Here is a 56037-nt window from a genome sequence, read left to right on the forward strand (position 1 = left end):
GCAAGTCGGGATTCGCCACGCTCTTCATGCGTGCTTCCATGGTTGTGTCCCTAAGTTGGTTGTGTGCGCCCATGCGGGCCGGTCATCTACCGCCGGCGTGCCACGCCTCGGCATGCTGGACGAGCAGCGCCGCGAGATCGGACACGGCGCGGCGCTACGGTGTGGCCGCCGGACGGGGGCTCAGGCAGAACGGTTGGCCGTCGGGATCGAGCAGCACTCGCCAGCGGTCGGCGCCGGGTTGGAAGTCGGGTCGACTGGCTCCGAGCGCGCACAACCTCTCGGTTGCCGCCTCGAGGTCGTCGACCTGCAGGTCGAGGTGAAAGCGTTTGGCGCCGGTCTCATCCGGCCACTGCGCGGGCCGAAATCCCTCGACCTTGCCGAAGCCGATCGTGACCCCGTCGCCTTCGACCATCCCGTAACTGTCGTCGCTGTAGGTGACCTCCCAGCCGAGCGCGGCCGCATAGAAGCGCGCCAGCCCGGCCGGATCGGCGCTGTCGATATTGACCATCGACAGCGTCGCCGTCGAGTGCTCGGATTTCGCGGTGGAATATGTGTGACTCACACATATAAACTAGGTCCGTGACGCAAACCCAGTCAAGCCTTCACCATGCAGCCAACGTTCTGGGCGCCTTGAGTCTCGTCGTCGCCGACGGGATGAACACCGCCGTCGAAGCGGTCGCGGCCCTCGGCCCGTCGGCCGCCGCCGCCCTTGCCGCGATGCATCAGTTCCTCGACGGCGGATCGGTCACGCAGCTGAGTTCCGTTCTCGGCCTGTCTCACTCGGGCACGGTGCGCCTTGTCGACCGCCTCGTCGCCGAAGGCCTCGTCGAGCGCGGCGGCGCACAGGATGGGCGGGCGGTCTCCGTGGGCCTCACGCGGCATGGTCGGGACATGGCCGCACGGATACTCCGGACGCGCGAGAAGTCGCTGATGAGTGCGCTGTCCGCGTTGTCCGCGGACGAGATCGACAATCTCGCGGCAACGGTGGACACGATGCTGACCACGATGACCCTCGCCAGAGCCGAACAACGCGCAGCCCGCGGCAACGACCGTTCACAACCGTGGCTGTGTCGCCTCTGCGACTTCGACGCCTGCGGCCGCAGCGAAGGCAACTGCCCGGTCAACAACGCGGTGATGACCAGCGACAAGAGTTGACGCCACGCTGCTGTTCGGCCCGGGGGAGGTGCTCGACAGCTAGTCGCCGGATTTGTGCGCCACGGCGAAGATTCGCCGGAACGGCAACCAGGTCGTCCCGTCGGCGCGCTGGGGGTAGGCCGCGCGCAGGAGTGGGGCGAGCTGGGTGGTGAACCGCGCCCACTCCTCGTCGTCGAGGGCGCCGCGCACCGGTCGCAAAGCGGTCCCGGTCACCCATTCGAGGACCGGATCCGTGCCGGTCAGCCGCTGCAGATAGGTGGTCTCCCAGGCGTCGACGGCGCATCCCGCGGCGGTGAGCACCGCGGCGTAGCCGCTCGGATCGAGGACGTCGCGGGGTTGCAGGATGCCGCTGGATTCCAGGCGTGGCCGCCACTCGTCGCGCGCGGCGAGTTCGCGGATGGCGACATGGGAGGGCGCGTCGAAGTTGCCCGGCACCTGCAATGCCAGCCAGGCCCCGGCCGGCAGCGCCGCCACCCACTGCGGCAGCAGCTCGGTATGCGTCGGCACCCACTGCAGCACCGCGTTGGTCACCACGACGTCGGTATCGGGTGCGGGCCGCCACTCCTCGGCGGAGCGCACTTCGGCGTCGATACCGGATTCCCGTGCGGCCGCGACCATCTCGGGTGAGGAATCGAACGCGTCGATCCGCGCCTTCGGCCACCGCTGAGCGAGCACGCCGGTCAGCTGCCCGGGCCCGCACCCCAGGTCGACCACCCGGCGTGGATTCTCGGCGTCGATGCGCGCGATCAGTTCGAAGAACGGCCGCGAACGGTGGTCGCCGAAACTGCGGTACTTCTCGGGATCCCACATGGGCTGCTCCCCTCGCCGAAGGTGCTAAACCGTACGAGCGTTATATTAGCGCTGAGGGGTGGATTCGGCTCGCGGTCATCGTGGCAGTGACCGGGCGATCAACTGGACGGCGAGGCTGCGGCCCGTCCGCGCGGGCCCGGCGCCTGGGTCGTCTCGCCGGTTTCAGAAGTAGGTGCCGGCGAACGGGGCGGAGGTGGTGGTGAACAGGTTGTCGGCGTCTTCGATTGCGCCGCTGCGATTTTCGCCGATCCGGCCGGCGAGGGCCAGTTGCTGCCAGGTGGATCCGCCGAGGTAGACCGCGGCGAGGGCGGCCACGTCGGTGGTGAGATCGGGGGGTGCGTCGACGCGGGTGACGGCGTCGGCGGTGATCCGGTAGGAGCCGGTGTTGGCGGGCAGGATGTCGTCGGTCACCGCGAGGACCACTGCCGGTGCCTCGCGGTAACTGCGGCGTTGCAGCGCCGCGCGGACATCGACGAGCCGCAGCCAGGTCTCGTCGTGCACGCCGGCGACGGTGACCACGCGCTCATCGGTGAACAGATGCCGCAGCGGGCTGTCCACCGGCGCGAAGGTCACCACGATCCGGTCCACGATGTCGTGGGTCAGCAGATGCCGCAGCAGTCCGCGATAGGCCGCGGGCGTGGTGGCCACCCAGTCGTCGACGACGATGGTGCGCTGCGGATTGCGCGGCCAGCCGGTGCCGTCCGACGGGCGGTAGCGCAGGAATCCGTCCTCGGCGCCGGGGTCGCCGTGCACCACCGTCCAGCCGGCGTTGCCTGCGGCCAACTCCTGGAAACGCCACCAATACGGCGGCCGGTCGATCGCGCCGTTCCACGAAATATCCGCGGCCGCATAGAGTTTCGCCAGCTTCTCCCACCGGCTCTCGGCGTCCAGGTAGCGCACCGGCCCGCCCTGGGGAACGGTATCGCGCAACCGGGCCTGTCGCCGATCCACCTCGAGCGTCGCGTACGAGCCGGCCACACCGTAGCCGAACCGCTCGTAGATGCCGCCCTGGGTGGCGCGCAGACTCGCGACCACTTCGCCGCGCTCGGCGATATCGGCGAGCTGACGCCGCAGCAGCGCGCTCACCACACCCCGGCGCGTGTGGGTCGGCAGCACGCCGACGTGTGTGACCGCCGCGTGGGGGAGGCGCTGCCCGCCCGGGACCACCAGCCAACTGGTGTAGGAGTCGACGGCCCCGACCAATTGCCCGTCCAGTCGCGCCCCGAGCGTGCGCCCGGGCTCGACCAGTCCATCGGCGCCGTCCGGCAGCGGCGGCAGTCCGACCATCGCGGTGCGGAAGATCTCTCCCGCCGCACGCACCTCGCCGGGGTCGGTCGGCGTCACGAGTTCGACGGCTGCTGTGCCGCTGGTCATTCGTCACCTCCGGGGTCCTGCGCGGGCGCGTCGTGTGCCGCACGTCCCGGACCACGCTAGCGGGCCGTCGCCGCGGATCAGTGCGATGTGGATCGGCGGGGCGGCCACGAAACTCTGGTGGCACCGCCGCGTCACAGCTGTTCGACGGTGAATTCCGCCGTCCCGCAGCCGAACTCGGTCTCAGCCTGCCGCCGCCATCGCTCTCCACGCCTTTCTGGCGCGGGAACGAGCTCGCGGGGCGGCGTATTCGATTCGCCGACGCGCCTCGGAGGCGCTGATCCGCAGTAGATCGCTCAAGAGCTCCGCGGTGTCCCGGTAGCCGGTGTCGGCGGCGAGACCGCGGCGCTCGGCCTCGGCGACGGCCGCGACCATGGCCGCACCCAATCGACGCCGGCGGCGTTCGGTTTCGACGAGGGTACGCAGCAAGTCGACATCGGCCAGTTCCGACCATCCCCGTGCCGGAGCATTCGGTGCCAATGCAGTCGAATGTGTGTTCACGCGAGGCAGCCTACCGCATGCTCGAACATTTGTTCGATAATCAGCGTTCAAGCGCGTCGATGTTCTCGCGGTGTAAGGCGCGCGGCGGTGCGGGGCGTGATTTGCCGGAATCGGGGGGGGGATCGGGTGGCCGGGGCCGCGGTTTCGTGAATGCTCGCCTGGCCGGCGTCCCGGAGCGCGCCCATCGGCGAGAAGGGTGCATGGCTGCGTGGCGGTGACCCGCCCGGTGCGCGAGTCGGACCGCGTTCACCGCGGTGCTCGGCGTGCGCGGCGTCGTCGTTGCAGGCCGGGGTGTACGCCGGCGGGCAGGCCCGCGTGGGCGGCGATGCGTTGAAGTAGCGGAAGGAGTTGGGCTCGCTCGGCCTCGTCGAGCGGTGCGAGAACGTCCGATTCCAGTGCGTCGGCCTCGGATTGCATCGACTCGAGCACCTCGCGGGCATTGTCGGTGAGGTGGACCGCATGCGCGCGCCGGTCGGCCGGATGCGGCCGCCGGGTCACCAGTGCGCGTTCTTCGAGCTCGTCGACCAGTCCAACCATCGCGTTGCGGTGAACACGTAGCAGATCCGCGAGTTCCTGCTGACTGCGACCGTCCGCGACGGCCAGCTGGGTGAGTACCGCGAAGTGGGCCGGGTCCAGATCCAAACGTGCCAGCTGCTCGGTGAGCTGGTACGACACGTGGAAACCGATCTGCGACAACAGGAATGCCGCGCGTGAGTCCAGCGGCCGGTTCGTCATGACACTTACACTAGCAATCCAACATGATTGCCATCTAACGATATTGACATAAATTGTGATTGTCACTTAACGTGACAATATGACGAACCCCAACATTCCTTCTGTGCCCGACACCGACGCACCGGTCACGGTCATCAACACGATGTCGGTACCCGCGGCTCAGCGGGACCTGTTCCTCCAGCGCTGGCGTGACAGCGCCCAGTACATGGCGGCCGCCGCCGGTTTCCGCCGAACCCGGATGTTCCAGGCGGCCGGCGAGGCGGCCGAGGCGGTCTTCGTCAACGTCGGGGATTGGGACAGCGGCACCGCCCTGCGTAACGCACTCGGTACTGCGGAGTGGCGGGAATTGACGCTGCGGATCCAGCACGATCTCGACCTCACCGCCCGGCCGATGATCTTCCATCCCACCCTCGAACTGGGACCCGGCGAGGTGCTGTCCTAGCGGACCGGATGCCTTGTGGGACAACAGTTCACCGTCTGAATGTCACAGGAGAACCACCATGTCACGCCGGAACCTCGACACCGTCCTGGCCGCCGCTGTCGTTTTGTTCACCTTCTACCTCGGGTTTTCTTTCGTCCTGACCCCCGAGACCGCCGCCCAGGGCTTCGGCCTGCCGAACTTGCCCGACGGCGACGGCTTTCTCGTCGTGAAAGGCTGCCGCGAGCTCGCGATGGGCCTGGGTACGGGCATCCTGCTGATGACCGGCCAGCGCCGCGCCTTGGGGTGGGTTGTGCTGATGACGGCCGTCGCCCCGTTCGGCGACATGGTCAACGTCCTGGCTCATCACGGCTCCGCGGTCACCGCGTTCGGCGTCCACGGCTCGACCTGCGCGCTGATCGCGGTCACGGGCCTGCTGATCCTTCGCGAAACCGGCAAGGCGCCCAAGGCCCAGCAGGCTACCGCCCCAGCGCCCGCCGCGCAGCTGTCGGCCTGACGTCTACACCCGAACGACCGCACCATCATTCGAACGAGGACTCGATGAAACAGCTCTACTGGGCCGCCGTCGGCTATACCGCACTCGGATTGCCGTCGGGCCTGGTCTACCGCGAACTCACCAAGGCCCATGAGTTCACCGGCAAGACCGAACTCGCCGTGGTCCACACGCACCTGCTGGCGTTGGGAACATTGTTCTTCCTGATCGTCCTGGTGCTCGAACATCAACTCGCCCTGTCGAACACCCGCGCCTATCGCTGGTTCTTCGCCGTCTACAACACCGCTGTCCTCTGGACCGTGGCCTGCATGACGATCATCGGTACCCGGACCGTCCTCGGGCACGGCGAATCCACGCCATTGTCGGAGCTGGCCGGCATCGGTCACGTCCTGCTCACCATCGGATTCGTGCTGTTCTTCCTCACCGTGCACCAGGCCATCACGGCCCGCCGCGAGGAGGTGGTCCCCGCCTGACCCGACCGAAACGGTGACGGCCGGGCCGGATGCTCGGGCTGTTCCCCGCGCACGCCAACGGCCCGAGATGGTCTCGGGCCGTTGATCTTCGGACTGCCGTATCCGTCGCCATGTGGATACGCCGCTAGTTGATCGAGTTGGCCAACCGATCGGCGTAAGGGGTGGTGAATTTCCCGACGAGGGGAAGCGCCGCGCGGACACCGCCGGTGTTGTTCGCCTGGACCATGGCCATGATCCAGACGACGACCGTGAAGACCGCGACGACGAGTCCGGTGAGGCTGAAGAGGATGCCCAGGGCTCCGAGGAGCGAGCCGACGATGCTCAAGACGATATTCAGCACCGATACCGCCCCGAAGAAGACGATCGACTGCGAGGCGTGGAATTTCACATCGGGATCGTGCTTTCCGAGGAAGAGGAAGATGATTCCGGTGAGCCAGCCCAGCGCGTAGGACAGGATCGCGCTGGTCTTCTTGTCCAAGCCGGCGGGCTGCGGGTGGTTCGCGGGAGGTTGAGAAAATGTCATGAGGTGAGTAGACGCCGCGCGCGCCCCCTACCGATCCCAACTTTCCCCGCGAACCCGCCGGTCACTGCTACGCCGGTCGCTGGAACTCGCCGTTCTGAATGCCGGTGGTGAAGGCGTCCCATTCGGCGGGGGTGAAGATGAGTGCTGGGCCGGTGGGGTTCTTGGAGTCGCGAACTCCGACCGTGCCATCGCTGAGATGCGCAACCTCCACGCATGTGTCTTTGCCGTGGCTTCGCCGGCTCTTGTACCACTGGGCAGTGGACAGGTCGACACTCACGCTCTGTACTCCTCTAGCACCGCTTGCAACAATGCCCTGGACTCAGTCGCGCTGAGTGCGGCGTTCCGGATGCTCGAAACCGCTGCTCGGTATTGCTCGATCTCGTCGGACTTGTCCAGGTACAAAGCGCCAGTGTAGCCCTCGACGTAGGCGACGGGCGGCTCGGTGAGCGCCGGGTTCGGGTGGTGGGGGAATTCGAGCAACACGAACGAACCGGCCTGTAGACCGAGGTAGCCGCCGGTTGTGAGAGGCACGAGGCTGATGGATACGTTGGGGCGGTTGGCGAGATCGATCAGATGGCTTACTTGGTCCGCCATTACTGCTCGACCGCCGATGTGGTGGCGCAGCGCCGCCTCGCTGAGCATTACATCCAGCGTGAAGTCATCGGTCGAATCTTCCAAGCGTCGTTGTCGTTTGGTCAGAAGCTCGACGTGTCGCTCGATCTCCTCATCGGTGACGCCGGGATCGAACGCGAGAGCAATCGCGCGCCGGTATTCGGCCGTCTGCACCAGACCTGGCAACAATGTCAGCTGAAACGATGTGATGCGTCGTGCCGACTGTTCGAGGCCGATGAACAGGCCGACATAGTTCACGATCTCCTCGCTGTACGACTGCCACCAACCCTCCTTTCGTGACTGCTCGGCAAGCCACAGCAATGCTGTCCGGTCGTCCTCAGTTGCCTCGTACACATCGCACAAGGCTCGGATGATTATCTTCTTGATTTGGCTGCCTTGGCCAGTTTCCAAGCGCCACAACGTATGTGTGCTGATCTCGGAAAGCTGGGCGGCCTTGTCGCGCGTCAGCTTCGCTGTCTCGCGGAGTTCGACCAAGCGGCGGGCGAGAAGGCGACGGGGCAGCGTCGTTGTCTGTGCGGGCATGCATCCACCTCGTTGACGGAAGTCATTGGATCATTGCAGATGATTTGCACTGATTTGAGTTGCCATGAATCGTAATGCAACTAGTGCAGTTTGGGCTCGGGCAATGGTGTACTCGGTGTGTGCATGCGGGCGGGGCGGCCGACCTGGCAATCCGTAAGCACCTCAACCACATCCCCGTCGTCGGAAGCCCGAACATGACGAAAATGCCCATGCTCGATCAGCAGGTCACACAATGCGACACCGATGAAGGACGACGAAATCGTGAGCGCCCCAGAGCTATCGGAATAATACGACCCAGTGTGTCTGGTGCGGACACGTCGCGGCATGCGCTCGCGATCGAACGCCATGCCGAGCGGCTGGGGTATGACTACGTCTACACCGTTCGTCCGCCCGAGGATCGGCCGGACCCCGTCGGTTACGGTCTGGCGATCGCCCTCGGTATGGACGCCGCGGCGGTCGTGGTCTACGACTTGACCACCGTCGATCACAGTCCGGCGCGGGTGTGCGATTGGTGTGATCTGGAAACGGTGTGCCCGCCGGAGACGTGGGCGCGCAGCCCGATCGCACCGGAGCATGCCGGCCTGCCACACCCGCTGACCGAGTCGATCGCTTGGCGAATCATGCAGCAGCACAAGGGTTGTAGCGCCCATCGGTGTCCCCGCAAAGCCGCCGCATTCGGGTTTCTCGTGCGGGCCGGGAAGGTTGTTCCTCCGGCTCGCACGTTGCGCGAGCGTGCCGCGGCGCGCGGTATCCGGCTCGACCCGATCGGCAGCGAGCTGCCGGTGGCGACGGGCGCGGACCTCGGCACCCTACTGAGCGTGCTGGACGGGCTGGTCGCCGATATGCGGGAACGGGGGTAGGTGGTGCCGGACGACAGGACCAGGCGTACCGAGGTGAACGGCCTGGAAGCGGTGTGGACGATGAAGAAATACCGTCATATCGAGATCAGGCAGGCGAGCGACACGACCACCGGCGAGGTGATCGAGTTCGCGCCGGGCACCGATCTCGCGGCGGCACGAGAACAAACGTCGCGCCACTGGGCCGCTGTCTGGGATGGCGTCGCCCACCAGATGTGGACCGAATGGATACCGGGCCACCGCAATTCGCAGCCGACGCCCACGACCCGGTCGCTCGAATGAGCGCGGAGCCGGACAAATCGAAGTGGCCCAGGGCAATCGGATACGTTCGCTCCGATCTGGCGGGCGATCGACGAGCCGAAATCGAAGCCGCGATTCGTCGGCGCGCGACCGAGGCGGGTTATCGCCTGCTGGGGATCGTCGCCGACGTGCCGGTGCCTGAGCTGCTTCCCGCCCTGCGTCGCGTCGACGCGGTGGCGGTGATCGTCCACGACCTGGAGCATGTCGGCGGCAGTCCGCGATCGGTGTGCGGATTCGCGGCGCTGGTCACGGTGGAGCCCGCAGACATGTGGCGCTGGGGCTACCAGCCGGATTGGTAGTGCGGGTCGGTACCGCTCGTCGCGGTGAAGTGCGTGCGGTGGGCCGCTTCGGTGATTGCCGGTGCCCACAGTCCGCACACCCCGAATTTTTCGTGCAAACCTCCGCGGAAATGCGCGAAAACGGGCTGTTGCAGAATGCGAGCGGGTTTCCGCCATGACTTGGGTCACAGGTCCAGCTGGGCGGCAGAGGCAATATCGCGTCCCGAGGAAGGTCGTTTGGTCACCTGATGTGACGTCACTATCGAGCCTTCGGCACATTCTGCAACAGCCCGAAAACCGCGAAAAGCGGCGGGGTTTGCACGATTAGTTCATCGTCACGGGCGCGGTTCGGCCGAGCGCAGCTACCCGGTGACCTGCGAGCAGGGCGGGCGCCGGTGTGTTGCGCGATCTGCTGACCACCTGCACGGCCCGCGGATGGACGATCGATTCGATGGCGGTGCTGGGCCGGCGGGCCGATGTGGTGGCCTCGGAGACTCCCGCCGATCGGCTCGTCACGGTGGGGCTACGGCTCAGTGGGCCCGGGACCGTGACGCGGCCTCGATCCTCGGGGTCATCAAGGAGGTGGTGCGGGTCGATGCCGGCCAGAACGAGGACGTGAACCGGATTCTGTTCAGCCCGATCCGGATCCGCGACGCGCACGGCAGGCGTTGTTACCGTCGCTCGCATGGATTTGCAGCTGAGCGGTAAGCGGGCCATCGTCACAGGCGGCAGTAAGGGAATCGGGCTGGCCGTCGCGCGCGGACTCGCGGCCGAGGGCGTCGATGTGGTGATCGCCGCTCGATCCGCCGAACCGCTCGCGGCGGCCGCGCAGGCGCTCGCGCGGGAGAGCGGGCGGCGGATCGTGGCGGTGCCCACCGATACCGGCGACGACGACCAGGTGCGGGCGCTGGTCGAGCGCACCGTGGCCGAGCTGGGTGGGGTCGACATCCTGGTCAATGCCGCGGCCACGCCGTGGAGTGCCGGCTCGCCCGCGGATCTGAACGCCACCAGTGACGACATCGTGCGCCGCGAGGTCGAGATCAAGGTGCTCGGATACCTGCGCACCGCCCGCGCCGTCGCGCCGCATCTGATCGCGCAGGGCTGGGGGCGAATCGTCAATATCAGCGGACTCGGTGCGCGGCAAGCGAATTCGATCGCCCAGACGGTGCGCAACGTCGGCGTTTCGGCCCTGACGAAGAATCTCGCGGACGAACTCGGCCCGCACGGGATCAACGTGACGGTCGTGCACCCGGGGCTCACCCGGACCGAACGACTCACCGGACGACTGGCCGACCAGGCCGCCGAATCCGGTGCCACCGTCGAAGAATTGGAGGCCGGTCTGGCCGCCAACTCGATCCGCCGGGTGATCGACGCCCGCGAGGTCGCCGATGTCGTCACCTTCCTGGCCTCGCCGCGCAGCATCGCGATCACCGGCGATGCCGTCGCGGCCGGCGGCGGCGTGCCGGGCCCCGTGTATTACTGACGCGAAACCGCCTCGTACGCAGAGCGTTTCAGCCCCGATCGCCCTCGCACGCGGCCAGGAAATCGTCGACGATACGGGCGCAGTCGTCGCGCCCGGCGCGGCCGATGCCGGTGAGCCGCACGAAGACGATCGGCCCGACGAGCTGCGCCAGCACCGCCGTGAGATCCCGGTCGCCGAGCAGTGCGCGTGCCTGCGGGTCGTCGAACAGTTCGTCGAACGGGCGACGATAGGTGTCGATCAGATGAGTGCGCAGCGAACCGGCCCGCACGCCCTCGCCGTGCGCCTGCGCGTCCCCGGTCGCCAGCCACGCCAGCGTGGTCAGATGCAGCGGGACGTCGTTGATCGCCGCGGCCTGCCGGGTGAGCAGTTCGATCAGCCGCTCGCGCAGGGGACCCGCGTCCGGGATCTCGACCACCGGCGGCATCAGCTCTTCCAACGTCGCGGTACGCAACTGTGCCACCGTGTCGAAATGCCGGTACAGCGTGGTGCGCGCGACGCCCGAACGCCGCGTCACCGCATCGATGGTGACCGCGTCGAGTCCGCCGTCGCGCAACAACTCGGTCGCGGCCGTCAGGAGGCGGCGACGCGAGCGCGCCTTGCGCGGATCGTCCTCGGATCCCATCGCGGCAGTCGATGTCATGGTCTCAGGATTCCTCCTCGGCAAGATCGGCGGCCGCACGGGATAGAAACGATACTGCGAGTAGCATAGCGAAACTGAAAGTATCGTTTCTCGGGAGGCGCGATGAACGCAACCAAGACCGAGCTCGTTCCCGGGCGCACCCGATGGGTGATCGTGGTGTCCTGCCTGGCCGTCGCGCTGGTCGTCGCGTCGATGGCCGCGCTCTACACCGCCCTGCCGCAGATCGCCTCGGCGACCGGTGCCACGCAGTCCCAATTGACCTGGATCATCGACGGTTACACGCTGGCGCTGGCATGTCTGGTACTGCCGGCCGGCGCTCTGGGCGACCGCTACGGCCGCCGCATCGTCATGATCATCGGGCTGGCGGTGTTCGCGATAGCCTCCGCGATCCCGCTGGTGGTCCACGGCCCGGAATGGCTGATCGGCTCGCGAGCGATCGCCGGAGTAGGTGCGGCACTGGTGATGCCGTCGACGCTGTCGCTGCTCACCTCCGGGGTGGAACCGGATCGCCGCAATGTCGCGGTCGGTATCTGGGCGGGCACGGTCGGCGGCGGCGCGGTCATCGGCATCCTGGGTTCCGGAGTGCTGCTGTGGCGCTGGTCGTGGCTGTCGATCACGCTCGCGATGGCGATCTCGGGTGCGATTCTGGCGGTCGCGGCGTGCACCGTTCCCGAATCGCAGGACGGCGAGCGCGCGCGCTTCGATCCCTGGGGAGCGGTGAGCGGGGCGGGCGCGGTGGGCCTGATCGTGATCGCGGCGCTCGAGGCCCCGCAACGCGGCTGGACCGATCCGATGGTGCTGGGCGCGGTGGTCGCCGGGCTGGCGGTCGGCGCGGCCTTCACGGTGATCGAATTGCGTGCCCAGCACCCACTTCTGGATGTGCGGCTGTTCGCCGGGCGTGGCTTCGGCGCCGGGACGCTGTCGGTGGCGGTGCAGTTCCTGGTCTCGTTCGGGCTGTTCATGGTGATCGTGCAGTTCTTCCAATTGATCCTGGGCTATTCGCCGCTGCTGTCGGCGGTCGCGATGGCGCCGATGATCGTGCCGATGGTGGCGCTGTCGGTGATCGCGCCGTGGCTGGCGCAGCGGTTCGGACTGCGGCTGCCCACCACGGTCGGTCTGGTCGTCGTCGGGATCGGCCTGTTGTGCCTGTCGCGGTTGACGTCCGCGAGCACGTTCGTGGATGTGCTGTGGCCGCTGCTGATCATGAGCACCGGCCTCGGCCTGGCCGCGGCGCCGGCCACCGCGGCGATCGTGGACGGGGCGCCGGCGGACAAACAGGGGGTGGCGGCCGCGGTGAACGACGCCGCTCGCGAGATGGGCGCCGCGCTGGGGATCGCCCTGGCCGGCAGCGTGCTGGCGGCCGGCTACAGCCACCGCATGGCCGAGATCGCCGACCGGATTCCCGAACCGATCCGCGGGCCTGTCACCGGTTCGCTCGCGGGCGCGCTGGCCGTGACCGAACGCATCGGCCCGCAGGCGAAACCGCTTGCGGACCAAGCGAAATCCGCCTTCGCGCACGGGTTGCACCAGGCCACCCTCGTGCTCGGGGTGGTGACGCTGGTGATCGCGGCGATCCTCGGAGTGTGGGCGCCCTCTCGCGTGCGATCCGGTGCCGAATCGGAGGGGGCCGAATCGGCCGGGTCCGAATCCGCCGGCGCCGAATCGGCTGCCGGAGCGGGGCGGCGGTGATCCGGTGTGTCGGTGCCGGCGTCACCGCGCCGGAGTAGGCGGGCGTGTTGTGATGGACGCGGGCCGGCCCGGTGTCGGCCACGCGCGGGCGTGAGCGTCGGTCCGCGCGGCGGAAGTCGAATCGAGGAGCGGCGGCGATGGCGCAGGTGAATGTGGCGGTGATCGGATACGGATTGTCCGGAGCGGTCTTTCACGCTCCCCTGATCGCCGCTGGCCCCCGGCTCCGGATGGCCGCGGTGGTGACCTCCTCGCCGGAACGAGCCGACCAGGCGCGCGCCGACCATCCCGGCGTGCGGGTATTCGCAACGGCCGACGAATTGTTCGGCACCGCAACGGATATCGATCTGGTGGTGATCGCGAGCCCCAACCGCACCCACGGACCACTGACGCTGCGGGCCGTGGCGGCGGGGCTGCCGGTGGTGGTCGACAAACCCTTCGCCCTGACCGCCGTCGAGGGCGAGGCGATGATCGAGGCCGCTCGGCGGGCCGGTGTCATGCTGACCGTCTTTCAGAATCGGCGCTGGGACAGCGACTTTCGCACGGTGCGCCGGCTGATGGCCGACGGCGCGCTGGGCGAGGTGCGCCGCTTCGAATCCCGCTTCGAACGCTGGCGCCCGCACATCAAGGGCGGGTGGCGAGAGGTCGGTGGCGCCGACGAAGGCGCCGGCATCCTCTACGACCTCGGCAGTCACCTGATCGACCAGGCGCTCGACCTGTTCGGCCCGGTCGAGGACGTCTACTGCGAGCTCGACGCCCGCCGTCCCGGTGTGCTGGCCGACGACGATGCCTTCGTGGCGCTCACCCATGCCTCGGGTGTGCGGTCGCATCTGTGGATGAGTGCCGTTGCGCCACAGCTGGGCCCGCGCTTGCGGGTGCTCGGCTCCGAGGCCGGGTATGTGTGTTACGGACTGGATCCGCAGGAGGCGGCACTGCGAGCCGGTCGTCGTCCCGGCGACGGACAGCCGTGGGGGAGTGTCGATCCCGTCGACTGGGGCCAGCTCGGCGCCGAAGGCGATCTGCGCCTGACCCCCAGCGAACCCGGCGCCTATCCGGATTTCTACGCCGGGGTCGCCGCCGCCCTGCTGGACGGCGGCGAACCGCCGGTGGACCCCGCCGATGCCGTGGCGGCCCTGCGCGTCATCGAGCGGGCGCGCGCGGTGGCGGCTCGATGAACGCCCGTCAGGGTTTGCGGGCGACGCCGCCGTAGGCGGCGATGTCGGCGGTGCGGCCGACCTCACGGGAATCGGGCTGCCACTGCGTGATGCAGGTGAAGCCGGGATCGACGAGCTCGAGTCCGTCGAAGGCCGCGGCGATTTCGGCGCGCGTGCGCGGATAATACGGCGTACCACCGGTTTTCGCGTATTCGGCGCACAGGTCGACATACGGTTGGCTGTCGTCGGTGCCGTCCCAGAGCACCAGATAGCTACCGGAGGGCACCGCCGCCAGCACCGTGCGAACGATGCGCAGCATGTCCTCGTAACTGCGGGCGTGACCGAGCACGCCCATGAACATGACGACCACCGGCTCCTGCAGATTCAGGATGGCGTGCGCCTCGGCGATGATTTTCTCCGGCTCGTGGAAATCGGCGTCGACGTAGGTCGTCACACCCTCCGGAGTGGTGCTGGTCAGCAGCGCGCGAGCGTGGGCGAGGACCAGCGGATCGTGGTCGACGTAGACCACCTTGGCATCGGGCGCGACGCTCTGAGCCACCTCGTGGGTGTTCTGCATCGTCGGCAAACCGGTACCGATATCGAGGAATTGGCGGATTCCGGCCTCGCCGGCCAGATGGCGCACCGCCCGGATCAGGAATTGCCGCGACTGCACCGCCATGGTCGCGATATCGGGATCGATCTGCAGACTCGCCTCACCGACGGCGCGATCGACCTCGTAATTGTCTTTGCCGCCCATCCAGAAATTCCAGATGCGCGCCGAGTGCGGAATATCGGTGCGGATCTGCGCCGGATCGTCGATGGCCATATGTGCTGAGCTCCCCGTAGGTGTGGGCGCCGCCGAACCGCGCGGCATCTCGTCGGTGCGAACTACGCGATTATAAACCTCCGCGTAACGGTTGTGCCGGAATATGTTGCAGGACCGAGATATTCGTACCGGCAGTGGGGGCGCGCGTGTGTGGCGCGGGCGACCATGTGCGACGGCTCGTGTGCGGCAACGGCGTTCGCGGAGAACTCGACAGCGACGCTGGGTTAGCTAAAAATGTGCTAGCTGGCCCGGTTTGTCGGTGGCGGCTGTTGGGGGGTATGTCTGACACCCGCCTTCGGATAGGCGGAAGTCTGCCGCGCCGCAACACTAATCAAGCGTCCAATCTGGAACATTGTCCATATCGCCACTCGAGTTCGGCGGCTGCCATTCCATCCGCGCGATCGGGCATTTAGGAATTCCGCCCCTCGGCACGTAAGGTTGCCGATCGGTTACTGAGTTTCTCGTCTCACATGGAGGTGGTAGAGGGCTTGCACAGCACAGTGGTCGTCGTCGGGTCCGGATTCGGGGGAATCGGCATGGGAACGGCGCTGCGGCGCGCGGGGATGGACGATTTCGTCATCCTGGAGGAATCGCCCGAATTGGGGGGCGTGTGGCGAGACAACACCTATCCGGGATGTAGCTGTGATGTACCGGCGCACCTGTATTCGTTCTCGTTCGCGCCGTATCGCAGTACCGGTATCCGATTCCCGGGGCGCCGCAGGACCTTGGAATATCTGCGGGCCGTCGCCGCCGCAGAAGGGCTACCCGGCCATCTGCACACCGGCACCGCCGTCGCCGAGGCGACCTACTCGGAATCGGGTGCGTGCTGGGAACTGCGGGCCGCGAACGGGATTCGGTTCACCGCCGATGTCGTGGTCTTCGCTGTCGGCCAACTGCATCGCCCGAACATCCCGGAGATCCCCGGCCGCGACGAATTCGACGGCGCGTCGTTCCACACCGCCGACTGGGATCATGCGGCCGAGCTGCGCGGGCGGCGGATCGCCCTGATCGGCACCGGATCCAGTGCGGCACAATGCCTGCCGGCGTTGGCCGACACGGCCGCGTCCGTGCGGATATTCCAGCGAACTCCGCAGTGGATCCTCCCCAAACCGGCCGCCGAATTCGGCCCGGCGACGCGCGCGGCGCTGCGGCTGCCCGGTGCGCAGCGCGCCTACCGCTGGGGTCTGCACCAGGCCGCCGACTCGCTGCTGGCGCCGATCATGCACCGCCGCTGGCCCGCCCGGCCCGCGGAATGGATTGCGCGACAGTACCTTCGGCGCAGTGTCGCCGATCCGGTGCTGCGGGGAAGGCTCACCCCGGACTATCCGATCGGCGCCAAACGCATCGTCTTCGACAGCCACTTCTATCGCACGCTGGGTCGCGACAACGTGGAACTGACCACCTCGGCGATCGCCCGCATCACCCGCGACGGCGTCGTGACCGCTGACGGCGGGCGCTACGACGCCGATGTCATCGTCTACGCGACAGGATTCCGCGCCGCCGAATTCCTGGCTCCGATCACCGTGCGCGGCCGTGGTGGACAGTCCCTGCAGGACCGATGGCGTTCGGGCGCTGACGCTTTCATGGGTCTGGCGGTGCCGGGATTTCCCAACGCGTTCCTCATCGCCGGACCCAACTCGTTCACTCCGGCGGGCAGCAATCCGGCGATGAAGGAGCATCAGATCGCCTACATCATGCGCTGCCTGCGCTGGCGCGACGAGATCGGAGCGGCGGCGATCGAGGTGCGGGCCGACGCGATGGCGGCGTATCGAGCATGGCTGGCGGACGCGCTCGCGACCACGGTGTGGTCGGCGGATGTGCCCAGTTGGTACACCCACGACAGCGGCGCGATCACCAACCCCTGGCCCGCCTCCGTGCGCACCTACGCCCGGATGTTGCGTCGCCCGCCGGCGTCGAGCTTCGCACCGGTGCACCGCACCGCCGCCGCCGAAACGGTCGGAGCCTGACCCGGCTCGCGCGACGAGGCCGCCCGTCGCGAAATACTTTGCGCCGGGCGGCCTTTCGGTCATGGTGACGCACTCGGTGAACGTGACCCGGTCGCGGCGATCAGTCCTCGTCGTGGGCCAGATGCTGTTTGGCCTGGTCGTAGTCGCCCTCGAGGTGGTGTCCGGGTCCGTAGACGAGATGGACGACGCCGGTGCGGAAGGCGGTCGAGCGAAGCAGGGTCAGCGGGAGAGTGGCCTCGGCGTCGTCGAACAGGCGCATACCGGATCGCACCGCGATCGGGTGCACCAGCAGATGCAGTTCGTCGAGCAGTCCCGCGCCGAGCAGTGCCCGCACCACCGAGACCGAGCCGGAGATGGCGATATCCCCGCCGGGTTCCCGCTTCAACGCCGTCACCCCGGCGATCAGATCACCCTGCAGCACTTCGGAATTGCGCCAGGTGAAGTTGTGCTCGCCGCGTGACACCACGATCTTGCGGGCGTCGCCCAGTTTGCGGCCGAACTCCGCGTCGGGCCCACCGGCTGCCTCGCGTTCGGGCCAGGCGCCGGCGAAGCTGTCGTAGGTCTTGCGCCCCAGCAGCAGCGTGTCGGCACTGCCGAGCTGGGCATCGACCGCCGCGCCCATCTCCTCGTTGTAATAGGGGAAGTGCCAGTCCTGCGGATTCTCGACGACACCGTCGAGAGCGATGAACAAGCCGGCCGTGATCGTGCGCATGATGTCTCCTGGGTCCGAGAAGTCCCTGTTGCACGATCCGACGGCGCGAGCGCGCGGAAGTCATCGGTGCCGGCGAAGATCTCCGGCGGCGCGAGTGCGGCGACGAGAGTGGAGCAAAAAGTGAGCGGTTCCCCATATTTTGTCGCCAAATGTGCCGAACTGCTCGCGCTGTCACCGATTGACGCAGGTCGGAGGCTATGCGGCGGGGTGTCGAAAATGTCCAAAACGGAGTAGAAGGTGAGCGGAGGCTCGCATTACCGTTCCATCAGGTAACACCTACGGCCGGTGAACGGGCGGCGTCCATATCGCCCGATCATCGATCCGGCAGATCTCGCGAAGGCTGCGGATCTGGTCCGTGACAAGGAGGTCAGAGTGACGACAGCAAGCACAGTCGGTGCTGAGCGCGCGATATCCGGCCGCGCCACCTCGCTGTCCATGCGGGACGCGCAGGCCATGTCCCGGGAACTGGTCCTGCACCTCGGCGGATCCGTGGCGCCGTTCACCACCCTGCCCGCCGATGTGATGTCCGGTGAGGTGTCGGCGGTCGCGCGGATCTGTGTGGAATGGTCGATCCGCCGGGTCAACGGCGGGGATCTTCCCGAACGCACCGATCGGCTGCGGGCCGCGGCCGCGCGCTGGTGCCGCGCCGGCATCCCGATCGAGGTGGTCGTGCACGCGGTCCACGAGGGATTCAAGGCCGGACTGGACCTGCTGTTCGCCCGGGCCAAGGCCAGCGATGCCGAACTCGTCGTCCGGGGCACCGCCACCGCGCTGGAACTGCTGGACCTGATCACCGCGACCGTCAGCAAGGCCTACGTCCAGGAGCGCCGCGCCGACGCCGTCGAACACCACACCGCCGTGCACACCCTCACCTCGGCGTTGCTCGGCGGGCACGCCACCACGAAGCTGGCGCGCGAATGCGGGATCCGGATCGCCGAGCGGTATCACGTTCTCGCCCTGTGGATTCCGCCGCATCCCGACGAAACGCATCCGCGGCTGGACCGGAATGTGGTCGCGCGCCGCAAGCTGCGGCGGGTGCAGGCCGCGCTGGCGAAACTGTTGCGTGATCAGCCGCTGGCGATGCTCTCGGTCGACGGCGGCACGGTGCTCATCCCCGAAACCGCCTGCACGGATACGGAATTGGACGATCTGCTCACCCGGCTGTCCGAGCTGGCCGGCGTGCCGCTGACCGCCGCGAAGGTGGGCGCCGCCGCGGCCGACGTCCCGGCCGCGGCGCAGCAGGCGCACGACCTGCTCGACACGGTGCGCCGGCTCGGACGCGGGCCCGGAGTGCATCGCTTCGCCGAACTCGCGCTGCAGTATCAGCTCACCCGGCCCGGCATCGGCCGCGACATCCTCGACGCCCGGCTGGCACCCCTGGACGACCACCCCGAGCTGCTGGAAACGCTGCACGTCTTCTTCAACACCGACCTCAACCGGCAGCGTGCCGCGCGGCAATTGTGCATCCACCCGAACACCATCGATTACCGGCTGCGCCGCATCGGCCAGTTGACCGGTTTCGATCCGTCCCGCACCACCGGATTGTGGTATTTGCGTTCGGCGTTGATCGCCCGGCTCGGCATCAGCGACCGCGATGCGTCCACGCCGGTGCGCCGGCCCGCCTGATTCGGGCCTTACGCGCCGGAACCGGCCGGTGGCCGCTCGGTGGTGCCGTCCAGGTGCGGGTAGACCACCTCCTGCACGATGAGCAGCACCGCGGCGGCACACGGGATCGCCAGCAGCGCGCCGAGGATGCCGAGCAGCGCGCCGCCCAGAATGATCGCCACCACCGTGACCACCGCCGGCACCCGGACGGTGCGGTCCATGATGCGCGGGACGAGCAGGTAGTCCTCCAGCAGCCGCATCGCGAGGAAGAATCCGGCCGTGGCGATGCTGACCGGCAGCGAGACGGTCAGCGCGACGGCGGTGATGATCAACCCGGCGACCGTCGAGCCGATCAGCGGCACCAGGTCCAGCAGAGCCACCAGCACCGAGAGGATCAGCGGGTACGGCACCGAGAACACCGTCAGCCAGACGAATGTGGCGATCGCGGTGATCAGCGAGATCAGCAGATTGCCCAAGACGTATCCGCCGACCTTGGTGAAGATGGCGTCGCCGAGCAGGATGGCGCGGGGGCGGCGCGACTGCGGGAAGAACCGGTACAGGCTGTGCCGGATGCGCGGGAAATTCGCCGAGAAGTAGATGGTCAGCACCGCCACGATCAACGCGCTGGCCAGTGCGCCGAAGACGCGCTCACCGGCGCCGAGCAGACCGTGGCGCAGGGAGGGGTTGTCGGTGAGGCCGTGTTCGAGTTCCTGATCCAGGTGCAGACGCTGCGACCACGATCGGATCAGCGGGTACTGGTTCTCCAGGTCGTGCAGCCGGTCGGAGGCGTGGTCGACCAGATCGCCGCCCTGGGTGACGAGCGGTGTGATCGCCGCGGCCAGGAATCCGGCGACGAGCAGTGTGGCACAGCCGAATACGACGGCGACGGCGGCCCAGCGCGGCAGTCGGCGCCGATTCAGCCAGGCGACCAGCGGCTCGATCCCGATCGCCAGGAACAGCGCCACGCCCACCAGCACGAGGGCCTGTCGTGCGGTCGCCAGCATGTCCACGATGCCGATCGCGAGGAGGACGCCGAGGCCGCCGGTCACGCCGATCACGAACGGTGAATTGCGGTCGAACCGCGGGCCCGGCCGCCCGTGCGGGTGCTGCGCGCCGGCCGACTCGGAGGCCGCGCGTTCGGCTGCCGCGATCGGCTCCGGGACCGACGGCTCGCCCTGCGGGCCGCGTTCGGCGTCCGAATCGGCGGAACTACCCATTCTTGGCAGCGTAGCGCCCGTGCGCCGTGCTCGGGCCGGACCAGGGCGGCGGGTCCGCGCCGAACTCGGGTGGGCTCACTGTCCCAGTGCCCGAGCGAACACCGGCCAGCTCCGGTGCAGGTCCTCCTGCCAGTAGCCCCAGGAATGGGTGCCGGTGGGACGCATGTCGAAGGTGGCGGGAATGGCGAGTTCGGTGAGCCTGGTGTGGAGTTCGCGGGTGCAGCGGACCGCGCCGGTTTCCAGGGCGCCGCCGACGAGGATCTGGTCGGCCAATTTCGCAGGGCTGGAACGGATTCCGGGACCGTCGAGGGTGTCCAGCGGTCCGGGCAGCCCGGTGCCGGTGGAGACGTAGATCGCGGTGCCGCGCAAGCGGTCCGCGTGCAGGTAGGGGTCGTTGGCCGCCCAGGCCGGGTCCGTCGGCGGGCCCCACATGTTCACGGTGTTGCCCCTACCGCCGCCCACGACCGCGTCGACGATGAGCTGACCGGGCGGGTCGCTGGTGCGTGCGCAGCCCGAGTACGACCCGATCGCCTTGTACAAGCCCGGGGCGGCCAGTGCCAGCTGAAAGACCGAGGTCCCGGCCATCGATATTCCGATGATCGCGTTCCTGCCGTTTCCGCCGAAGCCGGAATCGATGATCGGTGGTAGTTCCTCGGTCAGAAACGTCGTCCACCGCTGCCTGCCCAGCACCGGATCGTCGGCGCGCCAGTCGGTGAAGTAACTGCTGGCACCGCCGAACGGCACCACCACGGTGACCTGCTTGTCGGCGAAGAACTGCGCGATATCGGTCCGGTTGATCCAGTTTCCGTCGGCGCCGCCGTCGATGCCGTTCAACAGGTATACCGTGGGTGCCGGTCGCGAGCGGTCCGGCGCCGGAAGCACTTCCAGCCGGATCGGAATGTTCATCGCCGCGGAGTGGACGGTCACCGTGAGGGCGCGTGATGAACCGGGCGTGGCCGTCGTCAGGACGGACCCGTCGGCGGAGGGGCGGGCGTCCGTCAGGGCCTGGGTGGCCGAAACCGAGGCGGGCACAGGCGAATCGGGTGCGGTGGCAGGTGGCACGGTAGGCGGTTGGGCGGTGGCCGAACCGCAGGCGAGTCCGGCCGTCATCGACAGCGCCGCGGCCAGCCGCGCCGAGGTGCGGCCGATGCCCTGCAACACAGCAGAATTCCCATGCAACACAGCAGAATTCACGCGCCGCCTTTCCTGGGTCCGAAACCGCGGAACCGCCGGCGCCGACGATAGGCCGCCGCGGTGCTACCCGGCAATCGCCGCGTGCCGGCTTTGGCCTGTATGCCAGCGCGGACGCGCCCGGTCTGGTAATGGCCACAAATTCCGCGCTATCGGGTGCCGGAGCAGGGGCCGGCGTCGTTGACTGTGGTCGGCCGTCGGGGAGTCGTGCCGCGAACACATGTCGAGATCGGAGTGCGAGGATGGTCAGCCGCCCGCCGAGAATGCGCATCGCCCGTGCCGTCGCCGTGCTGTCGGCCGTGATCACCGTGGCGGCGGCGATCACCGTCTCGAACGAGCGCGCGACCGCCGATCCCGCCGAGGCCGGCGCACCCGACGGTTCGCACATCAGCGATATCCACCGGCGCGACGACCGGATCCTCGATATCGGCGTGTACTCGGCGGCCATGCGCAATGTGACTCGCGTGCAACTGATTCGCGCCGCCGACCCGGACCGGCCGGCGCCGACGCTGTATCTGCTCAACGGAGCCAACGGCGGGATCAGCGACGGCAGCTGGGCCGATCGCACCGATATCGCCGCATTCTTCGCCGACAAGCAAGTCAACGTGGTGGTGCCGTTCGGCGGTGCCAGCAGCTATTTCACCGATTGGCGCGCCGACGATCCGGTGCTGGGCCGGCAGCGGTGGCGCACCTTCCTGACCAAGGAATTGCCGCCGATCATCGATTCCGGCTTCGGCGGTACCGGGGTGAACGCGATCGCCGGAATCTCGATGGCGGGGACCTCGGTCTTCCAGCTGGCACTGGCCGCGCCGGGTTTGTACAAGGCGGTCGGCTCGTACTCCGGATGTGTGCGCACCAGCGACCCGCAGGGGCAGTTGATCGTCGACGCCGTGGTCGGAAATCGGATGGGGAACACCGTGAACATGTGGGGGCCGCCGACGGATCCGGCGTGGGCGGCCAACGACCCCTACCTGCACGCGGATCGTTTGCGCGGCACCGCGATCTACGTCTCCACCGGCACCGGAATCCCGGGACCGCTCGACACTTTCCAGGGAGCGCACGGTGACGCGACGCAGCTCGCCTATCAACTCGTTTTCGGTGCGGCACTCGAAGGCGTCACGAATCTCTGCACCCACCAGCTGCACGACCGCCTGCAGCAACTCGGCGTGCCCGCGACCTTCGATTTCCGGCCGACCGGCACCCACTCCTGGGGCTACTGGCAGGAGGACCTGCACACCTCGTGGCCGCTGTTCGCCGACGCCCTCGGTGCGTGAGGTGCCGGAGTCAGCGCACGCGATCGTAGACGACGGCCATCTCGCCCAGTTCACCCGTTTCCTGGTGGGAGAGTGACCATGTCGTCGCCGGCAGGCCGTCGTCGAACAGGCGTGGTCCGCCACCGGCGATCTCGGGGCAGACGATGAGGTACAGGCGGTCGAGCAGATCGGCGGCGAGCAGGTCCTTGATGACGCTCGCGCTGCTGTTGACCAGGATGTCGCCGGTGCCGGTGCCGCGCAGGTCGGCGATCACGTCGGCGGCCGGGGCGTTCACGATGCGGGTGCGGTCCCAGGGGGCGTCGGTTAGCGTCCGGGACAGCACCACCTTCTCCGTATCGACCAGCCACTTCGCATATCCGCGGTCGCGCGGGTCGGCGGTATCGTCGGCGGCGACCGAGGGCCAGAAGCCGAGGAAACCCTCCGCGTTGAGCCGGCCCAGCACCGCCGTGGTGGCGTTCTCCCGCATCCGGGTGAGGTGATCGCGCGCGACCTCGGTGGTCGCATAGCGAACGATGGGGCCCATATCGGCCGGGCCGCCGGGACCGCGGTACCGGCCGTCGAGGGTGATGCTGAGGTTGGCAGTCACTCTGCGGGCATGCGTGTCGCTCATGGTGGGCTCCTTTGTTTCGTCTGGTTATTCGGTGGACGTGGATGCGCCGACAGCGTCGGCGAGGTTGTCGAGGACTGCGGCCCAACCGGTTTCGATTCCGGCGATGAAGGCGGCCGCGTCGACGGTGGTTTCGGTGATGGTCAACGCCAGGTGCATTCGGGTGCCCTCGGTGGTCTCGGTGAGGGTGAGGGAGTAGCGGCCGGTGAAGGCCACCGCGCCCGCGTCGTCCAGGACGGACAGATCGAAGACCAGGCGCTCGTTCTTCTCCGCTGCCAGAACACGCCCCTGCGAGCGATACCGCGTCCCCTCAGGGTCGCGATAGTCCAGGACGGCCCGCCCGCCGGGTGTGGGTTCGAGTACGCATTCGGTGATGCGCATCGGCGCCGGCGCCCACCAGGCCGCCAGCAGATCCGGATCGACCCAGTGCCGCCACACGGTGCTACACGGCGCGGCCACCGTGCGCTCGAAGCTGAACGTCCGCCCGTCCGCCCACCGATCATGCTGCGCCGCAGCGGTTTCCGCGTCGATCGCCGCACGGTACCGGGCAACCACATCCCGCTCGCCGGCATGCGCCTCGGCCGTCTCCGCAACCTCGCGCAGCCGCCGAGCCAGCTCGTGCAGCGGTCCCGCCTCGAGGGCGTACACCCGTCGTTGCCCCAACGGAAAGACGGTGACCACCCCCGCCCGAGCCAGCGTCTGCAGATGTTTGGTCGTCTGCGGCTGCCGCAACCCGGTCGTCTCCGCCAACTCCCCGACCGAGCGAGGTCGCTCGGCCAGCAGCTCGACGATCCGCCACCGCGCACCGTCGCCCAGGGCGGAGAAGATCTGATCCATGAACTAAGTATTCACTTGAAAGAATATTCTTGTCAAGGAATATCTTGGCTGTCGGGCCGATGGTGTCGGCACCTGAGAAGGTCTGTCGGACCTCGCTCGTACATTCGTTCGGAACAAGATGGTGTCGGGCGCGTGAAGGAGCGATATGGACGGTGGCTGTCTCTGCGGCACTATCCGGTTCTCCGCGACCGGCGAGCCGGATTTTCCTCATTTGTGCTCGTGCGAGCACTGTCAGCGGCTCTCGGGTGCCCCCGTGATGTCGTGGGTGTCCTTCCCCGAGAAGGGGTTCGCGTGGACCGGTCCGGGCGGTGAGCCGACCTGGTTCGAGACGTTCCCGCAGATCTGCCGTGGGTTCTGCCCGAAGTGCGGTTCCTCGATCGCTTCCAAGGGTGATGAAGCCGGCTTGATCGGCGTCACGATCACGGCGTTGGACGATCATTCCGGGCTGATTCCGGTCAAGCAGAGCTTCGCGCACAACGCCGTTCCGTGGATGGCGCCGTTGGGCTGAGGCGCCGCTCTTGTCGAGCAGGCGATTCGGGCTGTCCCGCGCAGACTCGCTCTGTCGCCGGTTGACGGTTACCGGCCTTATCGGTCGAGCTTCATCTTTGGGCGCGGACTTCGGCCCCGGATCGTCAGGCGGAGTTCCGGTTGTTCTTCGCCGTCTACGGACGTGCCCTGCAAGCTCCCGAACAGTTTCCGGACTTCCTCGACCACGTCGTCACCGACTGGCCGGCCTCGCTGTGCGATGCTCGGGCCCCGGGCACTGATCCCGAGACCGCAAGTCGCACAGCCACATTGGTCATTGCGACGATTCGCGGCTATTGCTCGATCTGCTCGCCACCGGCGACCGCGACCGGGTCCAGGATGCTGCCGAAAGCTTCCTGAGCACCCTCGAAAACCGGCCGGGGCACGCTCCGGGCACCCTCTGAGGGGGTCGGATCTCGGTTTCGTGGAGCCGGGCAGCGTGGTGCGACAGCCGCTGGGTGAGGGTTTCCGCCCATGCCGCCGCGGCCGACTCTTCCGCGGGCTCGCCATGGCGACGCCGAGCAGGTGGACCTGCCGGCGTTTCGGGGCCTCGGGTGCCGGGGCGGGCCTGCATGGCCAGGATCCGCGCGCCCCACGCCAGATACGCCGGCACGCTCATGCCGGCGGCCTCGGCGGCCTGATGCAGGGTGAGCCATTCGTCCTCGCTCGCCGTGACCAGGATTTCCCTGCTGCCCATACTTATCCATGGAAGATCTTGGGTCCGTTCGAACGCTATGACGTTTGGCCCTGGTGGCCTGCCTGCACGGTGTCGCATGGTTGTCGTATGACCGGTGTGCTCGGGACCACGGGTGTCGCCGCAGTGGGAGTAGCGGCGGCGGCCTACCGGCGCTTTCTGGCGCCTCGACTGATGACGTGGGGCGCGACCGATGACGAAGTTGTCGGCCCCTTTCCTGGTGGCGACTTTGTCCCTGAGGGCGAGCGGGGAGCAACCATGGCCGTCACCATCGAGGCGCCCGCAGAGCAGGTATGGCCGTGGCTGGTTCAAATGGGTTGGGACCGCGGAGGCTTCTATTCCTGGGACCTCCTCGACAACGCGGGCCGTCCCAGCGCCCGGGAGGTTCACCCGGAGTGGCAGGACCTCGGCGTCGGGGACCGTCTGAAGTGCCTCGGCCTCCCCTCTTATGCGGTGGTAACCCTTGAACCGAACCGATTCTTGGGGCTCTACTGGCTAGCCGATCTCCGGGGACAGTTGCTCGATCCGAGCCGGCCGCGGCCCTCGGCCTATATGGAGGGGTTCTGGGGCTTTCGCCTGACCGAGCTGCCTGGCCGACGCACCCGCCTGGTCATCGGCGGCTACCAAGCCGCCCGCCCCAGATGGTTCGAGCGGTTGATGTACGACTGGGCCTTTCCCGTAGTGGTATGGATCATGCAGGCGCGCATGCTGGCCGTGCTGAAGCGCAACGTCGAGCGGACGGCCTCTGCGCTCTCAATGGCCTGAGATCAACTCGAGCGGATCGGAATCCGCTGGCTCGCAACGACTGTCGGTCGATATCCATTCATCCCCGCGTTTCTGCGTCCTCAGCGATCGTGCGCAACGTGGCCCGCATGATGTGCGCCACGAACGGGCGGATCAACCACCAGTACCGCAGAAATCGCCGCCGCGATACAGGATCGGTGGTGACGGTGCGGACCTCGTAGCCGAGCAGGCTGGCATGCTCGCCATAACCGGTGACGGTGAAGTTCGCCGCGATCTTCCCCCATCCGGGCTCGGTGAAGCCGGCGAAGTCCGCCCGTGGTACGTCGCGCCATTCGATATCCGGCCGCCAGAACTTGCCGACCGCACCGAACGCGATCTCACGTCCCGGGATCTCGCCGAGCAGCAGCCAGCCCGGCAGCCCGACCTCCTCGCCCACCACCAGTCGCTGCGGAGTGGGGACCGCCCGGCCGCTCCAGCGCGCGGGCAGCCCCCGAACCCACATCGAGACCGTCGTCAGCGGCGTGCGCACGCTCAGTAAATCCACGCCGCGTGCTGCCTGATAGGTCGCACGCGGATCAGCGTGCACCACCAGATGCTCGATCAGGTCGGCGTCGAAGGCCGGCACCGCGGACTCGATAAGCATGGGGCCGACACCGGATCCCGTCGTCATAGATCCATCATCGGCACCGGTCCGCAGTCGCCCCAGGGCCGAAGGTAACCTCGCCCCGAGACCTTGGGATATCCGACCGATCGTTCTCCCCAACCGTTCAGTACATCCGATATTGCCGCGTTCCGGTCGTTCGGGAGCCGGTCGAGGTTGAAGCCCTGGCCGGGCCCGGCCGCTGATTGAATACTGAACCCGAAACCCGTAACAGCGGCCGCCACGCCGGAAACCGGTGCAGCGGTTGGCCTCAGACCTCGCTGGTATGCGCGGGCGGTGGCGACGAGACCGCCACGGCGAGATAAAGCGCTCGCCGTGAACGGTTTCCGAATCAGCGGTGGGCGTCGAGTACCTCTCGCAACCGCTTCGCGAAAGCCTCCGGCTGACCCGCGTAGCTGGCGTCGCCGCCGACGAAACCGCTGTGGTGGCTGGGGAAGACGGTCGGCTCTTGTCCGAGGAGGGCGGCTGTGGCCGCGGCGGTGCGGGCGGTCAGTCCGCCTGCCGACTCCTCGCCGACCGCGATGAGGATCTGGGTGGGGGCCGCCGTCAGTGCGGTGGCGTCGGGAACGTAGCCGCTGACCGCCCAGGAGCGGTCCGAGACCAGGGGATCGTCGCGGGAACCGTCGTCTTCGGTGGGCATGCCGAACTGCGCCGGGTCGGGGGTGGGCAGGGCGAAGAACTCGTCGGTGAATTCGCCCTGCCACGATGCCATCGCGATGAAGGCGGCCATCGCCGCGCCGAATCCCTTGGCCTCGTACACATCTCGTACGGCGATCTGTGCCCGGCGGGCCGCTTCCGCATCGGGCAGCACCGGCAGGATCGGCGGCTCGTGCGCGACGAGTGTGGTCACGTCGCCGGGGTGCGCGGCCACCAGGGCCAGTGCGGTCACGGCTCCGCCGCTGCTGGCGAAGATCTCCACCGGACCACCCACCTGCTCGATGAGGGCGTGCAGATCCTCGGCCTGCACGACGGGCGAATGGTCGACCCGCCCGTCCTTGCGCACGCTGCGCCCCAGCCCGCGCGGGTCGTAGGTGATCACGGTGCGGTCGGGGAAGTAGGTGGCCAGGGTCGCGAAACCGTCGGCCGTCATCGGCTGGCCGACCATGAGCAGCGGCGCGCGCCCGTCGGCGGTGGGCAGCGGACCGCGGACGTCGTAGGTGAGATCGGCCTCGGGTGTACTGAGGATCTGTGTCTGCATGCTCCTAGGACGAGGCACGCGCCGGAAATTCATCGGTCACCGAACCCAATTTCGCGGCGAACAGCTCGGTCACGCGCTGCCAGGAATCGGCCGCGGCCGCCGCGTCGTGCACCGGCCGTCCCGGGAAGAAGTAGGCGTGCTGTGCACCGGGGTAGACGACCAGTTCGTACTCCGCTCCCGCCTGGGAGAGCGCGGCGTCGATGGCCGTGCGCTGCTCGGCGTCGATCACGTGGTCACGTTCGGCCAGCAGGATCAGCAGGCGGGTGCCGCGTTCGGCGATCGAGGAGGTGTAGGACAGCAGCGGATCCGGGATGCTCAGCGCGGTACCGGCCACCGGCAGCCAGCCGGGGTAGAAGATCGCCGCGGCGGCCAGATCCAGCCGGGTCGCGGCGAAGTAGGTGATGTGCCCGCCGAGGCTGAAACCGAGGGCGCCGGTGGTGTCGCCGCCGTCGCCATGCTCGCGGGCGAAGGCCACGGCCGCACGCAGATCGGCTTCCACGCCGTCGCGGGTGAGCGTGCCGAGCAGCTCGAAGGCCCGCGCCCGGTTCTCGTCGGATTCGGTGAGGCCGGTGGCGGTCTCGGGTCCGCATCGGTGATACAGATTCGCGACCACCGCCACATATCCCAGCGCGGCGACCCGGTCGGCCACCGCCCGCACTTCGGCTGTCAGACCCCACAATTCGGCGCCGACCAGCACCACGGGTAACCGGCCGCCGCGCACCGGCCGCGCCAGATATACCGTCATCGGTGCACCGTCCACCTCGACCTCGGCATGCCGGCCCACGATTTCCTCGGTCATTCCCGCCTCCAGCGTGCCGCGACCTGCCGATCAGGTTGCGGCACAGGCATTCTGCCGCAGACCGGTCGCTGTCCCCAGCGCTGAACCGGCGACGTGGCGGATCACGCGCTCGGCCAGCGTCGCGCATAACGGTCGGAAACTGTCCTAGTTCCGGGTCAGAATGACGTGGTGACCGATACGACGCAGCGCCTGCTCACCCTTCTGTCGCTGCTGCAGACACCGCGCGAGTGGTCGGGCAGCGAGCTGGCGCAGCGGCTGGGTGTCAGTCCCCGGACCGTGCGCCGCGATATCGATCGGCTGCGCGAACTCGACTATCCGGTACAGGCGACGATGGGGGTATACGGCGGATATCGGCTGGCCGCGGGGACGGCGATGCCGCCGCTGCTGCTCGACGACCACGAGGCGGTATCGACCGCGATCGGGCTGCGGACCGTCGCCGCGCATGCGCTGCCCGGTGCGGACGAGGCGGCGGTGCGAGCGCTCGCCAAACTCGAGCAGGTGCTGCCGGCCCGGCTGCGGAGCCGGGTGCGCTCGGTCAGCGCCGCCACCGAAACCCTTGCCCCAACATCGGATTCGCCGGTCGACACCGGGATACTGACGGTGCTGGCGGCCGCGATCGGCGGGCGGGAACAACTGCGGTTCGGCTACCGCTCGAACGCCGGTGCGCGGACCCGGCGACTGGTCGACCCGCATCGTTTGGTGGCTGCGGGACAGCGCTGGTATCTGGTCGCCTTCGATCGCGAGCGCGACGATTGGCGGATCTTCCGGATCGACCGGATCGAGAATCCGCAGCCGATCGGCTTGCGCACCGAGGCACGGCAATTGCCCGCCGAGGATGCGGCCACCTACGTCCGCGATTCGTTGTATTCGCTCGCACCGGTGTATCGCGCGGAGGTCACCGTGTTCGCCCCGGCGGACGATATCCGCGCGTCCGCGGCTGCGCTCGGCGAGGTCGAGGAAGTCGACGACCACACCTGCCGGCTGCGCACCCAGGCCGACACCATGCAGTGGCTGGTCTTGCGGCTGCTGCGGCTCGGTTGCGACTTCCGCGTCGACTCCCCGCCCGAGGTCGCCGACCACGTCCGCGAACTCGCCGCCCGATTGCAGCGCGCCGCATCGCGCACTCGGGGATGAAAAAGCTACGGTGACAGGATATATCGCAATTTCTCAGCAAGCTGTACCGGAATACTCGAGGAGAACTGGTTATGCGTCGACTGAGTGTCACCCATCGTCTCACCGCGGCCGCGGCGGCAGCAGCGGCGGCGGCCGTGGTGTTCGCCGGTCCCGTCGCGGCGGAACCGGCTGCCGTGGACTGGTCCGCGGCGACCGCCCATCTGCGCGCGGCGGCGGCCGGGAATCCGGCGGCCGAACAGGCGATCGATCGACTGCTCGCCGCGGGGCCGACCGTCGAGCAGGCGGCGCTGCCCGCCCAGCCGTTCCAGATTCCCGCCCAATCCGACATCGGGCGCGGCACCGGCCCCGGCGTCTACGGGTCGGGAATCGCGGTGAACTACGACGGCTTCCGCCTCGGCTTCTTCGGTGGCCCGGGCACCATCGCCCCGAATCAGGGCGGGGCGAATCTGCAGGTCGTCTGGTACAACCTGTCGAACGGGCGCAGCGGCACCCAAACGCTGATCGAACACAACGACGTGCCGGTGGACACCACCATCCGCACCCCTGTTTTCGATCCGGGGGCGGGCATGGTGGTGGCCGCGGTGTACGGGACGCTGTGGCACCGGTGGCCGGTTCCGGTTTCCGACGCCAACCCCGACGGTTTCCAGTACCAGCTGGGCACCATCTCCGTCCCGTCGTTCGGCGCCGTTTACAACTGAACGACCCTGCGCGGGGACCGGTTTCGAACGGGCCGGTCCCCGCGCCGTGTCAGTGGACGAAGGGCAGACAGCCTGCCATCCCGAAATGCACCAGCAGATATCCGGAGGCGGGCACCGCGGCGACCGCTGCGGCGAACAGCGCGAGCGGGAGTCCGCGGCCGGCGCGCCTCCTGCGCGACTCGGAGCGCACCAACCGGTGCACCCGGTCGGCGACAGCGAGTGTGCTCGTGCCCAGCGCCGTATCCGGGAGCAGCGAGCGGATCTCGGCGTCCCCGGTGGCTCCGGAGAGCGTGAGCAGTGCGGTGAGGACGGCGGTGCGGCTGTGGCGACCGGCCGCGCGATCGTCGGCGCACATTTCCAGCAGGTGAGCGATGCGGTCGTCGGCGGCCGCGAACAGCGGAATGCGCGGCAGGGTAGTGGTCAGCGCGCGGGTCGACGCCCGAATCAGATGGTGCCGCCCGGCCAGATGCGCGTCCTCGTGGGCGAGTACCGCCGCCAGCTGCGGCCGATCCAGCGCGGCCACCGCGGCGCTGGTCACCACCACCGTCCCCGGCCGCCCCGCGACACAGTAGGCCGCCCGCTGCGGCGCATCGATGACCACAGCTGCGGCCGCGCCGGCGTCGTCGAGTCTCCTCCCGACGAGCGAGGCCGAGCGGGCGTGCCGGGCGCTGCTGCGTCCCGCGCGCACCACCGCACCGATCACCCGCACGCCGCGCACCACGACGAATCCGATCAGTGCGAGGGCAGAAATCAACGCGGCGGACTGCGCGACGGGACCGTGGCTGCCGTCGGCGGTGGCGTGCACGGCGACCCAGCAGTCGTCGAACAGGTGGGCCATCGGCAGATCCCAGGTGTGGGCGACCTGCACGGTCAGGGCCACCGCGGCGGCCGCCCAGGCGCCGAGGACGGCGGCGATCGCGGTGAGCCAGGCCAGCACTCCGAGCGTGGGGACGCTGCCGTGCGCGGTGAGCCGGGTCAGGATCGGCGGGCCGAGAACGCAGACCAGTGCCGAATAACCCAGCAGGCACAGCGCGAGGGTCACTCGGCGACCTCGGTACCCGGCTGCTCGGTGTGGGCGTTGCGGGTTTTCGCGCGGCGCAGCACCTTGCGTAGCGCGGCGGTGTCGTCGTCGGAGATCTGCTCGACGAAATGGGCGAGCACCAGATCGGAGCGGCCGCCGCCGAGCGCCTCGCGCATCAGCTGGGCGCTGTATTGTTCGCGGCTCAGGCGCGCTCGATAGCGATAGGCCTTGCCGTCGCGTTCGCGTTCCAGCCAGCCCTTGCGGTGCAGATTGTCCATGGTGGTCATGACCGTGGTGTAGGCGATTTCCCGGCTGCGCAGCAGGTCCTCGAACACGGTCCGCACGGTGATGGTGTCGGGAGCGGACCAGATGCGGTCCATCACCACCGCCTCCAGATCCCCGAAACGATGTGCCATCGCACCTCTCCACCATCGACTACGTACCGGGATAGTACCCATTCCCGGCCCTCGGGAACGGCTGTGGCCCCGCCGGAACGACGGGGCCACAGGGTGGGGGAGCCGACTCAGGAGGCGGCCGGAGCAGGTGCGTTGAGGGTGTTGTACATCTGCACCGCGCTGGCGATACCGACCGGCACGCCGAGGATGGCGGCGCCGATCAGCGGTCCCACGGTGGCACCGAGTCCGGCGCCGACCAGGCAGCCGGCCGCGCCGCTGCCGAGGAAGAACTCCGGCACCAGGGCGAAGCCGATCGTCGCGCCGAGCACGCAGCCGGTGATGCCGCCCACCGCGCCGCCGGCGAGGCTGCCGATACCGGTCGCCAGTCCGAACTGGGTGGCGGCCACGCTCAGGGCGGAGTTGAACTCGTCCTGGGTGTAGATCGGCTGGGCGGAGGTGACCGGTTGTTCGACGGCGGCCGACTGGGGCGCCGGCTGCTCGGCGGCCGCCTGCTGGGTCTCCGGCAGCGAGGCGGGTGCGGTGGCGGCCTGTTCGGCCTTGGGCGAGGTGGTCAGGGCGGTACCGGCGACGAGGGCGCCGTTGCCGTCCTTGACCTGGAACTGGGTGCCCACCGTGGTGAGCGAGCCCAGTCCGGTCTGAATGCTGACCGAGCCGTCCTGCGTGTTGCTGGTGTAGCGCACGCCCGGAAGGATGTCGGTGGTCAGTGTGAACGGGTCGGCGGCGATCGGTGCGCCGGCGGCGGGGGCCGCGGGCGTGCCGGTGGCGGCGTTGGCAGTGGTGGCGGTGGTTGCTACGGCACCGGTCACCATCAGAGCTATGGTCGCGCCGGAGACCAAACGGGTGGTCTTGTTCATCGGATCCTCATCGTGGTCGATCGGATAAGGCGGCGAGCGATCGGGAATTCCAGGGGGAGAATTGCCGAATTATCCGCTGCCGGTGCGAAATCCGGATTATCCGGATCGCGCGAACTGAGATTAACGAGTGCCAACCCGGCGTAAAGGTGCGACGCAGAAACGTTTACGGTTGAGAAATGTTGCTAACCAATCGGATACAGCTGCGTAATAAGCATTTAACGTGAGAAGCCAATGGGCCGAGCATGTTCCGGACGCCGCTGCGACTATTCGACTATGTACGTACGCATTTAGTAGACGATCGCGCGTACCGGACAACCACAGTAGCAACCTTCGAGCGATCCGAAAAAGCGCAGGGGCGAGACCGGTAGCGGTCTCGCCCCTGCGTGGTCGAATTCCCGTTCAGCTCGGTGTGATCCGGAACAGTCCGGTCGTGGTGCCCTGGTATTGCACGCGTCCCGGCGCGATAGTGCCGACCATCTGCAGGGTGTCGTGCACGGTGCTGGTGCCGATCAACCGGCTGGAATTCTCCGTGCCGGTTTCCGCGTCGATCACCACGAGGTGATAGGTGTCGATCACCGCTCCGGCGCTGCCGGTATCGATGCCGGCGATCTGATTCTTGCGGGCGACGGTGTAGATCTTGCCGTCCGCCAAAGAAAGCCGGGGGACCGCGGCGGATTTCACATCGCTGCTCCATTTCCGGGTACAGCCGTTACCGTCGGCATTCACGTCGACGCGGACCATGCCGCCGGTGAAATCGGCTTTGTCGGGTTCACTCGGACCGGCGTTGTCCGGCAGCGCCGGATACGGATAGCCGTAGGTGCTCGCCACGAAGACGCTGTTACCCGAGCCGATCGGCGAGTTCTCGGTGCCGTCCACCGCGGACACCGAGCAGACCGGGTGGCCGGTGCGGGTGTCGTAGACGAGCAGATTCTCCTGCGGCACCGCGTTATCCGTGATCGCCAGATAATCGGTGCCGTCACGCGGGCCGAAGAAGGTCGGACTGGCCCCGCTGCCCCAGCTGAGCTGCCCGGGTTTGCGCGCCGGGCCGCGATCGTAGGGCTGGCGCCACACTTGGTGCGGAGCGCCCGAGGCGTCCGCGGTGAACAGATAGGTGGCGTGATCGGTGGTGACGGCGGTGCCCTCCGGGGCGGTCGAGATGCTGTTGTCGACGTGCTCGCCGGGCAGTGTGATCGATTGCGCGGCACCGGTGTTCGGGTCGACCGCGCCCACTGCGCCGTTGGCGGTGGCGAACCACACCCGGCCGTCGCGATCGGGCATCAGCGAGGCGACGCTGTCGCAGCCGTTCCCGCCGCAGTGGCCGGTCACGGCGGCGCCGAGGGGCGTCGAGGAGGCGATGGACAGCTTCCAGCCGTTGCCCTCCTTCGTATGCGCGACCCGTACCAGATTGTCGTCACCGTCGACCACGACCATGTGGTCGGCGTTGTCCAGATAGGCGTAGACCCCGCCGAGTAGTCCGCCCTTGGGCAGTGACAGCGAGGTGAGCGGCTGACCGTTGTTCGGGTCGAGCAGGAATATCTTGGGCGAACGGTCGGTGACGGTGGTGCACAACGCCTGCGGCATGCCGTCGGCGCCCTGCAGAATGGTCGGGCACGCGGCGGCCAGTTCCCGGAACTGTGCGTTCACCGCGCCGGTACCGACGCCCGGCAGGGGAGTGCTGTCGGAGGATTCCGCATCGCCGTGCATGGTGGCGGTGCCGACCGGCCCGAGATACGGATCGACCGGAGGGGGTGGGCCGAACGCGGCGTTCGCGGTTCCCGCGCCGATGGTCAGTATCGCCGCCGCGGCGGCCGCGATCGAAGTGACCGCGCCCCCGGTAAAGCCCTTACGTCGCACAAGCACTCCTCGATATGATTATTCGTATCGAATGATTCAATTATTCGTATCGCGACAGGTTAGGAGACCCCGTGCCGACTGGCAACACCGGACGGGCCGAAAGCTCGCCCCCGACTCGGCGGGTGGTGTCGGTGGTGGAATTGCTCGTCGCGCACGACGGCGCGCTGACCTCGGCCGAAATCGCCGATACGCTGGGATTGAGCCGTTCCACGATGGGAGCGATCCTGGGCACCCTGGAAGAAACCGGTTGGGTGCGGCGGCTTCCCGATCTCGGCTACGAGCCCGGTCCGGCGTTGCTGGTGCTGGGCGGGCGGCTGCGGGATCGCCTGCGTGATCACGACCACCTCGAGGCGGAGCTGCGCCGGCTGGCCGAACGTGTGGGCTGCGGTGCCGCCCTCACGTCCATCGCGGGCAGCGAGGTGATCTTCGTCGCGGTGGCGGGCGGGCCCGGTCTGATCCCGGCCGGAATCGAGGCAGGCACCCGAATTCCCTTGCGCCCCCCGGCGGGCGCGGCCGTACTGGCCCACGCCGGCCTGCCCGCGCAACGCGCGTGGTTGCAGCAGGCGCCACCCGAGCGCCGGGCCGAATTCGAACAGGTGCTGGAAACCGTTCGCGCACTGGGATATTGCGCGTGGGGCCTGGACGCGGCCAGCCTGCCGACGCTGCGTGTGCTGGCCGAGGTGGTCGACCATCTGTCCGACCGTCCCGCGGACAAGGCGTTGCGTGAGCGGGTTCTGGCACTGCTGGCCACGATCGGCGGCGCGGCGCACAGCCGGGCCGATCTCGACAGCGATCGCGCACTGCCGATCAGCTATCTCGCGGTCCCGGTCCTCGACGGCGACCGGGTGGCGATGGAAGTCCAGATCGGCCCGCTCAGTGCCGCGGTCGGCGCGGCCGAGCGCGCCGAGTATGTGCGCGAAACCGTCTCCGCCGCACGGAGAATCGCGGCGGCGGGCTAGCGGTTCAGAGCCTGCTCGAACAGGGGCCAGGAGCGGTGTAGATCGTCCTGCCAGTACCCCCAGGAGTGGGTGCCGTTCGCGCGCAGGTCGAACGTCGCGGGAATGTTCAACTGCGTCAGCCGGTCTCGCAGCGCGATCGCGCAGTTGTGGGTGGCGGCCTCGAGCACCCCGCCGTAGACGAGCTGCTCGATGAGTTTGCGGTTGTTGCCGTGAATTCCGGGCCCGTCCGGATTGTCCAGGGGGCCGGGGATTCCGTTGCCGGTCGAGACGTAGATCGCCAGCCCGCGCAGCCGGTCCGCGTTCACGTACGGATCGTGGGCCGCCCACAGCGGATCGTTCGGCGCGCCCCACAGATTCAGCGGATCACCGCGCCACCGCAGCACCACACCGTCGACGAACGCCTGGCCCAGCGGATCGCTGGTGCGCGCGCAGCCGCTGTAGGACCCGACCGCCCGATACAGCTGCGGCGCGGCCAGGGCCAGCTGGAATACCGAGGTGCCGGCCATGGAGATACCGGCCACCGCATTCGCTCCGGAGCCGTGGAAGGCCGAATCGATGATCGGCGGCAGCTCCGCGGTGAGGAAACTCGACCACTTCTGCCGGCCGAGTACGGGATCGTCGGCGCGCCAATCGGCGAAATAGCTGCCGTTGCCACCCATCGGCGTCACGACCGTGACCTGTTTGCCGCGGAAGAAATCGACGATATCGGTCTGCTCGGGCCAGCTGCTGGCCTCCGAACCGCCGCTGGCGCCGTTGAGCAGATACAACACCGGCGCGGAAGCCGAACCGTCCGGCGCCCGAAGGACTTTCACCTCGATCTCGCGGTTCATCGCCGCGGAGTGCACTCGCAGATTCAGCATGCCGTCGGCTTCCTGCTCGACTCCGAGCAGGTGGGCGCCGTCGGCGGCGGGCTCGGCGGCGGCGGTGAGCGCGGCGATGCTCACCGGGGCGGGCGGTGGATCGTCGGCCGCCGCGGGTGCCGCGCACAGCGCCGCGGTCAGCACCGACGCCAGCAGGGCGGTGGGCAGTGAGCGGCGAATCATCCGCCTACCTCTCTCGTTCCGGCGGGTCTGGACGGCGGTCAAGGTAGGCCCGCGAAGGTCGCGGTCGCAAGGTGTTGCGCCGACTGTTGGGACCGACGGCCTATCGGACTCGACCGGATCTGGGGAAGGTCACAAACTTCCACGGCGACGGTTGGCGGATCGGCGCGGGTGCCGTTGACTCGGTCCGCGTGATTCGGCGGCGCGGCCGGCGCCGGCGCGTCGTCACATCTGGACGAAACGAGGGTTTCCATGGTCGGTTTCGGTTTCTTCGACGATTGGCATCCGCAGCCCGGCAGACTGATCGCCTGGGCACCCACGTCGCAGTCGCGTGCGGCGGTCCTGGCCGCCCCGGAGCACCCGGTCGGCCCGTCGTACCAGCAGCGCGAGTATCTGCGCGCGGCATATCGGCAGCGCGACAGCGGATCTCGCGCGTCCCGGCTGTGCATGATCGCCTTCGACTTTCCCAGCCCGCTGGAGCGCGACGCCATGACCCGCACGATCACCGCGTTCGCCCGCCGCCACGACACGTTCTGGAGCTGGTTCTCCTGCGAACCCGGTGAGCGGATCGCCCGCCACGTCGCCGACCCGGCCGATATCGACTTCGAGCCTCGTGACTACGGCGAGGTCACCGACAGCGACGCCGTCCGCGACCATGTGCAGCGCCACGCGCGCGACGTATTCGATTGGGACTGTTTCGGTTTCGGCGTCATCGACCGCGGCGACTCGTTCACCGTCTACGCGGCCGTGGACCACCTGCACACCGACGGTGTGGGGCAGGCGTTGTCGTGCGTGGATCTGCTGCTGCTCTACGGCAACGAACTGTCCGGCGGACAGGTGCCCATCGCACCGGTCGACGGGCACCTCGCCTACTGTGCGCGGGAACTGAGCTACAACGCCGAGCTCACCACCGAATCCGCGCCGGTGCAGCGCTGGCTGGAGTTGCTGATCCGCCACGGCGGCGCGGTGCCGTCGTTCCCGATGGACCTCGGCGTGGCGCCGGGCGCGAGCGGATTCACCCGCGGCGCGCAGATCACCGTGCCGCTGTTCGAGGAGGCGGAGGCGCTGCGGTTCGAGCAGGTGTGCCAGGACTTCGGCGGGAAATTCCTCGGCGGTGTGTTCGCCGCGATCGCGCTCACCGAATACGAATTGACCGGCAGGGACAGGTATTTCGTGTTCACGCCGGTCAACACGCGCTCGACTCCGGGGGAGCAGGGGGCGATCGGCTGGTACACCAGTCTGGTGCCGGTCGCGGTGGCGGTGCGGCCGGACGAGACGTTCACCTCGCTGGTGGGCCGCGCCCAGACCCAGGCCGATGCGGCCAAGGAGCTGGCACAGGTGTGCGTGCACCGCGTGCTGGAGCTGGCCGCCGACGATCCGCGCATCCGCACCCGGCTCGGCTTCTCCGCGCCGATGGTCTCCTACGTGGATGTGCGGCGGATGGCGGGCGCGGAGATGTTCGACCGCATCAACGGCGGACTGTACGGCAACCGGGCCAGTTCCAGCGAGGTCTACCTGTGGATCAACCGCTTCCCCGACGTCACCCAGCTGAGCATGGTGTTCCCGGATACTCCGCGTGCGCACGAGGCCGTGGCGCACTATCTTTCGACGCTGACGAAACTGTGCCGCGATATCGCTCTGACCGGCACCGAACGGGTCGATGCCGCATTACTGTGACCGAGCGCGCCCCGAGCCGTAGCGAGACCGCCTCGGCCGGAAACGGTTTCACCGATGCCGTCGCGCGTCGCGACATCTCTTCCGGCGCGGTATGGGTCGGCGTGGTCGCGGTGCTCACCGCGGCGATACTCGTGGCCCGGGCCGCGCGGTACGACTGGTTCGGCGACGAGTTGTACTTCGTCGCCGCCGGATATCATCCGGCCGCCGGATACGTCGATCAGGGACCGCTCGTTCCGCTGCTCGCGCGTGCCGCGCACGCTGTCGCGCCCGATTCCACGACCGTGCTTCGACTGCCGGCCATTCTGGCCGGGGTGGCGGCGATCGTCGTCACCGCGGCGCTGGCGCGGGAGTTCGGCGGCGGCCGCGCCGCGCGGATTCTCGCCGCGATCGGATATGCCTGCTGCCCCTATGTGGTCACTCAGACCGCGTCGCTGTCGACATTCGCTCTCGACAGTACGGCCGTCGCCGTTCTCACCTGGCTGTCGGCGCGCTGGGTGCGGACCCGAGCGGACCGGTTGCTGCTGATCGCGGGAGTGGTCGCGGCGATCGATCTGCAGGTGAAACTGCTGTTGCCCGTCGTCGTGGCCGCCCTCGCCCTCGGCATCGCCTGCTGCGGACCGCGTGAGGTCGTGCGCCGGCCCGCGCTGTGGGCCGCCGCCGCCGTCGCGGCCGTGTCGGCGGCGCCCGCGCTGCTGTGGCAAGAGCGCCACGGCTGGCCGCAGCTGGCCATGGGGGCGGTGATCCGCGACGAGCAGCGTGCCGCGACGGGCGGCACGACCGGATTGCCGGTGCAGCTGGTGACTATGGCCGGAATGCTGGGTGTGGTGCTGATCGGCTGTGCCGCTTACGGTTTCGCGAGTCGCCGGTTGCGTGACCACCGCTTCCTGGCGGTTGCCACCTGCGTCGTGGTGCTGTTCGTGGCCGTCACCGGCGGGCGCCCCTACTACGTCGCCGGGCTGCTGCCGGTACTGTTCGCGGCGGGCGCCTGCGTGCTGGCCGAGCGGTTTCCGGTGCGATGGTCGCGAGCCACCGCGTTCACCGCCGCGACGGTGTCGATCGTCATCGCGCTCGCGGTGGTGCTGCTGTTGCCATCCGGCAGCCCGCCGCGACCGGTAACCACGCGTGCCGAATTGTCCACGCGCATGCGGGTTTCGGGGACTACGGGCTGGGACACCCTCGTCGCCGGCGCGTCGCTGGCCGTGGAACGAGCCGGTCCGGATCACGCCCGGACCGCGATACTGACCAGGACCTATTGGCAGGCCGCGGCGCTGGATCGTTTCGGGCCGCCCGGACTGCCGCCGGTCTACAGTCCCGATCGCGGTTTCGCGGAGTTCGGCCGCCCGCCACCCGGCACCACGACGATCATTTACGTCGATACCGACACCGCCGAAATGCGTTTGCGCCGAATGTTTTCCATCGTCGAGCCCCTTGTGCGCCTCGGCGATCCGCGCGGGTTCCCCGGTATCGACGCCCATGTGACCATCTGGCGGTGCGCCGAGCCGCGCGACACCTGGGCGCGGCTGTGGCCGGAGCTGACGACCGACATTCTGGACCCGGGTATCTGAGGAGATATCGATGACCTATGCCGCACCCGCCGCCGGAACCGCTTCTCCCGCACACGATGTCGGCGTGAACGACCTCATCCGGGCCAAAGGCGACCGGACCGTGTCGGTCGTGATCCCGGCCCTGAACGAGCGCGCCACCATCGCGGGAGTGATCGGTTCGATCCGGCATCTGATCGGCGGACTCGTCGACGAACTGGTCGTCGTGGACTCAGGCTCGACCGACGACACCATCGCCCGCGCCCGTGCCGCGGGTGCGAGTGCGGTGTACACCCGCGAGGAGGCACTGCCGGGAGTGCCGGTGCGGGCCGGCAAGGGGGAGGTGCTGTGGCGGTCACTGGCGGTGACGACCGGCGATATCGTCGTATTCATCGATTCCGACCTGCACGATCCCGACCCGGGCTTCGTGCCCGCGTTGGTGGCGCCGTTGCTGAGAAATCCGGGCATTCAGCTGGTGAAAGGGTTCTATCGCCGGCCGCTCGGCGACAATCCGCACGGCGACACCGACGGCGGCGGGCGGGTGACCCAGCTGGTGGCCCGGCCGTTGCTGACCGCACTCGCTCCCGAGGTGGCCGATGTGCGGCAGCCGCTCGGCGGTGAATATGCCGCCACCCGCGCACTGCTCACCGCGGTTCCGTTCGCGCCCGGTTACGGCGTCGAGATCGGCATCCTGCTCGACACCCTGCACCGCTACGGTCGCGCGGCGATCGACGAGGTCGATCTGGGGATCCGGATTCATCGCAATCGGCCGACCCACGAACTGGCCGTGATGAGCCGTCAGATCATCGCGACCCTGCTCGCGCGCCTAGACATTCCCGATTCGGGGATGGGGTTGACTCAGTTCCGGCCCGAGGCGTCGGGATGGCGGCGGGTGACGAGTCCGGTGTCGTCGGCCGAGCGTCCGCCGCTGGCCTCGCTGTTCACCACCAACCCAGCAGGGGGCTGAGCTGCCGGCCGAGTTCGGGGGCCAGTGAGCGCGCGAAGCTCGCGGTGAAGTGGTGTTCGTCGTGGTAGACGAGGATATTGCCGATCTCCACCGGGCAGACGTCGCGTTCGCAGACGGCATCGGTGAGGTCGATGGGGAAGACGTTCGGGAAGGCGGCGGCCGCGTCGAGGGCCGGGTTGACCGGTGACAGCGCATCGGCGCGGTGCATTCCGCAGCTGATCGGATCGCCGTGGCGGGCCAGGCAGTCGATGGCGCGATAGCGCACACCGTCGCGGCGCAGCCATGGGGTGTCGCGAATGGCGATCACGCGGATACCCTTGTCGGACAACGCCTTCCATACGTCCTGATAGTCGGGTGGGGTTTCGTCGCCGCCCGCGTCGACCGGGCGGGTACCGGTGGTGAACACCCACTCGGGCCGTTCGTTGCCCAGCAGGTCGATCACCTCGTGCGACCAGTCGCGGCAGTCCGGATTCGGTTCGCCCTTGTACATGGCGTTCTGATCGAGAGTGAGCGGACAGCCCATCTTCAGATGCACCAGGATTTTGAAATGGTGCTGCTCGGCCAGCTGCTGCAGCGCCGGCATCCAGTGCTCGGCGTGGGAGTTGCCGACCACCGCCAGCGTGTGCTGGGCGTCGGCCGGCCCGTAGGTGCAGCTGACGACCTCGCGGTGATCCCAGTCGGCGATACATCCGTCGACGGTCGGGCGGGGTAGTTCCGCCGGCGCCTCGTACAGTGTCGGCCGCATGCGCGCCTGCGGTACCGACGCGCCGCCGACCAGTGCCTCGGCGCCGGGATACTGCACCGGGTCGAGGGCGCCCACCGCCCGCGGCGGATGAGTCTGCACGACCGCGCTCCAGGTGACCGCCGCGGAGGCGACCACCGCCGCTGTCACCGACAGGGCGACTCCGGCGGTGCGGCGATACCGGGGGCCGAACGCCGGCGCGGTGGCCTCCTGCCGGGGGCGCAGGCGCAGCGGCTGCTCGATATAGCGATGGGTGAGGTAGGCCAGACCCAGAGAAACCGCGATCACGGCCGCACCGCCGGCGACCCCGGCGCGGGAGCCGCCGCGTTCGGCGAGCAGGAAGATCAGCAACGGCCAATGCCACAGATACAGCGAATAGGCCAGGTCGCCGAGCCGGACCAGGGGAGGCGAGGCCAGCAGCCGGGTGAGCCGCGGCTGTTCCTCGGCGCCCACCCCGGTGCCGGCGAGGATCAGCGCCACGGCCGCACCGACCGGCAGCAGCGCCGGCGGGCCCGGGAACTGGTTCGCCCCGTCGGTGATCCAGCCGCCCACCGCGACGACCAGCAGGCCCGCGGCCGCCAGCACCGCGCGCAGTACCCGCGGCACGCGCAGCGAGGCGGCGGCCAGTGCCAATCCGGCGCCGACCAGTAGTTCCCACGCCCGCGCGGCGCTGTCGTAGTAGTTCCAGCCCTGATGGGTCGCCGAACCCTGCGCGGCGTACAGGAACGAGGCGAGCGTGGCGACCACGATCACCGTGGCCAGCGCCGGGCGCATCGCGCGCTCGCGCCCGAGTCTCCGGCACACCCATACCGTGGCGGCCACCACGAGCAGGGCCGCGAGGTAGTACTGCCCCTGCACCGACATCGACCACAGGTGTTGCAGGGGGCTCACCGACGGATCGGCGGCCAGATAGTCCGACCACGTCGTCGCCAGCCGCCAGTTCTGGTAGTACAGCAGCGAGGCCAGGGTCTGGCCGGCCAGATCACCCCACTGCGTGTACGGCCGCAGCGTGACGGTCGCGACCACGACGGCGCCGAGCACCACCACGAGCGCGGGCAACAGCCGGCGGGCGGTGCGCCGCAGGGTGAGGCCGATACCGACCTCACCGCTCGACTCGGCCCGGCGCAGCAGCGAGCCGGTGAAGAAATAGCCCGAGAGCACCAGGAAGATGTCCACCCCGCCCGACACCCGGCCGAACCAGATGTGGAACACCACCACCAGCGCGATGGCCAGTCCGCGCAATCCGTCCAGGTCCCGGCGGTAGCCGAGCGCTCGCGCGCGATCGACGGCCGCCTCCGTCATCGTCGCGGGCATGGCGGCGCGGCGGTGTAGAGGGGATGAACGGAAGGGGTGCATGACACGACAATTCCCTATCACACCGTCCTGACCCGGGACCAACTCCGCGAGCGTGGCGCACGGCGGGTCGACGGCCTCTTGTGAAGGTTCCCACCGTCGCGATATAGTTTGGTCATTCGCCCAAGGCGAACGACCAAGGAGGTGCGTTGGTCACGGCGGAAGAACAGGGCCGCGAGACGCGGGCCCGGCTGATGGACGCCGCGACGGAGTTGATCGCCGAACGCGGCTGGGGAGCGGTGACGACCAGGCTCGTCGCCGAACGGGCCGGGGTGCGGGCCGGACTGGTGCACTATCACTTCCGATCGGTGGACGACCTGCTGATCGACGCGGCGCTGCGGATGATGCGGCGGCTGGTCGACGACGTGCCCACCGACCTGCTCGGCGACACCGCGGCCGGCATCACCGCACTGCTGTCGCTGATCGGCGCCTATGACGACACCGACACCGATACCCGGGTGTTCAGCGAAATGCTGCTCGCCGCCACCCGGCACGAACGGCTGCGTGCGGGCCTGGCCGCCGTACTCGCCGAATTCCGCGCCGCGATCGCCGCCCGGCTGCGCGCCGACGAATCCGTCCCCGATCCGGAGGCGACCGCGGTCGTGCTGGTGGCCGCGCTGGACGGCCTGGTTCTGCATCGGCTCATCGACCCCGGAACCCGGGCACTCGACCTCGGGACGCCGCTGCTGCGGATCGCGGGCGTGCGGGGCGACTCGGGCGACGAGCGGCCCCGGTTCATTGTCGACTAGGAGAGCATGATGGCATTCGCCGAATTCGCCGCCGGGCTGGGTGCGCGGGCACTGCACACCAGGATCCTGGTCCGCGCCCCGATCGGGCTGTATCGCGCGGGTCTCGGCTTCGTCTTCGGACAGCGGCTGCTGATGATGGAACATATCGGCCGCACGAGCGGCGCGAAGCGGCACGTGGTGCTGGAGGTGGTCGACCACCCGGGGCCTCGCGAGTACGTCATCGTGTCCGGCTTCGGCAGGCGCGCCCAGTGGTACCGCAACATTCAGGCCGACTCGAAAGTCCGGCTGTGGGTCGGCACCCGGCGCGCGGTGCCCGCGACGGCCACGGCGATGACCGAGGCCGAGTCGGCGGCGGCGCTCGCGCACTACATCCGCGAGCACCCCAGGGCCTGGCAGAACCTGCGCGCGGTGATCGAACGAGCGACCGGCGCGCCGGTCGACACGCTGCCGATGGTCCGGTTGCGGTTGCGCTAGCCCCGACGCGCGCCGGGTAATACGGCGCCGACCCGCCGATATCCCGTAGCGTCGAGGCCGATGCGCAGTCGAGACGAAACGGGGCAGCCGATGCACGACCGGATCGAGCAGCTGGCAACGCAATTGGATCCGGCGGCCGAACTACGACTCATCTCCGGAGCCGGAATGTTCCGTCTGGCCGGGGATTCCGCGATCGGCCTCGCCGAGATGCCGGTATCCGACGGGCCGTCGGGGGTGCGCGGTGAGAACTGGGACGAACGTGATCCCTCGGTGAGCCTGCCGTCGGGAACCGCGCTGGCCGCTACCTGGGACCGGGACCTGCTCACCGAGATCGGGGCCCTGATCGCGGCGCAGGCCCGGCAGAAGAACGTCTACGCCGTCCTCGGGCCCACCGTGAACCTGCACCGATCTCCGCTCGGCGGAAGGCATTTCGAATGCTTCTCCGAGGACCCGATGCTGACCGCGGAGATGGCGGCCGCGTATGTGCGTGCGGTGCAGGCACACGGCGTCGCCGCCTGCCCGAAACACTTCGTGGCCAACGATTCCGAGACCGACCGGTTCACCGTCGACGTCCGCGTCGCCGCGCGCGCCCTGCACGAGCTGTACCTGTATCCGTTCGAACGCGCGGTGCAGGCCGGGGCGTGGATGGTGATGGCCGCCTACAACAGTGTCGACGGCATCACCATGACCGAATCGCCGCTGCTGGACGAACCCCTCAAGGGCAGTTGGGGATTCGACGGCGTGGTCGTCTCGGACTGGACCGCCGTGCGCAGCACCGAAGGCGCCGCGCGCGGCACCGACCTGTGCATGCCGGGTCCGTCGCCGCTGTGGGGTCCGGCCCTCGCCGACGCGCTCGCGGCCGGCACCGTGCCGAAGTCCGCGATCGACGACAAGGTCCGGCGCATCCTGCTCTTCGCCGATCGCGTCGGCGCCCTGGCCCCGCACGAGCCCGAGCCGGTGCCCGCCTTCACCGCCACACAGGCCCACGATCTGGTGCGCCGCGCCGCCGCGGCCGCGATGGTGCTCGTGCACAACGACGGTGTGCTGCCGCTGCCGCCGCAGACCTCGGTGGCGTTGCTGGGGCCCGCCGCCGCGCAGCCGCGGTACATGGGCGGCGGTAGCGCGACCGTGATCCCCGACCACACCGTCACGCCGGTCGAGGGTCTGTCGGCGGTGCTGCCGGTCACCCACACGCCGGGGGTGCGCACCGGTGACGATCTGATACCTGTGCCGCTGGACCTGGTCACCGACCCGGCCACCGGGACACCGGGACTGTGCCTGCGCTATCTGGACGGGGAGCGTGTCCTCGACACCCAGCACCGCACGGCGGGCCGGCTGGTGCTGTTCGGTGATCCGCACGCGGCGGCCGCGTCGGCGATCGAACTGCGCGCGCGACTGCGCGCCGATGTGGCGGGTGAGTGGCGGCTCGGTGTCGCGGCGCTCGGTCATTGTGTGGTGGAGCTCGACGGCGCGACGGTGATCGACACCGATATCGCCTTCGAGGGATCGGATCCCGTTGCGGCACTGCTGGATCCGCCGCAACGCTGCGTGGCGCGCGAACTCGCCGCCGGCCAGGAGGTCGACGTCCGGATCACGGTCGGATCGGGTGCGTCGGCGGCCGCGGGGCTGGGCATGATCCTGGGCGTCGGATTGGTCGTGGCGCGGCCGGAACGCGCGCCCGAGGAGGAATTCGCCGCGGCGGTCGAGGCCGCGCGCCGGGCCGAGGTGGCCGTGGTGGTCGTCGGCACCACCGAACAGCTGGAGAGTGAGGGGCGCGACCGGACCACCCTCGCGCTGCCCGGCCGTCAGAACGACCTGGTCGCCGCGGTCGCCGCCGTCAATCCGCGCACCGTGGTGGTCGTGAATTCCGGTGCCCCCGTGGAGATGCCGTGGCGTGACGACGTGGCCGCGGTGCTGCTGTCCTGGTTCCCCGGTCAGGAATTCGGCGCCGCACTGGCCGACGTGCTGACCGGCGCGGCCGAACCCGGCGGCCGGCTGCCGACCACCTGGCCGAAGGAACTCGCCGACGTGCCGGTCCGCGACACCACCCCGGCCGCCGACGGCACCCTGACCTACGACGAGGGTGTGCACATCGGCTACCGCGCCTGGCTGCGGGCCGGTGTGCAACCGGCGTATCCGTTCGGCCACGGACTCGGCTACACCGTGTGGGAGCTGAGCGATCTCGCGGTGGACGGCCACGACGTCGAGGTGACCGTGGCCAATATCGGCGAGCGGACCGGTAAGCAGGTCGTCCAGGTCTATCTGTCCCGTGAGGACAGTGCGATCGAGCGGCCGGTGCGATGGCTGGCCGCGTTCGCCAGCGTCACCGCCGAACCGGGCGGGGTGCGCCGGGTACGAATTTCGCTGCCGCAGCGAGCCTTTCAGCACTGGACCGACGCGGGCTGGGACACCGAACCCGGTCCGTTCACCGTGCACGTCGGCACCTCGGTGATCGCACTGCCGCTGACCGCGCCCATCGAGTGACCCGGCCCGGTGGGGAAATCGGGCTGGCGTACTGGACGAGTGACCAGTAATCTCCGGTGCACACGGTTGAAGGAGGCGGTCGCAGCGTGGCGGCCGGAATCGAAGGAGCGATCAGTGACGTTTACCCGGCGATCGATGCTGGCCGGCACCGTGACCGCGGCCGTGGCCGCGGGAGTGGGGGCCACCGCTTCCGCGGGGGCGGCACCGATCCGGGTCACCGGCGACGAGGCGGGATATCTGGTCGGCGCCGGTATCGCCGATGTGACCGGCGCGGTCGCCGGGCAAGGCATGATGGGCTACTCCGAACTCGACCAGGTCGCGACCGGGCTGCTCATGCGGACCTGGGCGCGCGCCTACATCGTGGTCGACCGGGCCAGTGGCGAGCGGGTGGCCTTCGTCAACGCGGATATCGCATGCCTGTTCCAGTCGGTCCATCTGGCCGTGATGCAGCGGCTGGCACAGCGATTCGGTGCCCTGTACACCGAGCGCAACGTCAATCTCAACGCGACCCACAATCACAATTCCTGCGGCGGCACCGCTCGCGAATACGCCTATTCCCTTGCCGCATACGGCTTTCAGAGCAATTCCCATCAAGCCGAGGTGGACGGTATCGTCGCGGCGCTGGTGGCGGCGCACGAGAATCTGGCGCCGGGCACACTGTCGCTCGGGCACGGCGAACTGCACGACGCCTCGGCCAACCGGTCCCGGGTGGCCTTCGACCTGAACCCACCGGACGACAAGGCCGAATTCCCGAATGCCATCGATCCGCAGGTGACGGTGCTGCGATTGCGGCAGGGCGGCAAGGACATCGGCGCGATCACCTGGTTCGCGACGCACGGGACATCGCTCACCGACGCCAATACGCTCATCTCGGCCGACAACAAGGGCTATGCCAGCTACCGCTGGGAGCACGACGAGATGGGAGTGCGGCCGGGCACCGGAAAGCCCGGCTTCGTGGCGGCGTTCGCGCAGACCAACGCCGGTGATATGACGCCGAATATCGGACTCACGCCGTGGCATCCGTCCGGGCCCACCGAGGACAACCGGCTCAACTGCTCTCTCATCGGCGAGCGTCAATACCGCGCGGGCCGTGCGGCTTTCGATGCGGCGCGGCCGATGCGCAGCGGGGGAGTGGACGCCGCGCTGCGGTATCTGAACATGGCCGATACCGCCATCGACGGGTCCTACACGCCGGACGGTAAACCGGCCCGCACCGCGCCCGCCATGATGGGCGCCGCGGCCGCCGCGACCAGCTCGGAGGACAACTGGAAGACCCAGCTGTCGTTCCTGCAGGAAGGCAATGCGGATCCGGTCGTCGCGGCGCTCGGCGGACTGGACGGCCCCATCGAGCAGTGGATGCGGGATGTGCAGGCGCCCAAGCTGATCGTGGCGCCGCTGGGTGTGCTGCCGCCGCGCCCGTGGGTCCCGCTGACGGTGCCGATCCAGATTCTGCGGATCGGCGATCTGGTGCTGGCCTCGGGGCCGGCGGAATTCACGGTGGTCTCGGGGTTGCGGATCCGGCGGGTGGTGGCGCACGCCCTGTCGGTCCCACTGGAAAACGTGCTGCTGCAAGGCTATTCGAACGGGTACTGCGGCTACGTGACCACGCCGGAGGAATACGCCTCTCAGCAGTACGAGGGCGGGGAAACGCTGTTCGGCCGCTGGACCCTGCCCGCCTATGTGCAGGAATTCGATCGGCTGGCCCGTGCGGTGGCCGCACGCGTCGACCTCGGCCGCGGCCCGGCCCCGCTGGACTGGACCGCGGGCGTACAGCCGAATCTGCTGCCGCCGGTACCGGCCGATGTGCCGATGACCGGGCGCGCATTCGGTGAGGTGATCACCGGGCCGAAACCCGGCTACGGTCACGGCGATACGGTGACGGTCGAGTTCTGCGGCGCCCACCCGGCCAACGACTTCCACACCGGCGGAAGCTATTTCGAGGTGCAGCGCGCCGAGGGCGAGCAATGGCTGGCGGTCTTCGACGACAACGACTGGTGCACCGAACTGCACTGGTCGCGCCCGCCCGGCCAGCCCGCGGCCTCGCGGGTCGCCATCCACTGGACCGTGCCCGCCGACGCGGAAGCCGGGCGCTATCGCATCGAATACCGCGGTGACCGCCGCGACGGTGATGCCGCCGTTCGGTTCACCGGCACCACGGCCGAATTCAGCGTGGGCTGATCGGCTGGTTCATCCCTCGGACGCCGTGGCCGGGGAGCGGGTTTCGGTGAGCGTGTCGAGATAGGCGGCCATCGCTTGCCCGGCCGATTCGATCGGGGCGGTCGAGCGGAGGGTGCGGCTGAGAATGAACGCACCCTCCAGGGCGCCGAGGACCGCGATCACGAAGGTGTGGGCCGCGGGGGCGGGTAGCCCGCGTGCGCGGAAGTACGCACTGCCCTGGTCGATCCAGGATTGCATCACCTCGGCGGTCACCTCCCGCAACGCCGGTTCGCTGTCGGCGATCTCGCCCGCGACCGTGCCGACCGGGCACATGTTCATCCAGCCCGACTGCTCGATCTGTTCGGCGGCGGCGGTGAACGCGGCCACCACTGCCACCCGCAGGTCCGGATACGGGTCCATCAGCAGCGGTAGCAGCTCGATGTAGGCGGCGCCGCTGGTACGCAGCGCGGCCGTCGCGATCTGCTGTTTGCCCTGCGGGAAGTGGTGATACAGCGACCCGATCGGGGCCCGCGCGGCGGCGGTGATCTGTTTGACGCTGGTAGCGCCGTACCCCTGGCGGCGCATCAGTTCCGCGGTCGCGGTGACGATGCGCTCGGCGGTCGGGGTTGACACGGTCTCGGACACCCTCCCATACTAGAACACACGCTCTAGAGCGAACGTTCTACGAGGTGGACGCGGTGTTCATGGCGTCGTCGCGCGATTCCGATGCGGAGGTGGCAGGGGTATGCCGGTCGTCGAAGTTCCCGCCGGTCCGATTCATTACGTCGAGGAGGGCCAAGGGCCGCCGGTCGTGCTGTTGCACGGACTGCTCATCGATCACACGGTATGGGACCGCGTGATGCCGTTGCTGCCCAGTGGTTTTCGCTATGTGCGGCCGGTGCTGCCGCTCGGCTCGCATCCGGAACCGATGCGGGCGGACGCGGATCTGAGTCTGCGCGGCCAGAACGTGGTGCTCGCCGACTTCCTCGACGCGCTGGACCTGCGCGAGGTCACCCTGGTGCATTCCGACTGGGGCGGCGGGCTGTTCCTCACCGCGTACGGCCTCGACAAACGGGTCGCCCAGTTGATCGTGTTGCCGTGCGAGGCCTTCGACAACTTCCCGCCCGGGCTGCCGGGGAAGCTGGCGGTGCTGGCGTTGCGCGTCCCGGGCGCGCTACCGATCGTGCTGCGTCAGTTGCGCATCGGGCTGTTGCGCCGCTCGTCACTGATCTACGGACAGATGGCGCGATATCCGGTACCCGACGAACTGATGCGCGGCTGGACCGATCCCGCCCTGCGCAATCCGGATATCGGCCGCGACGTGCGCAAATACGGCCGGGTGTTTCCACCGGCCGCGCAGCTGATCGCCGATACCGAAGCCTTGCGGAACTTCCCCGGCCGTGCGCTGGTGCTGTGGTCCCCGCAGGCCGCGCCGATGCCCCGCGACCACGGGCGCCGCCTCGCCGAACTGTTGCCCGCGGGCCGGCTGGTGGAGATCGACGACGCGTACGTGCTGTCGATGCTCGATCAACCCGAGGCCGTGGCCGCGGCGATGACGGCGTTTCTCACCGGCGCCTGATCCGGCGCCGGTGAGAAGCGGTGTGTCACTTGCCGTTTCGGGCTTCGGCCAGACGCTCGCGCGCCGTCTCCGCGGCCTTCTCCGCACGCTCGCGGGCGGCCTCGGCCGCCTCCTCGGCGCGCTTGCGGGCCTGGCGCGCGAAGATCGACCCGCGCTGCTTGGCCACCTCGGCCCATTCGCCACCGTGCTCACGGGCGGCTTCGGCCCATTCGGTGCCGCGGTGCTTCGCGATCTCGGCCCATTCGCCCCGGTGATCGCCCGCGGTGTCGGCGAGTTCCGCGCTCTTGCGCTTGGCCAGCTCAGCCCAGTCGCCGCCGTGTTCGCGGGCGGCCTCGGCCAGATCCGCGCCGCGCCGCTTGGCCAGCTCGGCCCACTCGCCGCGATGGTCGAGAGCCGTGCCGGCCAAATCGGCGCCCCGGCTGCGCGCCAGTTCCGCCCATTCGGTGCCGTGCTCGCGGGCGGCCTCGGCGAGTTCCCCGCCGCGCGACTGGGCCGCCGAGGCGAGTTCGGCGCCGCGTGACTGCGCCACCGAGGCCAGATCAGCGCCCTTGTCGGCGGCCACCGCGGCCAGTTCCCGGCCGCGGACGGCCTGCTGCTGCAGGCGATCCCGCACCGTGTCGGTGGTGGCGGCGGTGAACGGGAGGGCGGCGGCGGCTTTACGCGCGGCCCGGCGACCCCGCCAGCCCAGCGAGGGCTTGCCCTCGGTATCGGCGGCGGCGATGAGCAGGCCACCGAGCAGACCGACGTCCTTGAGGAAGGCCGTGCGCTTGGCGGCACGCTGCTGCGCATCCGATTCGTTCCAGAAGTCCTGCTCGGTCACGGTGGCCGGGATGACGGTCACCGCCAGCGCCAGCGACGAGAGCCGGGGTGCGCGATTCAGCGCGAGCAGCGTTCCGGCGCCGACCCGGACGATGGCATTGATCCGCACCACTTTCGCCGGATCGGAGGGCAGTTTGGCCGATACCGAATCCGGCAGCCGCTGTTCCCCATGGGATACCAAGGTGGTGGCGGCCTGCGCCCGGGGCTCGGGATGCATCAGAGTGTCGACTCCGTCGACGACGAACACCGATGCCAGCAGCGGTCGGGCAAGGCGGCGAATCAACATAGTGAAAACCCTTTCCTCAACGGTCTCGTTCCGGCGGGTTCCCCCGATGCCGCGTCCCAATCACAGCGGGACGCCGACGGAGCTCAGGGCACGACAGTAACCGGCCAGCGCCCCGCTTTCACCAGACGCACCGCGACCGAGCCGATAATTCGATGCCCGGCCTTCTCGGACGCGCCGACCACGACGCCGTCGGCCTTCAATTCGTCGGCGGCCTCGGCCAGCACCGTGAACGGATCGCCGCGGCGGGTGATGAACTTCCAGCGGGTGCGGTAGACGTCTTTGACCTTCTCGGCGTGCTCGCGTACCTGCCGGGCCAGATCCTCGGCCATCTCGGCGGTCGCGCCCTGGACGTCGACGCCGTAGGCGCCGGCCATGGCCATCCACGGCTGGACGTAAACCATTGCCAGCAGGGAGTTCTGACGCCGGGCCAATCCGGCCGCATAGGCGGTCGCGCGCCAGGAGGCATCCGAACCGTCGATGCCGACCATGATCACCCGGGGCCCGTCGGTGCCCAGTTCGAAACCCGACGACAGGCCGGGCGCCCACTCCGGTGTTGTCTCTTCGGCCACGACCCGAGCCTAGAGCAGCCGCAACAGATCGTGCAGGGTGCGCAACTGCTCGGCGGACAGCGCGGTGAGCGTGGGCGGCGGCGGATCGGGAGTGGCCATCGCCTGCGCGATCACCTCCCGCCCGGCATCGGTGATGGTCACCAGCTTGCGCCGCCGATCGTCCGGAGCGGTTTCGCGCGAGACCAGCCCGCGGGCCTCGAGGTCGTTGACCACCACGGTGGTGGCCGGCGCGTCCATGGTGGCCACCCGGGCCAGTTCCTTCAGCGGCAGCGGACCGGGCAGCAGCCGCCGCAACACGCGGAATCTGCTGAACGGCATGCCCATTCGATCGACCACCGCGCGCTTCCAGGTGTCGCGGGTGTCCTTGACGACATCGGTCAGCACGCGCCAGACCTCGTCGGGCGTCGGTTCCGCGGCGACGGTGAGCTCCTCGTCAGACACGGGCGGGCTCCTTCTGTTCGAGCAGGGGAGCGATCCGGTCGCGCGAGCGCAGTGCCCATCCGGTGTTGGCGGCGATGCCCAGCACCCCGACGCCCGCCGCGAGAGCGGCAACCACCCACCACAATCCCGCCCCGGACAGCAGCCCGCACAGCGCCACTCCGACGCTGACGCCGATCTGGCGGCTGGTCGAGGCGACCGCCGAGGCCGCGCCCGCCCGATCCATCGGCATCCCGCTGACCGCGGCGGTGGTGATCGGCGGGTTCACTGTGCCGAAACCGGCGCCGAAGATCGCGAACATCACGACCAGCTGCCAGATCGGGGTATCGGGTCGCAGCGTGGTCAGCAGCGCCGCGGCCGTCGTCATCAGAATTCCGGCGGCGACCAGCGAGGGCCGGGTGCCGAAGCGGCCGACCAGCCGGCCCGACAGCGGCGAGCAGATCAGCATCCCCAGCGCCATCGGCAGGTAGAGAAGTCCCGTGTGCACAGCCGAATAATGCCGTACGCCTTGCAGATACAGCGAAGCGCTGAAGAGGAAGGCCCCCAGTCCGGCGAACGCGCAGATCGCGGTGACGGTGGCCGCCGCGAACGGCACGCTGCGGAAGAACCGCAGATCGATGAACGGCGAGCGGTGCCGCCGTTCGGCGTAGAGGAATCCGGCCAGTGCCACGGCCGTGATGCCGAAGATCTCCGGGCGATGTTCGATCAGCCCGAAGACCAGCGTGAACATCACCACGACCGCCAGCACCTGGCCGAGCGGGTCGATCCCGCGTGCGGTGCGCGACTTCGATTCCGGGACGTAGAGCGTGGTCAGCACCAGCGCGACCGCGCAGATCGGCAGATTGATCCAGAACACCGACTGCCAGCCCAGGGCGTCGATCAGCACGCCGCCGACCATCGGGCCGATCGCGGTCGAGATGCCGACCACCGCGCCCCAGACGCCGACAGCTCGCGCCCGTTCGACGCGGCCGGTGAAGACCGTGGTGATGATCGACATCGCGACGGGATTGAGCATCGAGCCGCCGATGGCCTGGATGAAACGTGCCCCGATCAGCATGTCGATATCGGGAGCGACGCTGCAGAGCAGCGAGCCCAGGGCGAAGATGCTCAGTCCGATCCGGAACATGCGCTTGCGGCCGAAGCGGTCGGCGGTCGCGCCCGACAGCATCAGCAGGCTCGCCAGGGTGAGGGTGTAGACGTCGACGATCCACTGCAGCCGCGACAGGGGCGCGTCCATATCGCTGCGGATCGTCGGAATCGCGACGTTGACGATGGTCGCGTCCATCGACGAGATCAGCAGGCTCAGACAGCAGGTGACCAGCACGATCGTCTTGTGACGCGGCGTCAGCCCGGAAACAGTTGTAAACACACAATGATTGTGCGCCCACAACTATTGGGCGGCAAGAGCTGTGAACTAGTTCACTGCACGGTTGCACCGGTCGCGCCCCGGCCCCGACCCGGTACGGTGCTGCGATATGACGACCGACCGCAAACCCGAGGGGACGGATGCGCCCGCCCTCGCGTCCGCGGGTGAAGAGGGCTACCAGCGCGGCCTCAACCCCCGAACCATCCAGATGATCGCCATCGGCGGGGCGATCGGCACGGGACTGTTCTACGGATCCGGTGGGGCCATCGAACAGGCCGGTCCGGCCCTGATCCTGTGCTATCTCGCCGCCGGCCTCGCGATCTTCGTGATCATGCGCGCGCTGGGGGAGCTGCTGACCTACCGGCCGGTGTCGGGCAGCTTCGGTGAATACGCGCACGAGTTCCTCGGTCGCTTCGCCGGCTTCGTCACCGGCTGGACCTACTGGGCGGTGTGGGTGGCGACCTGCATGGCGGAGATCACCGTCGCCGGCAAATACATCAAGTACTGGTTCGCGATCCCGGAATGGGTCACCGCGCTCGTCGTGCTCGGCGTGCTGTTCGCCGCGAACCTGATCTCGGTGAAGCTGTTCGGCGAAGGCGAGTTCTGGTTCTCCACCATCAAGGTGACCGCGATCGTCGCGATGATCGCCATCGGTATCGGCGTGCTGATCTTCGGTTTCGGCCACGCCCCCGATCCGACGGTGACCAATCTGTGGGCCGACGGCGGTGTCTTCCCGAACGGATTCGGCCAAGCGCTACTGGCGTTGCAGATCGTGCTCTTCGCCTATGTGGGCGTCGAACTCGTCGGTGTGACCGCGGGCGAGGCCGCCGATCCCCGCCGCACTCTGCGCCGGGCGATCAATTCGCTCCCGCTGCGCATCGGTCTGTTCTATGTGGGCGCGCTGATCGTGATCATGTCGGTGTCGAGCTGGAAGGTCTTCCACTCCGGGCGCAGCCCGTTCGTGGAGGTGTTCGAGCAGATCGGTATTCCGGGGGCGGCCGGGATCATCAATTTCGTGCTGCTGACCGCGGCGCTGTCGTCGTGCAACTCCGGCATCTACTCGACCGGTCGCATGGTGCGCAGTCTCTCGCTGCGTGGTGAGGCCCCGGTCGCGCTCGGTGGCCTGAGCAATCGCCGGGTGCCGTTCGCGGGCATCCTGCTCTCGGCGGCGATGATGGTGATCGGCGTGATCGTCAACCTGGTCTCCCCGGACAAGGCGTTCAACTACATCACCTCGGTGTCGACCATCGGCATCATCTTCGTCTGGGGCATGATCCTGGTCTGTCACATGATCTACCGGGCCCGTGTGCGCCGCGGCGAACTGCCGGCCAGCGACTACCGCCTGCCCGGGGCGCCGGTCAGCTCGGTGCTGGCACTGGCCTTCCTCGGACTGGTCGTCGTTCTGCTGTTCTGGACCGACAGCGGCCGGACCGCACTGGCGGTCGGCCTGGGGTGGGCGGTGGTCGTCTGCGCCGGATACCCGGTGGTGAACCGGTTGGCCCGCCGCCGGGAATCCGCGGTGAGCTGACCTACTTTCCGTCCGGATGGCCGACCGCCGCCAACGCGGTGGTCCAATCGGCCGCGATGGCGTTCTGCGCGTCGGTCAGGCCGACCGCGCCGGAGCAGATCAGCGAATGCAGTTTGTTCTCCACCGAATCCTTGGGGTTGTTCGGCCCCGACCCGGCCTTGTGGTCGGGGGAGGGCGGTTCGACCCACAGATTGCGCGGATCGTTCGGATCGCCGCCGAGCTCGAGCGAGATCAAGTGGTCGTATTCGGCATCGTGCAGATTGCCGGTGTAACCGTAGGATTCGGCGTTCGCCTTCTTCTCCCGGTCGGTGATACTCGCCGGCGGGCGGATGGATTGAGTGTATCCGCCTACGCAGATCGTCGACTTGACGGTTTCGGCTGTGACCTTCGGATTGGTCGCCCCCGGCGTGCAGTGCGGGTCC

The 56037-nt window shown here is 68.6% G+C and carries 58 protein-coding genes (2 of these 58 only partly in view); 27 read left to right on the forward strand and 31 right to left on the reverse strand.

The genetic code is table 11. The features are described from left to right. Positions 1 to 28 carry the 5' portion of a carboxymuconolactone decarboxylase family protein gene (locus tag NE2_RS11320; protein WP_218018591.1) on the reverse strand. It extends 410 nt beyond the left edge of the window, so only the first 28 of its 438 coding nucleotides appear in the window; it begins with the start codon at positions 26 to 28; its stop codon lies beyond the left edge, outside the window. Positions 29 to 154: 126 nt separating this feature from the next. Next, positions 155 to 562 (reverse strand): VOC family protein, encoded by a 408-nt coding sequence (locus NE2_RS11325; RefSeq protein WP_233429743.1) that lies wholly within the window; start codon positions 560 to 562, stop codon positions 155 to 157. A 17-nt stretch (positions 563 to 579) separates the two neighbouring features. On the opposite strand from NE2_RS11325, the gene NE2_RS34910 reads away from it, so the two are divergent. Beyond that, positions 580 to 1155 carry a MarR family winged helix-turn-helix transcriptional regulator gene (locus NE2_RS34910; protein WP_146165293.1) on the forward strand — a complete coding sequence of 192 codons (576 nt, stop codon included), beginning with the start codon at positions 580 to 582 and terminating at the stop codon, positions 1153 to 1155. A gap of 39 nt (positions 1156 to 1194) precedes the next feature. Here NE2_RS34910 and NE2_RS11340 read toward each other — a convergent pair whose 3' ends face one another. From NE2_RS11340 to NE2_RS11355, 4 genes are all read right to left on the reverse strand, one after another. Then, positions 1195 to 1965 carry a trans-aconitate 2-methyltransferase gene (locus NE2_RS11340; protein ID WP_063025888.1) on the reverse strand — a complete coding sequence of 257 codons (771 nt, stop codon included), beginning with the start codon at positions 1963 to 1965 and terminating at the stop codon, positions 1195 to 1197. A 162-nt stretch (positions 1966 to 2127) separates the two neighbouring features. Next, complete coding sequence (locus tag NE2_RS11345) at positions 2128 to 3339, reverse strand: GNAT family N-acetyltransferase (protein WP_063025889.1); 1212 nt, start codon at positions 3337 to 3339, stop codon at positions 2128 to 2130. A gap of 180 nt (positions 3340 to 3519) precedes the next feature. Continuing rightward, positions 3520 to 3837 (reverse strand): DUF222 domain-containing protein, encoded by a 318-nt coding sequence (locus tag NE2_RS11350; RefSeq protein ID WP_063002454.1) that lies wholly within the window; start codon positions 3835 to 3837, stop codon positions 3520 to 3522. A 246-nt stretch (positions 3838 to 4083) separates the two neighbouring features. After that, a complete protein-coding gene (locus NE2_RS11355; RefSeq protein WP_063025891.1) occupies positions 4084 to 4572 on the reverse strand; it encodes a MarR family winged helix-turn-helix transcriptional regulator in 489 nt (162 codons plus the stop codon). 79 nt (positions 4573 to 4651) lie between these two features. On the opposite strand from NE2_RS11355, the gene NE2_RS11360 reads away from it, so the two are divergent. Genes NE2_RS11360 through NE2_RS11370 form a run of 3 tightly spaced genes read left to right on the forward strand, consistent with a single transcriptional unit; the run spans position 4652 to position 5977 of the window. Next, positions 4652 to 5014 (forward strand): antibiotic biosynthesis monooxygenase family protein, encoded by a 363-nt coding sequence (locus NE2_RS11360; RefSeq protein WP_084493966.1) that lies wholly within the window; start codon positions 4652 to 4654, stop codon positions 5012 to 5014. 58 nt (positions 5015 to 5072) lie between these two features. Then, on the forward strand, positions 5073 to 5507 hold the full coding sequence (locus tag NE2_RS11365) for a DUF4267 domain-containing protein (protein WP_063025893.1): 435 nt from the start codon (positions 5073 to 5075) through the stop codon (positions 5505 to 5507). 44 nt (positions 5508 to 5551) lie between these two features. After that, positions 5552 to 5977 carry a DUF2871 domain-containing protein gene (locus tag NE2_RS11370; RefSeq protein ID WP_063025894.1) on the forward strand — a complete coding sequence of 142 codons (426 nt, stop codon included), beginning with the start codon at positions 5552 to 5554 and terminating at the stop codon, positions 5975 to 5977. A 124-nt stretch (positions 5978 to 6101) separates the two neighbouring features. Here the strand turns inward: NE2_RS11370 and NE2_RS11375 are convergent, their stop codons facing one another. The 3 genes from NE2_RS11375 to NE2_RS11385 form a co-directional block, all read right to left on the reverse strand. Further along, on the reverse strand, positions 6102 to 6500 hold the full coding sequence (locus NE2_RS11375; protein ID WP_063025895.1) for a DUF4870 domain-containing protein: 399 nt from the start codon (positions 6498 to 6500) through the stop codon (positions 6102 to 6104). 67 nt (positions 6501 to 6567) lie between these two features. Beyond that, on the reverse strand, positions 6568 to 6777 hold the full coding sequence (locus tag NE2_RS11380; RefSeq protein ID WP_063025896.1) for a DUF397 domain-containing protein: 210 nt from the start codon (positions 6775 to 6777) through the stop codon (positions 6568 to 6570). Further along, complete coding sequence (locus NE2_RS11385; protein ID WP_063025897.1) at positions 6774 to 7655, reverse strand: helix-turn-helix domain-containing protein; 882 nt, start codon at positions 7653 to 7655, stop codon at positions 6774 to 6776. Before NE2_RS11385 ends, NE2_RS11380 begins: the two co-directional genes overlap by 4 nt. A gap of 299 nt (positions 7656 to 7954) precedes the next feature. Between NE2_RS11385 and NE2_RS11390 the strand changes: the two genes are divergently transcribed. The 4 genes from NE2_RS11390 to NE2_RS11410 all read left to right on the forward strand — a co-directional run bounded on the left by NE2_RS11390 (position 7955) and on the right by NE2_RS11410 (position 10573). After that, a complete protein-coding gene (locus tag NE2_RS11390) occupies positions 7955 to 8515 on the forward strand; it encodes a hypothetical protein (protein ID WP_063025898.1) in 561 nt (186 codons plus the stop codon). Between the two features lie 33 nt (positions 8516 to 8548). Further along, entirely contained in the window at positions 8549 to 8794 is a 246-nt protein-coding gene (locus NE2_RS11395) for a hypothetical protein (protein ID WP_146165292.1), read from the forward strand. After that, positions 8791 to 9111: a hypothetical protein gene (locus NE2_RS11400; protein ID WP_063025900.1), complete on the forward strand. Its 321-nt coding sequence runs from the start codon at positions 8791 to 8793 to the stop codon at positions 9109 to 9111. The genes NE2_RS11395 and NE2_RS11400 overlap by 4 nt, the downstream gene beginning before the upstream one ends. Before the next feature lie 664 nt (positions 9112 to 9775). Next, the gene (locus tag NE2_RS11410) at positions 9776 to 10573 is read left to right on the forward strand and encodes an SDR family NAD(P)-dependent oxidoreductase (RefSeq protein WP_063025902.1); all 798 of its coding nucleotides are present in this window, start codon (positions 9776 to 9778) and stop codon (positions 10571 to 10573) included. Between the two features lie 28 nt (positions 10574 to 10601). On the opposite strand, the gene NE2_RS11415 is transcribed toward NE2_RS11410, so the two are convergent. Then, positions 10602 to 11213 (reverse strand): TetR/AcrR family transcriptional regulator, encoded by a 612-nt coding sequence (locus tag NE2_RS11415; protein ID WP_063025903.1) that lies wholly within the window; start codon positions 11211 to 11213, stop codon positions 10602 to 10604. 102 nt (positions 11214 to 11315) lie between these two features. On the opposite strand from NE2_RS11415, the gene NE2_RS11420 reads away from it, so the two are divergent. Continuing rightward, positions 11316 to 12902 carry an MFS transporter gene (locus NE2_RS11420; protein ID WP_063909361.1) on the forward strand — a complete coding sequence of 529 codons (1587 nt, stop codon included), beginning with the start codon at positions 11316 to 11318 and terminating at the stop codon, positions 12900 to 12902. Between the two features lie 137 nt (positions 12903 to 13039). Beyond that, on the forward strand, positions 13040 to 14074 hold the full coding sequence (locus NE2_RS11425) for a Gfo/Idh/MocA family protein (RefSeq protein WP_063025904.1): 1035 nt from the start codon (positions 13040 to 13042) through the stop codon (positions 14072 to 14074). 7 nt (positions 14075 to 14081) lie between these two features. Here NE2_RS11425 and NE2_RS11430 read toward each other — a convergent pair whose 3' ends face one another. Further along, complete coding sequence (locus NE2_RS11430) at positions 14082 to 14879, reverse strand: SAM-dependent methyltransferase (RefSeq protein ID WP_063025905.1); 798 nt, start codon at positions 14877 to 14879, stop codon at positions 14082 to 14084. 488 nt (positions 14880 to 15367) lie between these two features. On the opposite strand from NE2_RS11430, the gene NE2_RS11435 reads away from it, so the two are divergent. After that, entirely contained in the window at positions 15368 to 16846 is a 1479-nt protein-coding gene (locus NE2_RS11435; RefSeq protein ID WP_233429744.1) for a flavin-containing monooxygenase, read from the forward strand. 100 nt (positions 16847 to 16946) lie between these two features. On the opposite strand, the gene NE2_RS11440 is transcribed toward NE2_RS11435, so the two are convergent. Beyond that, on the reverse strand, positions 16947 to 17558 hold the full coding sequence (locus NE2_RS11440) for a dihydrofolate reductase family protein (protein WP_063025907.1): 612 nt from the start codon (positions 17556 to 17558) through the stop codon (positions 16947 to 16949). A 372-nt stretch (positions 17559 to 17930) separates the two neighbouring features. On the opposite strand from NE2_RS11440, the gene NE2_RS11445 reads away from it, so the two are divergent. Continuing rightward, complete coding sequence (locus NE2_RS11445) at positions 17931 to 19184, forward strand: PucR family transcriptional regulator (RefSeq protein WP_063025954.1); 1254 nt, start codon at positions 17931 to 17933, stop codon at positions 19182 to 19184. Between the two features lie 8 nt (positions 19185 to 19192). On the opposite strand, the gene NE2_RS11450 is transcribed toward NE2_RS11445, so the two are convergent. After that, complete coding sequence (locus tag NE2_RS11450; RefSeq protein ID WP_063025908.1) at positions 19193 to 20380, reverse strand: AI-2E family transporter; 1188 nt, start codon at positions 20378 to 20380, stop codon at positions 19193 to 19195. Positions 20381 to 20455: 75 nt separating this feature from the next. Then, positions 20456 to 21490 carry an alpha/beta hydrolase gene (locus tag NE2_RS11455; RefSeq protein WP_063025955.1) on the reverse strand — a complete coding sequence of 345 codons (1035 nt, stop codon included), beginning with the start codon at positions 21488 to 21490 and terminating at the stop codon, positions 20456 to 20458. Positions 21491 to 21813: 323 nt separating this feature from the next. On the opposite strand from NE2_RS11455, the gene NE2_RS11460 reads away from it, so the two are divergent. Further along, complete coding sequence (locus NE2_RS11460; RefSeq protein WP_063025909.1) at positions 21814 to 22845, forward strand: alpha/beta hydrolase; 1032 nt, start codon at positions 21814 to 21816, stop codon at positions 22843 to 22845. 10 nt (positions 22846 to 22855) lie between these two features. Here NE2_RS11460 and NE2_RS11465 read toward each other — a convergent pair whose 3' ends face one another. Both NE2_RS11465 and NE2_RS11470 read right to left on the reverse strand, forming a co-directional pair. Continuing rightward, positions 22856 to 23455, reverse strand: coding sequence for a dihydrofolate reductase family protein (locus NE2_RS11465; protein ID WP_063025910.1), 600 nt, complete (start codon positions 23453 to 23455; stop codon positions 22856 to 22858). 24 nt (positions 23456 to 23479) lie between these two features. Further along, the gene (locus tag NE2_RS11470; protein WP_063025911.1) at positions 23480 to 24289 is read right to left on the reverse strand and encodes an ArsR/SmtB family transcription factor; all 810 of its coding nucleotides are present in this window, start codon (positions 24287 to 24289) and stop codon (positions 23480 to 23482) included. Positions 24290 to 24434: 145 nt separating this feature from the next. Here NE2_RS11470 and NE2_RS11475 point away from each other — a divergent pair, with 145 nt between their 5' ends. Together NE2_RS11475 and NE2_RS11480 are read left to right on the forward strand one after the other, a co-directional pair. After that, positions 24435 to 24797, forward strand: coding sequence for a GFA family protein (locus NE2_RS11475; protein ID WP_063025912.1), 363 nt, complete (start codon positions 24435 to 24437; stop codon positions 24795 to 24797). 801 nt (positions 24798 to 25598) lie between these two features. Continuing rightward, on the forward strand, positions 25599 to 26273 hold the full coding sequence (locus NE2_RS11480) for a hypothetical protein (RefSeq protein ID WP_063025913.1): 675 nt from the start codon (positions 25599 to 25601) through the stop codon (positions 26271 to 26273). A gap of 58 nt (positions 26274 to 26331) precedes the next feature. Here NE2_RS11480 and NE2_RS11485 read toward each other — a convergent pair whose 3' ends face one another. From NE2_RS11485 to NE2_RS11495, 3 genes are all read right to left on the reverse strand, one after another. Further along, positions 26332 to 26922, reverse strand: coding sequence for a hypothetical protein (locus NE2_RS11485; RefSeq protein ID WP_063025914.1), 591 nt, complete (start codon positions 26920 to 26922; stop codon positions 26332 to 26334). A gap of 322 nt (positions 26923 to 27244) precedes the next feature. Then, complete coding sequence (locus tag NE2_RS11490) at positions 27245 to 28111, reverse strand: alpha/beta fold hydrolase (RefSeq protein WP_063025915.1); 867 nt, start codon at positions 28109 to 28111, stop codon at positions 27245 to 27247. 4 nt (positions 28112 to 28115) lie between these two features. Continuing rightward, entirely contained in the window at positions 28116 to 28910 is a 795-nt protein-coding gene (locus NE2_RS11495) for a dienelactone hydrolase family protein (RefSeq protein WP_063025916.1), read from the reverse strand. A 168-nt stretch (positions 28911 to 29078) separates the two neighbouring features. On the opposite strand from NE2_RS11495, the gene NE2_RS11500 reads away from it, so the two are divergent. After that, positions 29079 to 30044 (forward strand): helix-turn-helix transcriptional regulator, encoded by a 966-nt coding sequence (locus tag NE2_RS11500; protein ID WP_063025956.1) that lies wholly within the window; start codon positions 29079 to 29081, stop codon positions 30042 to 30044. 71 nt (positions 30045 to 30115) lie between these two features. Then, complete coding sequence (locus tag NE2_RS11505) at positions 30116 to 30742, forward strand: hypothetical protein (protein ID WP_063025917.1); 627 nt, start codon at positions 30116 to 30118, stop codon at positions 30740 to 30742. Positions 30743 to 30791: 49 nt separating this feature from the next. On the opposite strand, the gene NE2_RS11510 is transcribed toward NE2_RS11505, so the two are convergent. The 4 genes from NE2_RS11510 to NE2_RS11525 form a co-directional block, all read right to left on the reverse strand. After that, a complete protein-coding gene (locus NE2_RS11510) occupies positions 30792 to 31784 on the reverse strand; it encodes a M56 family metallopeptidase (RefSeq protein ID WP_063025918.1) in 993 nt (330 codons plus the stop codon). Then, on the reverse strand, positions 31781 to 32179 hold the full coding sequence (locus NE2_RS11515) for a BlaI/MecI/CopY family transcriptional regulator (RefSeq protein ID WP_030515798.1): 399 nt from the start codon (positions 32177 to 32179) through the stop codon (positions 31781 to 31783). The genes NE2_RS11510 and NE2_RS11515 overlap by 4 nt, the downstream gene beginning before the upstream one ends. 107 nt (positions 32180 to 32286) lie before the next feature. Next, a complete protein-coding gene (locus NE2_RS11520; RefSeq protein ID WP_063025919.1) occupies positions 32287 to 33033 on the reverse strand; it encodes a DUF8020 domain-containing protein in 747 nt (248 codons plus the stop codon). Between the two features lie 399 nt (positions 33034 to 33432). Beyond that, entirely contained in the window at positions 33433 to 34893 is a 1461-nt protein-coding gene (locus NE2_RS11525) for a hypothetical protein (protein WP_233429745.1), read from the reverse strand. Positions 34894 to 34958: 65 nt separating this feature from the next. On the opposite strand from NE2_RS11525, the gene NE2_RS11530 reads away from it, so the two are divergent. Further along, a complete protein-coding gene (locus NE2_RS11530; protein ID WP_063025921.1) occupies positions 34959 to 35846 on the forward strand; it encodes an IclR family transcriptional regulator in 888 nt (295 codons plus the stop codon). Here the strand turns inward: NE2_RS11530 and NE2_RS11535 are convergent. Next, entirely contained in the window at positions 35843 to 36889 is a 1047-nt protein-coding gene (locus NE2_RS11535) for an alpha/beta hydrolase (protein ID WP_063025922.1), read from the reverse strand. The two genes, NE2_RS11530 and NE2_RS11535, sit on opposite strands and share 4 nt — an antisense overlap. Before the next feature lie 249 nt (positions 36890 to 37138). Between NE2_RS11535 and NE2_RS11540 the strand changes: the two genes are divergently transcribed. The 3 genes from NE2_RS11540 to NE2_RS11550 are packed head-to-tail and all read left to right on the forward strand — an operon-like array spanning position 37139 to position 41071. After that, entirely contained in the window at positions 37139 to 38563 is a 1425-nt protein-coding gene (locus NE2_RS11540) for a condensation domain-containing protein (RefSeq protein WP_063025923.1), read from the forward strand. Then, entirely contained in the window at positions 38560 to 40128 is a 1569-nt protein-coding gene (locus NE2_RS11545) for an ArnT family glycosyltransferase (RefSeq protein WP_063025924.1), read from the forward strand. The genes NE2_RS11540 and NE2_RS11545 overlap by 4 nt, the downstream gene beginning before the upstream one ends. Before the next feature lie 10 nt (positions 40129 to 40138). Beyond that, complete coding sequence (locus NE2_RS11550) at positions 40139 to 41071, forward strand: glucosyl-3-phosphoglycerate synthase (protein ID WP_063025925.1); 933 nt, start codon at positions 40139 to 40141, stop codon at positions 41069 to 41071. On the opposite strand, the gene NE2_RS11555 is transcribed toward NE2_RS11550, so the two are convergent. Continuing rightward, on the reverse strand, positions 41046 to 43115 hold the full coding sequence (locus NE2_RS11555) for an acyltransferase family protein (protein WP_233429746.1): 2070 nt from the start codon (positions 43113 to 43115) through the stop codon (positions 41046 to 41048). The genes NE2_RS11550 and NE2_RS11555 overlap by 26 nt on opposite strands. A gap of 200 nt (positions 43116 to 43315) precedes the next feature. On the opposite strand from NE2_RS11555, the gene NE2_RS11560 reads away from it, so the two are divergent. From NE2_RS11560 to NE2_RS11575, 4 genes are all read left to right on the forward strand, one after another. Further along, a complete protein-coding gene (locus tag NE2_RS11560) occupies positions 43316 to 43915 on the forward strand; it encodes a TetR/AcrR family transcriptional regulator (RefSeq protein WP_063025927.1) in 600 nt (199 codons plus the stop codon). 9 nt (positions 43916 to 43924) lie between these two features. Beyond that, positions 43925 to 44389, forward strand: a complete 465-nt coding sequence (locus NE2_RS11565) for a nitroreductase family deazaflavin-dependent oxidoreductase (protein WP_063025957.1) — start codon at positions 43925 to 43927, stop codon at positions 44387 to 44389. A gap of 60 nt (positions 44390 to 44449) precedes the next feature. After that, positions 44450 to 46873, forward strand: a complete 2424-nt coding sequence (locus tag NE2_RS11570; protein ID WP_233429748.1) for a beta-glucosidase family protein — start codon at positions 44450 to 44452, stop codon at positions 46871 to 46873. 114 nt (positions 46874 to 46987) lie between these two features. Continuing rightward, the gene (locus NE2_RS11575; protein ID WP_106958615.1) at positions 46988 to 49051 is read left to right on the forward strand and encodes a neutral/alkaline ceramidase; all 2064 of its coding nucleotides are present in this window, start codon (positions 46988 to 46990) and stop codon (positions 49049 to 49051) included. Between the two features lie 9 nt (positions 49052 to 49060). Here NE2_RS11575 and NE2_RS11580 read toward each other — a convergent pair whose 3' ends face one another. After that, complete coding sequence (locus NE2_RS11580; protein ID WP_084493967.1) at positions 49061 to 49675, reverse strand: TetR/AcrR family transcriptional regulator; 615 nt, start codon at positions 49673 to 49675, stop codon at positions 49061 to 49063. 100 nt (positions 49676 to 49775) lie between these two features. On the opposite strand from NE2_RS11580, the gene NE2_RS11585 reads away from it, so the two are divergent. Beyond that, positions 49776 to 50609, forward strand: coding sequence for an alpha/beta fold hydrolase (locus NE2_RS11585; RefSeq protein WP_063025930.1), 834 nt, complete (start codon positions 49776 to 49778; stop codon positions 50607 to 50609). Between the two features lie 25 nt (positions 50610 to 50634). Here the strand turns inward: NE2_RS11585 and NE2_RS11590 are convergent, their stop codons facing one another. The 4 genes from NE2_RS11590 to NE2_RS11605 form a co-directional block, all read right to left on the reverse strand. Further along, complete coding sequence (locus tag NE2_RS11590) at positions 50635 to 51714, reverse strand: DoxX family protein (protein WP_063025931.1); 1080 nt, start codon at positions 51712 to 51714, stop codon at positions 50635 to 50637. Between the two features lie 83 nt (positions 51715 to 51797). After that, positions 51798 to 52283: a universal stress protein gene (locus NE2_RS11595; protein ID WP_227462811.1), complete on the reverse strand. Its 486-nt coding sequence runs from the start codon at positions 52281 to 52283 to the stop codon at positions 51798 to 51800. Positions 52284 to 52292: 9 nt separating this feature from the next. Further along, positions 52293 to 52724: a MarR family winged helix-turn-helix transcriptional regulator gene (locus tag NE2_RS11600; RefSeq protein WP_063025932.1), complete on the reverse strand. Its 432-nt coding sequence runs from the start codon at positions 52722 to 52724 to the stop codon at positions 52293 to 52295. Next, positions 52717 to 54090, reverse strand: a complete 1374-nt coding sequence (locus tag NE2_RS11605; RefSeq protein WP_063025933.1) for an MFS transporter — start codon at positions 54088 to 54090, stop codon at positions 52717 to 52719. Before NE2_RS11605 ends, NE2_RS11600 begins: the two co-directional genes overlap by 8 nt. Positions 54091 to 54196: 106 nt before the next feature. Between NE2_RS11605 and NE2_RS11610 the strand changes: the two genes are divergently transcribed. Continuing rightward, complete coding sequence (locus tag NE2_RS11610; protein ID WP_063025934.1) at positions 54197 to 55615, forward strand: amino acid permease; 1419 nt, start codon at positions 54197 to 54199, stop codon at positions 55613 to 55615. Position 55616: 1 nt separating this feature from the next. Here the strand turns inward: NE2_RS11610 and NE2_RS11615 are convergent, their stop codons facing one another. Next, on the reverse strand, positions 55617 to 56037 hold the 3' portion of the coding sequence (locus tag NE2_RS11615; protein ID WP_233429749.1) for a hypothetical protein. Its footprint extends 146 nt past the window's final position; the window shows 421 of its 567 coding nt (coding positions 147-567); the start codon falls outside the window, past its right edge; its stop codon occupies positions 55617 to 55619.

It is taken from the genome of Nocardia elegans NBRC 108235, from assembly GCF_001612845.1.
Lineage (GTDB): Bacteria > Actinomycetota > Actinomycetes > Mycobacteriales > Mycobacteriaceae > Nocardia > Nocardia nova.

Bases quoted from the DNA above. Each gene is read 5' to 3' on its own strand.
- NE2_RS11340 (WP_063025888.1), bottom strand. From the start codon at position 1,965: ATGTGGGATCCCGAGAAGTACCGCAGTTTCGGCGACCACCGTTCGCGG.
- NE2_RS11345 (WP_063025889.1), bottom strand. From the start codon at position 3,339: ATGACCAGCGGCACAGCAGCCGTCGAACTCGTGACGCCGACCGACCCC.
- NE2_RS11355 (WP_063025891.1), bottom strand. From the start codon at position 4,572: ATGACGAACCGGCCGCTGGACTCACGCGCGGCATTCCTGTTGTCGCAG.
- NE2_RS11360 (WP_084493966.1), top strand. From the start codon at position 4,652: ATGACGAACCCCAACATTCCTTCTGTGCCCGACACCGACGCACCGGTC.
- NE2_RS11365 (WP_063025893.1), top strand. From the start codon at position 5,073: ATGTCACGCCGGAACCTCGACACCGTCCTGGCCGCCGCTGTCGTTTTG.
- NE2_RS11370 (WP_063025894.1), top strand. From the start codon at position 5,552: ATGAAACAGCTCTACTGGGCCGCCGTCGGCTATACCGCACTCGGATTG.
- NE2_RS11375 (WP_063025895.1), bottom strand. From the start codon at position 6,500: ATGACATTTTCTCAACCTCCCGCGAACCACCCGCAGCCCGCCGGCTTG.
- NE2_RS11385 (WP_063025897.1), bottom strand. From the start codon at position 7,655: ATGCCCGCACAGACAACGACGCTGCCCCGTCGCCTTCTCGCCCGCCGC.
- NE2_RS11400 (WP_063025900.1), top strand. From the start codon at position 8,791: ATGAGCGCGGAGCCGGACAAATCGAAGTGGCCCAGGGCAATCGGATAC.
- NE2_RS11410 (WP_063025902.1), top strand. From the start codon at position 9,776: ATGGATTTGCAGCTGAGCGGTAAGCGGGCCATCGTCACAGGCGGCAGT.
- NE2_RS11415 (WP_063025903.1), bottom strand. From the start codon at position 11,213: ATGACATCGACTGCCGCGATGGGATCCGAGGACGATCCGCGCAAGGCG.
- NE2_RS11420 (WP_063909361.1), top strand. From the start codon at position 11,316: ATGAACGCAACCAAGACCGAGCTCGTTCCCGGGCGCACCCGATGGGTG.
- NE2_RS11425 (WP_063025904.1), top strand. From the start codon at position 13,040: ATGGCGCAGGTGAATGTGGCGGTGATCGGATACGGATTGTCCGGAGCG.
- NE2_RS11430 (WP_063025905.1), bottom strand. From the start codon at position 14,879: ATGGCCATCGACGATCCGGCGCAGATCCGCACCGATATTCCGCACTCG.
- NE2_RS11440 (WP_063025907.1), bottom strand. From the start codon at position 17,558: ATGCGCACGATCACGGCCGGCTTGTTCATCGCTCTCGACGGTGTCGTC.
- NE2_RS11450 (WP_063025908.1), bottom strand. From the start codon at position 20,380: ATGGGTAGTTCCGCCGATTCGGACGCCGAACGCGGCCCGCAGGGCGAG.
- NE2_RS11455 (WP_063025955.1), bottom strand. From the start codon at position 21,490: ATGACGGCCGGACTCGCCTGCGGTTCGGCCACCGCCCAACCGCCTACC.
- NE2_RS11460 (WP_063025909.1), top strand. From the start codon at position 21,814: ATGGTCAGCCGCCCGCCGAGAATGCGCATCGCCCGTGCCGTCGCCGTG.
- NE2_RS11465 (WP_063025910.1), bottom strand. From the start codon at position 23,455: ATGAGCGACACGCATGCCCGCAGAGTGACTGCCAACCTCAGCATCACC.
- NE2_RS11470 (WP_063025911.1), bottom strand. From the start codon at position 24,289: ATGGATCAGATCTTCTCCGCCCTGGGCGACGGTGCGCGGTGGCGGATC.
- NE2_RS11475 (WP_063025912.1), top strand. From the start codon at position 24,435: ATGGACGGTGGCTGTCTCTGCGGCACTATCCGGTTCTCCGCGACCGGC.
- NE2_RS11480 (WP_063025913.1), top strand. From the start codon at position 25,599: ATGACCGGTGTGCTCGGGACCACGGGTGTCGCCGCAGTGGGAGTAGCG.
- NE2_RS11485 (WP_063025914.1), bottom strand. From the start codon at position 26,922: ATGACGACGGGATCCGGTGTCGGCCCCATGCTTATCGAGTCCGCGGTG.
- NE2_RS11490 (WP_063025915.1), bottom strand. From the start codon at position 28,111: ATGCAGACACAGATCCTCAGTACACCCGAGGCCGATCTCACCTACGAC.
- NE2_RS11495 (WP_063025916.1), bottom strand. From the start codon at position 28,910: ATGACCGAGGAAATCGTGGGCCGGCATGCCGAGGTCGAGGTGGACGGT.
- NE2_RS11505 (WP_063025917.1), top strand. From the start codon at position 30,116: ATGCGTCGACTGAGTGTCACCCATCGTCTCACCGCGGCCGCGGCGGCA.
- NE2_RS11515 (WP_030515798.1), bottom strand. From the start codon at position 32,179: ATGGCACATCGTTTCGGGGATCTGGAGGCGGTGGTGATGGACCGCATC.
- NE2_RS11520 (WP_063025919.1), bottom strand. From the start codon at position 33,033: ATGAACAAGACCACCCGTTTGGTCTCCGGCGCGACCATAGCTCTGATG.
- NE2_RS11535 (WP_063025922.1), bottom strand. From the start codon at position 36,889: ATGATTCGCCGCTCACTGCCCACCGCCCTGCTGGCGTCGGTGCTGACC.
- NE2_RS11540 (WP_063025923.1), top strand. From the start codon at position 37,139: ATGGTCGGTTTCGGTTTCTTCGACGATTGGCATCCGCAGCCCGGCAGA.
- NE2_RS11550 (WP_063025925.1), top strand. From the start codon at position 40,139: ATGACCTATGCCGCACCCGCCGCCGGAACCGCTTCTCCCGCACACGAT.
- NE2_RS11555 (WP_233429746.1), bottom strand. From the start codon at position 43,115: ATGACGGAGGCGGCCGTCGATCGCGCGCGAGCGCTCGGCTACCGCCGG.
- NE2_RS11565 (WP_063025957.1), top strand. From the start codon at position 43,925: ATGGCATTCGCCGAATTCGCCGCCGGGCTGGGTGCGCGGGCACTGCAC.
- NE2_RS11570 (WP_233429748.1), top strand. From the start codon at position 44,450: ATGCGCAGTCGAGACGAAACGGGGCAGCCGATGCACGACCGGATCGAG.
- NE2_RS11585 (WP_063025930.1), top strand. From the start codon at position 49,776: ATGCCGGTCGTCGAAGTTCCCGCCGGTCCGATTCATTACGTCGAGGAG.
- NE2_RS11590 (WP_063025931.1), bottom strand. From the start codon at position 51,714: ATGTTGATTCGCCGCCTTGCCCGACCGCTGCTGGCATCGGTGTTCGTC.
- NE2_RS11610 (WP_063025934.1), top strand. From the start codon at position 54,197: ATGACGACCGACCGCAAACCCGAGGGGACGGATGCGCCCGCCCTCGCG.